60 protein-coding genes and 1 tRNA gene (1 of these 61 only partly in view) are annotated in these 54,171 nt (G+C 63.0%); 49 read left to right on the forward strand and 12 right to left on the reverse strand.

The annotated features are described in order from the left end of the window. The 14 genes from RBA40_RS09450 to RBA40_RS09515 all read left to right on the forward strand — a co-directional run. Window positions 1-2,136, forward strand: a 2,136-nt coding sequence (locus tag RBA40_RS09450; protein WP_306647678.1) for a hypothetical protein, incomplete at its 5' end; no start/stop codon positions are given. Beyond that, window positions 2,133-3,179: a hypothetical protein gene (locus RBA40_RS09455; RefSeq protein WP_306647679.1), complete on the forward strand. Its 1,047-nt coding sequence runs from the start codon at window positions 2,133-2,135 to the stop codon at window positions 3,177-3,179. The genes RBA40_RS09450 and RBA40_RS09455, both read left to right, overlap by 4 nt. An 11-nt stretch (window positions 3,180-3,190) precedes the next feature. After that, window positions 3,191-4,024: a hypothetical protein gene (locus RBA40_RS09460; protein WP_306647680.1), complete on the forward strand. Its 834-nt coding sequence runs from the start codon at window positions 3,191-3,193 to the stop codon at window positions 4,022-4,024. Between the two features lie 2 nt (window positions 4,025-4,026). Then, window positions 4,027-4,692: a hypothetical protein gene (locus RBA40_RS09465; RefSeq protein WP_306647681.1), complete on the forward strand. Its 666-nt coding sequence runs from the start codon at window positions 4,027-4,029 to the stop codon at window positions 4,690-4,692. 111 nt (window positions 4,693-4,803) lie between these two features. Continuing rightward, on the forward strand, window positions 4,804-5,082 hold the full coding sequence (locus tag RBA40_RS09470) for a hypothetical protein (protein ID WP_306647682.1): 279 nt from the start codon (window positions 4,804-4,806) through the stop codon (window positions 5,080-5,082). Next, the gene (locus RBA40_RS09475; protein WP_306647683.1) at window positions 5,079-5,393 is read left to right on the forward strand and encodes a collagen-like triple helix repeat-containing protein; all 315 of its coding nucleotides are present in this window, start codon (window positions 5,079-5,081) and stop codon (window positions 5,391-5,393) included. Before RBA40_RS09470 ends, RBA40_RS09475 begins: the two co-directional genes overlap by 4 nt. After that, entirely contained in the window at window positions 5,390-5,611 is a 222-nt protein-coding gene (locus RBA40_RS09480) for a DUF7940 domain-containing protein (RefSeq protein WP_306647684.1), read from the forward strand. The genes RBA40_RS09475 and RBA40_RS09480 overlap by 4 nt, the downstream gene beginning before the upstream one ends. Beyond that, window positions 5,595-6,092: a lysozyme gene (locus tag RBA40_RS09485; protein WP_306647685.1), complete on the forward strand. Its 498-nt coding sequence runs from the start codon at window positions 5,595-5,597 to the stop codon at window positions 6,090-6,092. Before RBA40_RS09480 ends, RBA40_RS09485 begins: the two co-directional genes overlap by 17 nt. Beyond that, window positions 6,089-6,424, forward strand: coding sequence for a ubiquitination-like system serine protease family protein (locus tag RBA40_RS09490; protein WP_306647686.1), 336 nt, complete (start codon window positions 6,089-6,091; stop codon window positions 6,422-6,424). The genes RBA40_RS09485 and RBA40_RS09490 overlap by 4 nt, the downstream gene beginning before the upstream one ends. Continuing rightward, window positions 6,409-6,816, forward strand: coding sequence for a hypothetical protein (locus RBA40_RS09495; protein WP_306647687.1), 408 nt, complete (start codon window positions 6,409-6,411; stop codon window positions 6,814-6,816). The genes RBA40_RS09490 and RBA40_RS09495 overlap by 16 nt, the downstream gene beginning before the upstream one ends. A 104-nt stretch (window positions 6,817-6,920) precedes the next feature. Further along, window positions 6,921-7,181 (forward strand): hypothetical protein, encoded by a 261-nt coding sequence (locus RBA40_RS09500; protein ID WP_306647688.1) that lies wholly within the window; start codon window positions 6,921-6,923, stop codon window positions 7,179-7,181. A 724-nt stretch (window positions 7,182-7,905) separates the two neighbouring features. Further along, entirely contained in the window at window positions 7,906-10,041 is a 2,136-nt protein-coding gene (locus tag RBA40_RS09505; RefSeq protein WP_306647689.1) for a DUF6531 domain-containing protein, read from the forward strand. Continuing rightward, complete coding sequence (locus tag RBA40_RS09510; RefSeq protein ID WP_306647690.1) at window positions 10,038-12,404, forward strand: RHS repeat-associated core domain-containing protein; 2,367 nt, start codon at window positions 10,038-10,040, stop codon at window positions 12,402-12,404. The genes RBA40_RS09505 and RBA40_RS09510 overlap by 4 nt, the downstream gene beginning before the upstream one ends. Window positions 12,405-12,406: 2 nt before the next feature. Next, window positions 12,407-12,832: a hypothetical protein gene (locus tag RBA40_RS09515; protein WP_306647691.1), complete on the forward strand. Its 426-nt coding sequence runs from the start codon at window positions 12,407-12,409 to the stop codon at window positions 12,830-12,832. A 425-nt stretch (window positions 12,833-13,257) separates the two neighbouring features. Here the strand turns inward: RBA40_RS09515 and RBA40_RS09520 are convergent, their stop codons facing one another. From RBA40_RS09520 to RBA40_RS09530, 3 genes are all read right to left on the reverse strand, one after another. Next, window positions 13,258-13,491, reverse strand: a complete 234-nt coding sequence (locus RBA40_RS09520; protein ID WP_306647692.1) for a hypothetical protein — start codon at window positions 13,489-13,491, stop codon at window positions 13,258-13,260. A gap of 191 nt (window positions 13,492-13,682) precedes the next feature. Further along, window positions 13,683-13,770: transfer RNA gene (locus RBA40_RS09525), tRNA-OTHER, on the reverse strand. A gap of 63 nt (window positions 13,771-13,833) precedes the next feature. Beyond that, window positions 13,834-14,046 (reverse strand): DUF3460 family protein, encoded by a 213-nt coding sequence (locus tag RBA40_RS09530; protein ID WP_306647693.1) that lies wholly within the window; start codon window positions 14,044-14,046, stop codon window positions 13,834-13,836. A 111-nt stretch (window positions 14,047-14,157) separates the two neighbouring features. Between RBA40_RS09530 and RBA40_RS09535 the strand changes: the two genes are divergently transcribed. The 4 genes from RBA40_RS09535 to RBA40_RS09550 all read left to right on the forward strand — a co-directional run bounded on the left by RBA40_RS09535 (window position 14,158) and on the right by RBA40_RS09550 (window position 18,510). Beyond that, window positions 14,158-14,580 (forward strand): hypothetical protein, encoded by a 423-nt coding sequence (locus RBA40_RS09535; protein ID WP_306620698.1) that lies wholly within the window; start codon window positions 14,158-14,160, stop codon window positions 14,578-14,580. A gap of 33 nt (window positions 14,581-14,613) precedes the next feature. Next, window positions 14,614-15,426 (forward strand): transporter substrate-binding domain-containing protein, encoded by an 813-nt coding sequence (locus RBA40_RS09540; RefSeq protein WP_306647694.1) that lies wholly within the window; start codon window positions 14,614-14,616, stop codon window positions 15,424-15,426. A 15-nt stretch (window positions 15,427-15,441) separates the two neighbouring features. Next, window positions 15,442-16,107 (forward strand): amino acid ABC transporter permease, encoded by a 666-nt coding sequence (locus RBA40_RS09545; protein WP_306647827.1) that lies wholly within the window; start codon window positions 15,442-15,444, stop codon window positions 16,105-16,107. A gap of 165 nt (window positions 16,108-16,272) precedes the next feature. Next, window positions 16,273-18,510 carry a putative bifunctional diguanylate cyclase/phosphodiesterase gene (locus RBA40_RS09550; RefSeq protein WP_306647695.1) on the forward strand — a complete coding sequence of 746 codons (2,238 nt, stop codon included), beginning with the start codon at window positions 16,273-16,275 and terminating at the stop codon, window positions 18,508-18,510. Window positions 18,511-18,569: 59 nt separating this feature from the next. Here RBA40_RS09550 and RBA40_RS09555 read toward each other — a convergent pair whose 3' ends face one another. After that, window positions 18,570-20,246 (reverse strand): electron transfer flavoprotein-ubiquinone oxidoreductase, encoded by a 1,677-nt coding sequence (locus RBA40_RS09555; protein ID WP_306647696.1) that lies wholly within the window; start codon window positions 20,244-20,246, stop codon window positions 18,570-18,572. Between the two features lie 162 nt (window positions 20,247-20,408). Between RBA40_RS09555 and RBA40_RS09560 the strand changes: the two genes are divergently transcribed. The 20 genes from RBA40_RS09560 (at window position 20,409) to RBA40_RS09655 (ending at window position 38,257) form a co-directional block, all read left to right on the forward strand. Further along, the gene (locus RBA40_RS09560; RefSeq protein WP_054263022.1) at window positions 20,409-21,185 is read left to right on the forward strand and encodes an SDR family oxidoreductase; all 777 of its coding nucleotides are present in this window, start codon (window positions 20,409-20,411) and stop codon (window positions 21,183-21,185) included. Between the two features lie 415 nt (window positions 21,186-21,600). Next, window positions 21,601-22,335: a beta-ketoacyl synthase chain length factor gene (locus RBA40_RS09565; protein WP_306647697.1), complete on the forward strand. Its 735-nt coding sequence runs from the start codon at window positions 21,601-21,603 to the stop codon at window positions 22,333-22,335. Beyond that, window positions 22,328-23,101: a lysophospholipid acyltransferase family protein gene (locus RBA40_RS09570; protein WP_306647698.1), complete on the forward strand. Its 774-nt coding sequence runs from the start codon at window positions 22,328-22,330 to the stop codon at window positions 23,099-23,101. Before RBA40_RS09565 ends, RBA40_RS09570 begins: the two co-directional genes overlap by 8 nt. Further along, window positions 23,094-23,348, forward strand: coding sequence for a phosphopantetheine-binding protein (locus tag RBA40_RS09575; RefSeq protein WP_099877909.1), 255 nt, complete (start codon window positions 23,094-23,096; stop codon window positions 23,346-23,348). The genes RBA40_RS09570 and RBA40_RS09575 overlap by 8 nt, the downstream gene beginning before the upstream one ends. Before the next feature lie 9 nt (window positions 23,349-23,357). After that, window positions 23,358-23,630 (forward strand): acyl carrier protein, encoded by a 273-nt coding sequence (locus tag RBA40_RS09580; RefSeq protein ID WP_229413486.1) that lies wholly within the window; start codon window positions 23,358-23,360, stop codon window positions 23,628-23,630. Window positions 23,631-23,632: 2 nt separating this feature from the next. Beyond that, window positions 23,633-24,193, forward strand: coding sequence for a COG4648 family protein (locus RBA40_RS09585; RefSeq protein ID WP_306647699.1), 561 nt, complete (start codon window positions 23,633-23,635; stop codon window positions 24,191-24,193). Further along, on the forward strand, window positions 24,186-25,919 hold the full coding sequence (locus tag RBA40_RS09590) for an ApeI family dehydratase (RefSeq protein WP_306647700.1): 1,734 nt from the start codon (window positions 24,186-24,188) through the stop codon (window positions 25,917-25,919). The genes RBA40_RS09585 and RBA40_RS09590 overlap by 8 nt, the downstream gene beginning before the upstream one ends. A gap of 13 nt (window positions 25,920-25,932) precedes the next feature. Next, entirely contained in the window at window positions 25,933-27,009 is a 1,077-nt protein-coding gene (locus RBA40_RS09595; protein WP_306647701.1) for a class I SAM-dependent methyltransferase, read from the forward strand. Between the two features lie 4 nt (window positions 27,010-27,013). Next, complete coding sequence (locus RBA40_RS09600) at window positions 27,014-27,757, forward strand: glycosyltransferase family 2 protein (RefSeq protein ID WP_306647702.1); 744 nt, start codon at window positions 27,014-27,016, stop codon at window positions 27,755-27,757. After that, entirely contained in the window at window positions 27,754-28,701 is a 948-nt protein-coding gene (locus RBA40_RS09605; protein WP_306647703.1) for a lysophospholipid acyltransferase family protein, read from the forward strand. Before RBA40_RS09600 ends, RBA40_RS09605 begins: the two co-directional genes overlap by 4 nt. Continuing rightward, entirely contained in the window at window positions 28,688-30,244 is a 1,557-nt protein-coding gene (locus RBA40_RS09610) for an HAL/PAL/TAL family ammonia-lyase (RefSeq protein WP_306647704.1), read from the forward strand. Before RBA40_RS09605 ends, RBA40_RS09610 begins: the two co-directional genes overlap by 14 nt. After that, window positions 30,237-30,671, forward strand: coding sequence for an acyl-CoA thioesterase (locus tag RBA40_RS09615; protein WP_306620729.1), 435 nt, complete (start codon window positions 30,237-30,239; stop codon window positions 30,669-30,671). The genes RBA40_RS09610 and RBA40_RS09615 overlap by 8 nt, the downstream gene beginning before the upstream one ends. After that, window positions 30,668-31,270 (forward strand): outer membrane lipoprotein carrier protein LolA, encoded by a 603-nt coding sequence (locus RBA40_RS09620; protein ID WP_306647705.1) that lies wholly within the window; start codon window positions 30,668-30,670, stop codon window positions 31,268-31,270. Before RBA40_RS09615 ends, RBA40_RS09620 begins: the two co-directional genes overlap by 4 nt. After that, window positions 31,267-33,630, forward strand: a complete 2,364-nt coding sequence (locus RBA40_RS09625; protein WP_306647706.1) for an MMPL family transporter — start codon at window positions 31,267-31,269, stop codon at window positions 33,628-33,630. The genes RBA40_RS09620 and RBA40_RS09625 overlap by 4 nt, the downstream gene beginning before the upstream one ends. Then, entirely contained in the window at window positions 33,623-34,171 is a 549-nt protein-coding gene (locus RBA40_RS09630; RefSeq protein ID WP_306647707.1) for a DUF3261 domain-containing protein, read from the forward strand. Before RBA40_RS09625 ends, RBA40_RS09630 begins: the two co-directional genes overlap by 8 nt. A gap of 2 nt (window positions 34,172-34,173) precedes the next feature. Continuing rightward, complete coding sequence (locus RBA40_RS09635) at window positions 34,174-35,355, forward strand: beta-ketoacyl-ACP synthase (protein ID WP_306647828.1); 1,182 nt, start codon at window positions 34,174-34,176, stop codon at window positions 35,353-35,355. Continuing rightward, entirely contained in the window at window positions 35,352-35,816 is a 465-nt protein-coding gene (locus tag RBA40_RS09640) for a hotdog family protein (protein ID WP_099877941.1), read from the forward strand. The genes RBA40_RS09635 and RBA40_RS09640 overlap by 4 nt, the downstream gene beginning before the upstream one ends. Next, window positions 35,817-36,560 (forward strand): 3-ketoacyl-ACP reductase FabG2, encoded by a 744-nt coding sequence (locus RBA40_RS09645; RefSeq protein WP_306647708.1) that lies wholly within the window; start codon window positions 35,817-35,819, stop codon window positions 36,558-36,560. Next, entirely contained in the window at window positions 36,557-37,786 is a 1,230-nt protein-coding gene (locus RBA40_RS09650) for a beta-ketoacyl-ACP synthase (RefSeq protein WP_306647709.1), read from the forward strand. The genes RBA40_RS09645 and RBA40_RS09650 overlap by 4 nt, the downstream gene beginning before the upstream one ends. An 18-nt stretch (window positions 37,787-37,804) precedes the next feature. After that, window positions 37,805-38,257: an excinuclease ATPase subunit gene (locus RBA40_RS09655; protein WP_099877950.1), complete on the forward strand. Its 453-nt coding sequence runs from the start codon at window positions 37,805-37,807 to the stop codon at window positions 38,255-38,257. A gap of 45 nt (window positions 38,258-38,302) precedes the next feature. Here RBA40_RS09655 and RBA40_RS09660 read toward each other — a convergent pair whose 3' ends face one another. The 3 genes from RBA40_RS09660 to RBA40_RS09670 form a co-directional block, all read right to left on the reverse strand. Then, window positions 38,303-38,737 carry an Sbal_3080 family lipoprotein gene (locus RBA40_RS09660; RefSeq protein ID WP_306647710.1) on the reverse strand — a complete coding sequence of 145 codons (435 nt, stop codon included), beginning with the start codon at window positions 38,735-38,737 and terminating at the stop codon, window positions 38,303-38,305. Window positions 38,738-38,833: 96 nt separating this feature from the next. Then, window positions 38,834-39,268: an Sbal_3080 family lipoprotein gene (locus tag RBA40_RS09665; protein ID WP_099877953.1), complete on the reverse strand. Its 435-nt coding sequence runs from the start codon at window positions 39,266-39,268 to the stop codon at window positions 38,834-38,836. A gap of 322 nt (window positions 39,269-39,590) precedes the next feature. Then, complete coding sequence (locus RBA40_RS09670; protein WP_099877955.1) at window positions 39,591-40,151, reverse strand: PAS and helix-turn-helix domain-containing protein; 561 nt, start codon at window positions 40,149-40,151, stop codon at window positions 39,591-39,593. Window positions 40,152-40,296: 145 nt separating this feature from the next. Between RBA40_RS09670 and RBA40_RS09675 the strand changes: the two genes are divergently transcribed. Both RBA40_RS09675 and RBA40_RS09680 read left to right on the forward strand, forming a co-directional pair. Further along, window positions 40,297-40,995, forward strand: coding sequence for a CoA transferase subunit A (locus tag RBA40_RS09675; RefSeq protein ID WP_306620755.1), 699 nt, complete (start codon window positions 40,297-40,299; stop codon window positions 40,993-40,995). Between the two features lie 17 nt (window positions 40,996-41,012). Further along, the gene (locus RBA40_RS09680) at window positions 41,013-41,663 is read left to right on the forward strand and encodes a 3-oxoacid CoA-transferase subunit B (RefSeq protein WP_306647711.1); all 651 of its coding nucleotides are present in this window, start codon (window positions 41,013-41,015) and stop codon (window positions 41,661-41,663) included. Between the two features lie 78 nt (window positions 41,664-41,741). Here the strand turns inward: RBA40_RS09680 and RBA40_RS09685 are convergent, their stop codons facing one another. Together RBA40_RS09685 and RBA40_RS09690 are read right to left on the reverse strand one after the other, a co-directional pair. Beyond that, window positions 41,742-43,016 (reverse strand): M56 family metallopeptidase, encoded by a 1,275-nt coding sequence (locus tag RBA40_RS09685; protein WP_306647712.1) that lies wholly within the window; start codon window positions 43,014-43,016, stop codon window positions 41,742-41,744. Further along, window positions 43,013-43,396 (reverse strand): BlaI/MecI/CopY family transcriptional regulator, encoded by a 384-nt coding sequence (locus RBA40_RS09690; RefSeq protein WP_306620787.1) that lies wholly within the window; start codon window positions 43,394-43,396, stop codon window positions 43,013-43,015. The genes RBA40_RS09685 and RBA40_RS09690 overlap by 4 nt, the downstream gene beginning before the upstream one ends. Window positions 43,397-43,713: 317 nt before the next feature. Here RBA40_RS09690 and RBA40_RS09695 point away from each other — a divergent pair, with 317 nt between their 5' ends. Continuing rightward, the gene (locus RBA40_RS09695; RefSeq protein ID WP_306647713.1) at window positions 43,714-44,022 is read left to right on the forward strand and encodes a hypothetical protein; all 309 of its coding nucleotides are present in this window, start codon (window positions 43,714-43,716) and stop codon (window positions 44,020-44,022) included. Window positions 44,023-44,077: 55 nt separating this feature from the next. Here RBA40_RS09695 and RBA40_RS09700 read toward each other — a convergent pair whose 3' ends face one another. Beyond that, window positions 44,078-44,473 (reverse strand): energy transducer TonB, encoded by a 396-nt coding sequence (locus RBA40_RS09700; protein ID WP_306647714.1) that lies wholly within the window; start codon window positions 44,471-44,473, stop codon window positions 44,078-44,080. 187 nt (window positions 44,474-44,660) lie between these two features. On the opposite strand from RBA40_RS09700, the gene RBA40_RS09705 reads away from it, so the two are divergent. After that, the gene (locus RBA40_RS09705) at window positions 44,661-45,377 is read left to right on the forward strand and encodes an SIMPL domain-containing protein (RefSeq protein ID WP_306647715.1); all 717 of its coding nucleotides are present in this window, start codon (window positions 44,661-44,663) and stop codon (window positions 45,375-45,377) included. Window positions 45,378-45,434: 57 nt separating this feature from the next. On the opposite strand, the gene RBA40_RS09710 is transcribed toward RBA40_RS09705, so the two are convergent. Further along, window positions 45,435-46,736, reverse strand: coding sequence for a dicarboxylate/amino acid:cation symporter (locus RBA40_RS09710; RefSeq protein ID WP_306647716.1), 1,302 nt, complete (start codon window positions 46,734-46,736; stop codon window positions 45,435-45,437). Between the two features lie 186 nt (window positions 46,737-46,922). Between RBA40_RS09710 and RBA40_RS09715 the strand changes: the two genes are divergently transcribed. The 4 genes from RBA40_RS09715 (at window position 46,923) to RBA40_RS09730 (ending at window position 49,848) form a co-directional block, all read left to right on the forward strand. Beyond that, window positions 46,923-47,735, forward strand: a complete 813-nt coding sequence (locus RBA40_RS09715; RefSeq protein ID WP_306647717.1) for a tetratricopeptide repeat protein — start codon at window positions 46,923-46,925, stop codon at window positions 47,733-47,735. Next, on the forward strand, window positions 47,665-47,988 hold the full coding sequence (locus RBA40_RS09720) for a low molecular weight protein tyrosine phosphatase family protein (protein ID WP_099877982.1): 324 nt from the start codon (window positions 47,665-47,667) through the stop codon (window positions 47,986-47,988). Before RBA40_RS09715 ends, RBA40_RS09720 begins: the two co-directional genes overlap by 71 nt. Window positions 47,989-48,077: 89 nt before the next feature. Then, on the forward strand, window positions 48,078-49,277 hold the full coding sequence (locus RBA40_RS09725; protein WP_306647718.1) for a hypothetical protein: 1,200 nt from the start codon (window positions 48,078-48,080) through the stop codon (window positions 49,275-49,277). Between the two features lie 73 nt (window positions 49,278-49,350). After that, a complete protein-coding gene (locus RBA40_RS09730; RefSeq protein WP_306647719.1) occupies window positions 49,351-49,848 on the forward strand; it encodes a hypothetical protein in 498 nt (165 codons plus the stop codon). A 34-nt stretch (window positions 49,849-49,882) separates the two neighbouring features. Here the strand turns inward: RBA40_RS09730 and RBA40_RS09735 are convergent, their stop codons facing one another. Beyond that, window positions 49,883-50,677: a 3-hydroxybutyrate dehydrogenase gene (locus tag RBA40_RS09735; protein WP_306647720.1), complete on the reverse strand. Its 795-nt coding sequence runs from the start codon at window positions 50,675-50,677 to the stop codon at window positions 49,883-49,885. 111 nt (window positions 50,678-50,788) lie between these two features. Here RBA40_RS09735 and RBA40_RS09740 point away from each other — a divergent pair, with 111 nt between their 5' ends. The 3 genes in view from RBA40_RS09740 to RBA40_RS09750 are tightly spaced (at most 8 nt apart) and all read left to right on the forward strand, a layout consistent with a single transcriptional unit that may run on beyond the window. Beyond that, complete coding sequence (locus RBA40_RS09740; protein WP_306647721.1) at window positions 50,789-51,670, forward strand: alpha/beta fold hydrolase; 882 nt, start codon at window positions 50,789-50,791, stop codon at window positions 51,668-51,670. Window positions 51,671-51,678: 8 nt separating this feature from the next. Beyond that, the gene (locus RBA40_RS09745) at window positions 51,679-52,029 is read left to right on the forward strand and encodes a RidA family protein (RefSeq protein WP_099877995.1); all 351 of its coding nucleotides are present in this window, start codon (window positions 51,679-51,681) and stop codon (window positions 52,027-52,029) included. Between the two features lie 5 nt (window positions 52,030-52,034). After that, window positions 52,035-54,171, forward strand: the 5' portion of a protein-coding gene (locus tag RBA40_RS09750; RefSeq protein WP_306647722.1) for a RelA/SpoT family protein. 104 nt of this gene lie beyond the right edge of the window; only the first 2,137 of its 2,241 coding nucleotides appear in the window; the start codon lies at window positions 52,035-52,037; its stop codon lies beyond the right edge, outside the window.

A 54,171-nucleotide genomic window follows, 5' to 3' on the forward strand; every position in this document is an offset into this window, starting at 1 on the left:
GAGATGGATGCGTTCCGCCAGGTCGGCGAGGGCTACACGGAAACTATCGTCCGTTTGGCCTCCAATTACGCCACGCTGGATAGCGCACTGTCATCGATAGGCCTGACCTTTGGCGCCGCCGGCGTCAGCAGTCTGGCTGCGCGCGAGGGCTTGATTGCCGCGGCTGGCGGCATCGATAAATTCGCCGAGCATACCAGTAGCTTCGCCGACAATTTTTTGACGGAGTCTGAACGCTTGGCTCCGGTTCAGAAGTACGTGAACGAAGAGCTTGCACGCCTTGGTCAGACCGGCATCAAAACCCGCGACGACTTCAAGGCCGCAGTACTGGGCCTGTCCGAGGGCGGAAAGCTCGCGACGACGGCGGGTGCGGAATTGTTCACCGGCCTGATGGCGCTTGAAACCGCATTTGCTGCGGTGGTGCCGGCGTTGGAGGAAACGAAGACGGCTGCCGAAAAGCTCAGCGAGCGGAATGGGCTGATTGATCGCCGTGACGAACTCACGATGAACCCGGAGCAGTTGGCAACGAAGAGCCGGAATAATGTCGACAAGTCGAACTGGGATGTCTATGACGAGGTGACCGGGCTTGAGTTGGCTAACAAGAACCGCGCTCTGGAAATCCAGAACCTGGAACTCGCTGGGGACCGGCTCGGCGCGTTGGCTGCCACGCGTGCCGACGAGATCAAGGGCCTTGATGCGTCTACGGCCGAAATCATCAAGCGGCGCAATGCTCTGCAAGATGAGGTCACCGCTGCGGCTCTCGCTTCTAAGAACCGCTCGGTCGAGATCCAGATCATGGAGATTACCGGCGACAAGGCTGGTGCGCTTGCAGCCTCGCGGGCTCAGGAAATTGTGGGGCTGGAAGCATCGACTGTGGCGCTCATCAAAAACCGCAATGCTTTGCAAGACCAGGCGGCAGCGGCTGCACTTGCTGTCGGTACCGCAAACACTGCGCTTACCGGACTGAAGAACTCTGTCGGCGCACAGAAGGATGCGCTGACCAAGAGTTATGACGCCCAGGTGCTGGCGATCAAAAACTCGGCTCCCGGGGCAGACCTCTACAAAGGCCAGATCGAGGCGGCAAAGAAGTTGGCCGATTCTGTCAAGTCGGTATTCGACAAGCTTACATCTGCGCTTGAATCGACTCAGATTCAGTCGACTGCGATGGATGCGGCGCGTCGGCGCGCTGCGCAGGATCTTCTTGCGCAGGCTGCGGTATTTACCCGTGGTGGCGGCACCGGCAATATCGCTGGCCTTGACGAAGCTCTCGACACGATCGCGAAACCGAGTCAGGAGATGTTCGCCACGTTCGAGGACTACGCCCGAGATCAGAATCGGGCAAAAGCCTCGCTCGAGGCCTTGCAGGCGAACGCCAAGAAGGAATTGGACTTCGGGCTGCTGACCGTTGAGGGGCTGGAGACAGCATCTAAAACGATCGGTGCAGCCTCGACGGCTCAGCTGCAGTTGCTCAGCGATAACCATATCCGTGACCTGGCTCGTCTGGATGCGATCGTCACAAACGGTCAGAAGGAACTTGAGGCTGTAACGGGAGTTGACACCTCTGTGAAGAGCTTGGCCGACGCAATCAAGGAATTCACTGCGGCTGTTAAGGGCGTGAAGGATACCCCGAGCGCCCTGTCGGTTGAAGGCCTGTTCCAGCAGGTTCTCGGCCGCAAAGGTCAACAGTCCGGGATCGACTTTTGGAAGAAGGCGTACGGCGATACGGTGGATGGCGGTGAACTGGCCGACTTCACCAAGGCCGCGCAGCCCGAGCTTGACGCGAAGAAGAACGGGAAATGGGCCGAGTTCCTTCGGTCCCACGGCGTGCCAGGGTATGCAACTGGCGGCGACTTCGGCGGCGGCCTGCGTCTGGTCGGCGAGAACGGGCCTGAGCTGGAAGCAACCGGGCCGGCGAGGATTTTCAATGCCGGTCAAGCCCGCTCGATGCTGAGCGGCGGTAGCCCGGAGTTACTGGAAGAGGTCCGCCGGCTGACGGCGACTGTAGCGCGGCAGCAGGTGGCGCTTGAGCGTCAGCAGGAAGCGCTCGACAAGACGGCTACGAACACGAAGCGGCTGGCCGACGCCTTTGAAACTGTAACCGATGGGAACAATGCAATGCGCACGAAGGAACAAGCATGAGCGCGGATTTCCGCATGATCCGGCCGGTCGCAGTGACAGATGTGCGATTGATCAGCAGCACCGTGCCCGAGGCGCTGGTGACCGACTACGCCGGGGGCAGCACGTACGCCCTCGGTGATATTCGTGGCGTCACCACTGGTACGGCTCAGGTGGTCTACCAGTCGCTTCAGGCGAGCAACACCGGCCACACGCCGGCAAGTTCACCGACATGGTGGAAGCTGCTGGGAACGGTGTACGCGCCGTACTCGGCCGGGACAACCTACGCCTTGGGAGCGATCGTATCGAGCATTGCGACTAATGTCCACGAGTTGTACGAGTCGCAGATTGCTGGAAATGTCGGCCAGGCGGTGGCGAACAACCCCACCAAATGGCTGCGACGCAGCGCGACAAATCGCTGGAATATGTTCGATAAGGCGATCAATTCGCAAACCGTGGCGCCAACCTCGGTCAGCGTCGTGATCCAACCTGGCTTGGTGAATACCATAACTCTCCTGAACGTCGAGGGCGCGAGCGCGACGGTGTCGCAATCAATCAGTGGCTACTCGGTAACAAAGAGTTTGGTGCGCCACGATGTGCTGAACTGGTACGACTTCTTCTATGAGGAGCCGATCCGCGCCGGCGACGTGGTGTTCGACGGCATTCCACCGTACGCGGCTGCCAACATCACTATCACCGTCGACAACGCTGGGCTGAACGCTGCTATCGGCGGGTGCTTTGTTGGCAAGTCCCGGACAATCGGCCTCACTCAGTGGGAGCTGACGGCGGGGGTGCTTAGTTACTCCACCGTCTCCACCGACACCTTTGGAAATGTGACGATGGTGAAGCGTGCAAACGCGAAGAAGATGAATTTCGATGTGCGGATCCCTGAGGGATTCGAAAGCGAGGCATTCCGATTGCTCACCGAATATACCGACGTTGAGATGGTCTTCATCGCTTCGTCCGATTACTCAATGACTATCGCCTATGGCTATCTCGGCCAGTGGGAAGTCCCAATCTCAAATAGCGGTCGTGCCGCCCCAATCGAAGTTCGAGGACTCATATGACAATAACGCAAGTGATCACCGCACTGCCAGCGGCGCCGAATCCGGCGACCGATACGCCGACGGTGTTTAGCGAAAAGGCGGCCGCCTTCGTTGCCGCGCAGCAGGTGATGGTGCCAGAGCTGAATGCCTTTCGCACCCAGGCGAACGCGCTCGAAACGAACGTGAACGCAAAGGAAGCGTCGAGCGATGCGGCAAAGACGGCAGCAGAGGCTGCGCGCGATGCCGCTCTCGGGCACAAAAATACGGCACAATTCGCCGCCGATGCCTCCATGAGTTACAGGGACCAATCCCAAGCTTCGGCAGCGGCGGCGGCAGGCAGCGCGGCGACGGCAAGCAGCATTGTTGCCTTCGTCGACACGAATTCGATCGCGAAGGGAAGCGTTGACGCGTCAAAGCAGGTGCGCTTCGAATGCGACGCGCTGATTCCAACGGGCACCGTTATCCCGTTGACCGTGCCGGGGGCCGGGGGGACCATCGCGCTGCTGTCTGACCTGCAAGAGCTCACGCGATCAATGACCTACTATGACAACGGCACGAGCACTGCGATAGCCTACGCGAACGGCGGAACCCAGCGCGTGGCGCCAGCCTCTGGCGCAAAGACGATGAGCTTCACCGGCTGGCCGGCCAGCGGCAAGCAGGCGGTGCAGTTCTTGGAGCTGGTGAACATCGGCAGTGGCGGCACGCCGGCATGGCCGGCCGGCGCCCGGTTCATCCGGTACGATGGCGTGATCCAGACGACGGCAGCCGCGGCGAATATCACGTGGCAAACAGGCGGCACCGATTACGTCATGGTGTCGACGCGCGATGGCGGCACCACGCTCATCGTGTCCGTGCTGCGAGGCTGATCATGACGCCTATCGACGCCCGGCGCGCCGGGTTTTATGGAAGACGCGCGCGGACGCCCATGACCGCGACCTTCACCAGCAGCGGCACATGGACCGCGCCCGGTTCGACCACGATGGTCGACAGCCTCGTCGGCAAAGGCAGCGACGGCGGCGCCGCGCCGGTACTCAGTGCGAGCGCAGTTGTTGCAACAGTATTTTGGTATGTCGGCAGCGGTGGTGCGAATGCTGGTTTTTACGACTGGACCTCGGCAACAAACACAGCAGTCTCCCAGCGGAACGCGATCAATGCTGGCGGCAGCCCCAGCTATACCTTCTACAACGTCGGACAGTTTTCCAACAGCACATATACGGTCACCACTGCTGGGCGCTCGGAGTCTGGCGTGATCGCCGGGTCTGCCACGATTTCCTATGAATCTGGCTGGCAAAGCAGTGGAAATATTTCTGGCGGCGGGTCGAATCAAAACTGGTCGGCTACGGTGAGCTGGAATTATCTGGGATCGCCCACGAACGGCAGCAACAGTACAGCGTTCGGTTACACGTTCACTGGCGGTATCAGCGGCGGTGTGGCGCCGACCTCGACGTACTACAACATCACCGTCATTCCCGGCAACGGATACTCGATCGTGGTACCGCCAGGCGGATCGGTGACGATCAACTATTACCAGTAGGCCCACGCTAGTCCAAACCACGGCCGCCTTCGGGTGGCTTTTTTTTCGCCGGCTCGCTGGCATCACTGCGGTTTCCACCTGGGCGCCGCGCACAACCGCTTAGAGAAGCCAATGACCCAAGCATCGACCGAAGTACAGATTGCCCTGCTGATTCACGCGCAAGCGCTGCAGCAGCGCGAAATCGAAGAGAACAAGCGCGAGGCCGAAGCCGACCTCAAGCGCGTCACCGACAAGGCAAACGCTGACATTAAGGAAGCAAACGACAAGATCGACGCGCTGGAAGACGAGCGGACCAAGGCCCTGAAGTGGGGCGTGATGACGCTCGGCACGGCGGTCATGGGTATGGCGTACTGGATTATCGACAAGGTAATCGGAGGGCACATTCGATGAATGCGAAAAAGTGGTCAGTTTCGTTTTACTGGGTGCTGCGCATCTTCCTGGGCGTCGCTGCGGCGCTGCTTTTGGTGGCTGTGCTTTATCCGACGCGGGTCATTCAAGGGCCGCCCGGCAAGACCGGCGCCCAAGGCATCGAGGGGCCGGCCGGGGCTGACGGCGTCGGCGAGAAGGGCGAGACGGGGGACCGGGGGCGCGCCGGCAGCGACGGCGATGCAGGCCAGCGCGGCGAGACTGGCAGCAAGGGAAAGCAGGGCGACACCGGCGCAACCGGGGCGAAGGGCAACGGATTTTGGAGCAATAGATGATCCTCATCGATGACTGGCGCGTGGTGTTGCGCAAGGCCTGGAGCGTGAAGTTCAACGTCGCCGCCACCATGTTCGGCGCCGCCGAGGTGGCCGTGGCCATCTGGAAGCCTGACGGCATGCCGAATGGCGTGTTCGCCGGCGGCGCCGCGGCAGTCTCCATTTTCGCAAATGTATCGCGCCTCATGGCGCAGAAAGAACTCCATGGCAACGACAAATAGAATCCGTATGGGCATCGCCGGCCTGGTGCTGAGCGCTGGCGCATTCGTCGGGATCCTGACGCGCGAGGGCTACACAGACGGCGTGATCATTCCGACGAAGGGTGACGTGCCCACAATCGGCTTTGGCACCACCGGTGGCGTCAAGGCTGGCGACCGCACCACGCCGGTCAAGGCGGCGCAGCGCGCGCTGCTCGACGTCCGGACCTACGAGGGCGCTGTCAAAAGCTGTGTGCGCGCCCCGATGACGCAGGCGGAATACGACGTGTACGTCGATCTGACCTACAACATCGGGTCGACCGCGTTTTGCAGCAGCACCATCGTGAAGCGGCTGAACGTGGGCGACTATCGTGCCGCATGCGATGCAATCCTGATGTACCGATTCGCTGGCGGCTACGACTGCTCGACGCCTGGCAACCGACGCTGCGCCGGTCTGTGGACAGATCGCCAGCGCTCGCATGCGCAGTGCGTGGCGGCCCAATGAGCGCCCTGGGCAGCAAGCTGTGGCGCAGCCAGTTGGGTGGCCTGATGTTCATGTGTCCGGGCTGCGAGTATTCGCATGTCGTGCACGCAGCCGGCGAGGGCTGGGCTGGCCCGACGTGGGGGTTCAACGACGACGGAGACCGACCCACATTCGCGCCCTCGGTGCTGGTGACGACGGGGCGCGCAGTTGATCCGACATTCGTGCCCGAAGATGGCGATCCGCCAGAAATCTGTCATTCGTTCGTCACCGATGGCCGCATCCAATTCCTGGGCGATTGCACGCATGCGCTGGCCGGCCAGACTGTCGAACTGCCAGATTGGAGCGAATCGTGAGCGCCGTGGGCACGCTGGCCGCCGGCGTCACCGGTGGTATCTGGAAGGTCGTGGCCGTGATCCTGCTGGCCGCCCTGCTGGTTGTGGGCGCGTGGGCCGGTGGCAGCTGGTACCTCGCCGCGCGCGACCGTGACGCCACCAGGGTGGAACTGGCCGCCGAGCGCAGCGCGAACGCCGAGCTGCGCGTGGCCATCCAGGCGCAGAACGATGCGGTAGAGGCGGCGGGCTCGGCCAAGCTGGTAGCCGAGGCGCGCGGCCAGGCCGCCCAGCAGCAGGCCGCCGCCGCCGGCCGGCGCTTTGATGCCGCGCTGGCCCGAGTCGCTGGCGCGCGCGCCACCACATGCGATGAGGCCATGCCGACCGTGAACCTGATCCTGGAGGCTACCCGATGAAGCTTTCGAAATTTCGAAATTTCGATTTTTCGCAATTTTTGCGCAGATTCCGGTGCTGGTCAAATGGCCCCATTTCGGCCGCAAACCCGCATGGATGCTCGCTCTTGGGTGCTGCTCGAATGGCTGTTGGCGCTGCGCTGCTGCTGCTCGCCGCGTGCGCGGGGCCGGCGCCGGCTATCCCGGTCGTCAAGGTGCCAGTCTACCGCCCGTGCGTCACTGGCGCGCTCGAGCGGCCGACGTTCGCCGTGCGCGGCCTGGCGCCGGATGCCAGCGACGGCGAGAAGGTGCTCGCCCTGGCGCGCGACCTGCCGCTGCACCTCAAGTACGAGGCGCAGCTTGAGGCTGTGATCGCGGGGTGCTTGTGAGCGATACCGGAATTCCGGCATCGATGCTGGATTGACTGATAGGTTCTAAAACTGCTAATAGCGACCTTGATGGTACGCTTGTTGTAAAATGGTAACCAAATTTGCAATAAATGTTGCAAATATGAAAATGTATTGACGTTACCATGAGATAATTCTGCAACTTTCAAAAACTCAAAGGTACGAGATGGCTTTTCCGTCTGCAGGTGTTCCATTTTTATCGCGGCTATCGTCCCACCGCATTTTCTTTTCCCTGATGACTGCAATTCTTCTATGCGTCACACTCAGCGCACGAGCCGTTGAGCCCAAGCCCGACTCTTTTGGACCATACAAATATGTCATGGGTTCAGCAACACGTTTTTTGGATGAGGCGGGGGCTACAAATAACATAATTAAGATAGTGGCAGCCGGACCTGACAAATACGTTTGTAAATACACTTTGGTGCCGGACCCGTCTTCAAAATACGTCGCTGTAGAGAGTCGCTCGCTTCGCACAACTGTGGAACGCAGGCGTTTTGTGTCGACCGAATATTATATGAATAACGGAGCCTGCACCTCAAAGAATGAATACTCGAGTTACCTTGACCGCGAGCAACTAGTATGCAGCTCAGCGGAGAATCTCCGGTACTCGTCCGAGTACGATCAATGTGTCTTAGTTCAAGCTGTGCCAAGGGCAGACTCCGACGGCAAGAATGTCGGCGTGTGTCCTTGCCCCGATGTGCCGGTCGTGGGCGAACCGATTAACCCGACCACAGGCAATATGTGGCACGCTATCACAGACTACGAGCCGTCAAAAACCGCTGGCAACCTCACGCTAAGCCGTATCTATAACAGTTCGCCCATCTATCCGGATCCTGCGGTGGTTCGTGGATTTGGCGTACGCTGGACCCATTCCTATAGCAAATCGCTCAGGGCAGAACAGAACTACGTCAACGGCAAGCCCGGCGATTGCTGGCTGTTCCACGGTGGCTCGCTGGAATGCTCGTCCGGCTTCCCCAGCCGGGAACCTATTCCAGGCAGGGTGTCTGTCATGCATCCCGACGGAAAACAAATCCTGTTCACCCATGCCGGTGCCGCGAAGTACACCACTACCGCCGATGTAAGCGATAAACTCTCGGCCGTAATGACGGCGGACAACCTTGCTGTAAAAGAGTGGATCCTTTCCAGCGCGCAGCAGGACCGCGTGGAACGCTTTGACACTACCGGCTTACTGTTGTCCGTGACGGAACGCAGCGGCCTCAAGCAATTATTCACGTATAGCGATGGCGTCAGCAATGATACCAACGTCAGCCGTCTTCCAGCAACCGCCCCTGTTTGCGCAGACGCACATCCGAACAACGTCCTTCAGGCCGGCCGTTTGCTGTGCGTGACGAATAATTGGGGACGTCAGATCCAGTTCAGGTACGACGTAAAAGGTCGCATTACCGAAATGATCGATCCAGCGGGTAAGTCCACTTTATACGAGTACGACGGCGCATCGGGCGGTTGCATTCCCGGCAATGAAAAGACCTTTGCATGCAAAGCAAACAATCTGACGAAGGTGACTTACCCAGATGGTAAAAGCCAGACATATTGGTACAACGAAGCAAGCAAAATCAACGCCGGCGCGATGTGTATGAACGCATACTTCACAATCGGAAATGGTTTTGGCCCGACGGCTTTTAGTAACCTGATGACTGGCCTAGTCGATGAGAATGAAGAGCGTCACATCAGCTGGACGTATGACTGCGCTGGTCGGGCAACGTCGTCGCAACTCGGCGAAGACGTCAACAAGGTCACTGTCGCCTACACTGAGGGCACCGCGCCTTCAGCAAAGGTAACCCACTATGTGGGGCCGAAGGAAAACCCGCTGACGTCGGTAAGCAACTTCGGCAAGCAGTATGTGCAGGGCGTTGCAAAAACGACGACCGTTGACGCGCCGTGTGCCGAGTGCGGCACCATCGCCGAGCGTAAATATGACGCGATTGGAAACGTCGCAATGACGAAAGATTTCAACAAGAGCTACAGCTGCTTCGCTTACGAGGCTGGACGTAATCTGGAAACGACGCGGATTGAAGGCGCTTCGACAGGCGATTGCATCACGCTGCTGGGCGTGCAAACACTTGCTTCGCCGGCACGTAAAACCACGACCAAATGGCACGCGAAATTTCGCCTGCCGGAAACAATCGCCGAACCCAAGCGTATTACGAAATACCAGTACGACGCCGAGACCGGCGATCTACTCTCCAGAACCGAGCAGGCCACCACCGACCTGACGGGGGCGCAGGGATTGAACGCGCCGTTGGCAGGCAACGCCCGCAAATGGACATATACGTACAACACGTTTGGGCAATTGCTGAGCGTGACCGGTCCGCGTACCGACATCGTCGACCTCACCAAATATGACTATGATCCGCTCACGGGCTATCTGGTCAAGGTAACCAACGCCGCCAAGCAGGATACCACTTACGGGGACCATGACGCTCACGGCCGGGTTCACACAATTCGCGTGTTTAACGGTGACACGACGAAGCCCGACTACACCGAAACGAAGCTCGACTACACCGAACGCGGATGGGTTAAGTCGCAAGCCGTAACGAGCGGAGCGACCACACAGACAACCACGTTCGTCTACAAACCATCAGGTCAGGTCGAGATGGTCACGTTCCCGGACAAGAGCGTGACAAAGTATCTTTACGATTCAGCCCACCGGCTCACTTCCGTGGTCAGCGACCGTAACGAGAGCATCATTTATACACTCGACCTCACCGGCAACCGGATCAAGGAAGAGGTGCGCGACCCCAACGGCAACCTGGCGCGCCAGATTACCCGTACCTATGACATTACCGGCCGTCTGACGAGCCAAACCGGAGCTGCACAATGATCCGCCGTACCTTTAGCCGTTTGACGTCCGGCGCACTGATTGTTGTCATGACGTATACCCCACTGCTGGGCAGCTATACCGGCACCGTCGCATCGGCGCAGTCGGTGCCGGCAGGGACCACCAGTTATAAATACGACCTGGTCGGCAACCTGAAGGAGGTTACCGCCCCGTTGGGACGCGTAACGACTCATACTTATGATTCATTCAATCGATTGAAGCAGGTGGAACAGCCGCTGACCGACGGCGCACGCCCGACCGTCAAGTATGGTTACGACGGCATTGACCAGTTGGCGACGGTAACCGATCCGCGCAACCTGGAGACGCGTTACTCCGTTGACGGATTGGGTAACCGCACCGAGCTGGGAAGCCCCGATACCGGCCTCACAAAATCGACTTACGATGCCGCCGGCAACCTGAAAACGAGCACGTTCGGCAGCGGTTACACGAATACCTATTTTTATGATGCGCTCAACCGGCTGATCCGGATCAACTATACGATCACCATCGGTACCACGTTCGAGTACGACGGCGGTGCTACCCCGACCCCGAATGCGCGCGGCAAGATGACGCTGATGACGGATGAATCGGGTTATACGAGGTATACCTATGGCGAATTCGGGCGGCTCGCGACCAAAGCCCAGACCACGACCGGCTTGGGGAGCTACACCAACACGCACACGCTTGCCTATGCTTACGATGCGTATGGCCGGCTGGCGAGCGTGACCTATCCGAGCGGGAACCGCGTTAACTATGGCTACAACCAGGCGGGCCAGGTCACCAGCATCACGCTGAACCCGGTAAAAGCTACCGGTACCGACACCAACATCGACAGCAGCATTGTTTTGCTGAACAATATCACCTACGCACCGTTTGGCGGAACCACCGGCTGGACATGGGGCAATAGCGTTCCAGCAAACCAGAACGCGCATGTGCGCACCTACGACCTCGATGGCCGGATCAGCAGCTATACCTTGGGAAATCCTTCGGGTAACGGTGTGGTGCGCACGGTCAACTACGATGCCGCCAGCCGCATCAAGGCGTACACGCATACCGGCGCCAGCACGGTACCCAGCCCGGCCAGCCTGAACCAGACCTTCGGCTATGACGAGTTGAATCGCCTGACCAGCTACAGCGGCAACGGCACCAGCCAGACCTACGCCTACGATGCCAGCGGTAACCGGATCAAGGCCAGCTTCGGAGCGAACACATACAAGAACACCATCGACCCGCTCAGCAACAAGCTGAGCGCGGCCACCGGCCCGGGGCCGGCCAAGACCAATGTCTATAACGGCGTGGGTGATCGGACGACTGATGGCACCCACGTCATCACTTATAGCGGACGGGCACGGCCGTACCGTAACCAGAACGGTGCTGTCACGACCCACCAGCTGTTCAACGGCTTGGATCAGCGTGTCTTCCAGACTTACGGTGGTGGTATATTCGTCTATGACGAACAAGGACAGTTGGTAGGTGAGTACAGCTATCTCAACGGCAAGGCGACGCGCGAGACGGTGTACCTGGGCAACCTGCCGGTGGCAGTCCTGACGCAGACAGTGACTGGTACGGCACCTGCCCAAAGCACGGCAATTAACGTGTTCCATATTCATCCGGATCATTTGGGAACGCCGCGTATGATCACGCGCACGCTCGACAACAAGATTGTGTGGCGCTGGGACAGTGGTGATCCGTTCGGCCTGACACCTCCGATCGAATCTTTCACCGGATCAGGCACCTTTACGTTCAATTTGCGCATGCCAGGTCAGTACTATGACCGGAGCACAAACCTGTTTTACAACTACTTCAGAGATTACGATCCGCAGACTGGGCGATATGTGCAGAGCGATCCCATTGGGCTTCGCGGTGGCCTCAATACCTATGCGTATGTGGGCGGAAATCCACTTTCTTCTTCTGATCCATTGGGCTTAGAAACGGTAATTGTGCTATCTGGAGGTATTCTCTCGAATCCTTTCGGGCATATCGGCATCGCAACTACTGGGCAGGGCGTCTTCAGTTACGGAACGGCTTACGGGTATGGTTCCAGCCTGACTGATTATGTTGCGGATCAACTTACAGAGCGAGATGTGACGTTGATCACTATGAATACAACGCCTGGGCAAGAAAAGGCAATCGTCGACGCAATGAACGAGTTTCGTAAGCGACCATATTCAGCCTCCAGTAATAACTGCGCTGACGCTGTAGTTTATGCGATGGGTAAAGCCGGCATTGGAGGTGGAAGCGCAAGAGGACCTATGTTTCCAAGAATCCCTTCGCTGGTTGGGCAAGCACAGCCTGGGGCAACAACGAAAACTATTTATCAAGGTGGTAGCGTTCCGCCGGGAATCACTATTTACAATCCGAAGTGATAATGACGAATATGAAGAAGTTAGGAAAATTTGAGTGGGTGCTGATCGGAGTAGCTCTCATCCTGAGCGTAGGAATATCCTATTATTTTTTTGTAGTGTTGCCTGGTGGTGAACTGGGTCAGGGCGAAAAGTGGCGGGTGCTTCAAGAATTGGAAGCTAAGCATAGAGGTGATTCAACTGCTAGCACACCTTTTATATCTAGCGCCTCTACGGAGTTGCCATACGCTGCGCTCGGGCTGCCAACAGGAAAAGCGAGTTCACCTTACTTGTGGGTGCTGGTGGACGATCAGAGCGATACGCGTGTCATGATGATTCCGAAAAATGGGGCTTTCAATCTTTCTTGTGCTAATACCAACATTTTAAAGAAGAGAGTTCGTTTGTCTCCGCAGGTGGCGAAGTTCCTTGAGCAAAATTGCCATGAGCCGTGAAACAAGGGACTTGGGGATGGAGGCAGCGTGACGGGGGCCAAGTCTGACATTCAGACGGTCTCGTCTACAACGGCAGACGGCTGCCTGCCATATCTCATTTGAGCAGGCACGGGGTCAGTGCCGACATTCAGACACGTACTCAGCCGTACTTTCGGCATTCGGCACGGGGCACGGGGTCAGTGCCGACAACCGTACACGGGCTGATGCGTAGCTGGATCGACCATTTCCCAAGCTCTTCTTTATTAAACAAAAAAAGCCGTACCCAACCCGCTGCTTGCAAGAGCGCGGGTTGCGGTACGGCTTTCAATTTTTTGCGGGCGAAGAAGGCGCTATCGTCCTGCCGCGCCCACCGGATTCTGTTTCGCGGGCTGGAGCGCCAAGGCAGTCAGGGCGATGCAAGCGCGGTAACGCTCCTGCAGGAATGGTCAGTTCAGATCACGCCGGGGCAGCCGGCCGAGCTCACCAAGTAGCCTAATTGTCTGCCGCCTAAACACTTGGCGGCGCTCGAACGGCCCGACCAGGGCCGAGCGCGCTAGGTCTTCTGGAACCTTTTTCCGGTGCAAAAGCTTCAGCGCGGCATCCTCGTCGAAAGCTCGTTTCATGTGCAGCGCTTCCAGGATAAGGGCGGCAGTCGTGCGGTCTTGGCGTCGGTCGTTCATGGGCGAGTCCTCCTGCATCGACTCTACTAAGCCATCCACCTTAGACTTTGAGCATCCTCAAATGCGTCAGAGCGAAGAAAATTTGGCGAAATTTTGGCGAAACTGGGGCCAGTTTTGCACCTTTCCAGACCGCACGATTTTGCTAACTCGTTGATTTTATTGGGTCTGGAACGGTCTGTGGAGGTCTAAACTGGTGCGTGGTCCAGGAATCGAACCTGGTTATCAGTCAATCGGTCTGAGACGCTCCTGACTGGGCTTTACCAAATAAGCGAACCCCGCATCTACATCTTACCGAAAAAATTCTGAATTGCAACAAATATTTTAATCGGCCAATGACTGGGCCTACTCGTACACGTACGGCTTGACCCGCAACTCGTTCTCGCGCTGCTTGTCGAGCTCATCGAGATCGACGCGGTGATCCCACCAGATGTCCCAGCCGCGCCGGCGGTCCTCTTCCACCTCTGGATGCTGCGCCAGGAAACCATGCATGAATTCTTCGAATTCGGACACATAAGCGCCGCCCGGCCGGTGATATTTCCCGGTATGCTTCATCATCAATCCTCCCGTTAACGCTACTATGACCACCGGTGCGCGCGCTGGTTCCATGTACGCGCGGCGGAAAATACCGTACGATACGCGCCGTTAAACGCTCACTCTCAGGACGCAATGAACTCAGAAACACCCGAGCCAGCGCCGGCGCCGCGCTTTCGCCCGCGCCCCTGGACCGCACTCGAAACCCCGCAAGACGTCGAACTGTGGATCGACGAGCACAATCAAAGCCTGACCGAACACATCGCCCCGCACGAAACCGGCTACGGCGTCTGCTTCACCCTGGCCGAGGGCGGCAATATCTATATGCAGACCAGCGCCGACGCCGTCATTCTCGATGTCGACGACGATGCCGCCTGGATCGCGCCCCTGATCATGGCCGCCACCGGAGTCGAGGCGCCGCAGGGCCAATTGTGGGTGCTGCCGGACGATAAACTGGTGCAGCTCATCATTGGACTGTCGACCCTGGTCGCCAGCACGACTCTGGTGGTCGGCCACAATTTTGGCGGGCGCCACCGTAAGGCCAGCTATTCGCGCTAAACTGCATTTCTTTTCCATCATATTGCCGCCTTCATGCCTATTCATTTCCGTCGCCGCAGCCTGACCCTGACCTTGACCCTTGGACTGATTGGCGCCGCCCTGGCCATGCCGGCCGCCGCCGCCGACCTGCTCACCAGCGCCAAGGCGCGCGGCACGCTGAAAATCGCCATGGAAGGCACCTATCCGCCGTTCAATTTCAATGACTTGAAAACCAACCAGCTGGCTGGCTACGACGTCGACGTCGCCACCTTGCTGGCGGCGCGCCTGGGCCTGAAGCCCGAGTTCATCACGACCGAGTGGGGCGCCATCCTGGCCGGCCTGGCCGCCGGCAAGTTCGATGTGGCCGTCAGCCAGGTGGGCATCAATCCCAAGCGCGAGCAAACCTTCGATTTTTCCGAGCCGTACACCTATTCGAACCCGCAACTGATCGTGCGCAAGAACGAAAAGGCGACCTACGCCACCCTGGCCGACCTCAAGGGCAAGAAACTGGGCGTGGGGCAGGGCAGCGTCTATGAGCAGCAAGCCAAGGCCGTGCCCGGCGTCGAGGTGCGCAGCTATCCGGCCGCGCCGGAAACCTTGCAGGACCTGGCGTTCGGCCGCATCGACGCCGCCCTCAACGACAGCCTGATGGTCGCTTACCTGCTCAAGCATTCCAAGCTGCCGATCCAGGCCGGTGCGCGCGTCGGCAACGTCGAGCGCATGGGTATTCCTGTCCGCAAAGGCAATCCCCTGCTCAAGGCCGCGCTGAACCGCGCGCTGGCCGAGGCCCAGGCCGACGGCAGCCTCGCGAAACTGTCGCTCAAGTGGTTCGGCAGCGACGTCAGCCGCCCGGCCGCGCAGCCCTGATCGGGGCCGGTGTTGATGGATTGGGCTGCGCTGGCCGAACTCTTGCGCGACGCCGCGCCCTCGATGCTCAAGGGCACCGGCTACACCGTGATCTTTGCGCTGGCCTCGATGGTCGGCGGGCTGGCGCTGGGCTTTCCCACGGCCCTGATGCGCCTGTCGCGCTGGAAGCTGGTGCGCGCGCCGGCCGAACTGTACGTGAGCGCGATGCGCGGCACGCCCCTGCTGGTGCAGCTGTACGTCATCTATTACTGGCTGCCCAGCATCGGCATCGACTTCCCGCCGGTGGTGGCGGGCGTGCTGGCGCTGTCGCTCAATGCCGGCGCCTTCCTCTCGGAGAGCCTGCGCGGCGCCGTGCTGGGCGTGAGCCAGGGCCAGTGGCGCGCCAGCTTCAGCCTCGGCCTGGGCTACTGGTCCACGCTGTATCACGTGGTGCTGCCGCAAGCGCTGCGCGTGGCCGTGCCGTCGATGAGCAATACCCTCATCAGCCTGATCAAGGATACCTCGCTGGTTTCGGTCGTCACCATTAGCGAGCTCATGCTTGCAACCAAGGAAGCGGTCGCCGGCAGCGCCAATCCCTTGCCGCTGTATATGACCGCCGCCCTGATTTATTGGTGCCTGAGCTTGCTGTTCGAGGCGCTGCAGCGCTATCTTGAGCGGCGCCTGAACCGCGCGCACCGTTAGCGTCGTGCCGCGCCCGTGAATCTGCGGCGCGATCGGCGCTGGCGCTCGACATGGCGCCCACGCCCATGCTAGTCTAGTCCACAGTGCTTCCACTCTCCGTTGTGCGCCGTTGCGCGCCGGTGCGTGGCAGGTGTCCGCTGGCGTGTGCAATGTGTGCGAGGTGACATGGACAACGATCACGATCCGGCAGCACAGGGGGGCTCCGCGCCGACGCGTGCCCGCCGCGCCGACCGCGCCTTGCCCGGCAGCGCCTTTGCCTACGACCCCGTCGAGCCGGCCGCCTTGCCCATTCTGGCGCGCGGCGCGCTGCAGGCGCCTCCCGCCGATGGCAGCGGCGTGACCATCGAACGCCTGCGCCACGAAGAAGACCTGGCGCGCTCGGGCGACCTGTATCTGCTCGCCCCCGTCGGCTACTGCCTGCTGGCCTTCGACACCACCTTGCTGAAGGTGAACCTGGTTGGCGCCACCATGCTGGGCGTGGCGCGCGCCAATCCCGGACTGCACCATTTCCGCGCCTTCGTGGTCCCCGCTTTCCTGCCCGATTTCGACTGCTTTTTCACCCGCGCCCTCAACAGCGACACCGGCGAAATCTGCCGCCTGCGGTTGCGCGCGGCGGACAAGGGCGGCGTCGACGTCACCTTGCACGGCAGCGCCGACGGCAGCGGCCAGGCCTGCCGCCTGATCGTGGAGCGCGCCGAAGGCAGGCTGGCCGCGCTCGAACGCAGCGAGGAGCGCTTGCGCCGCATCGTCCACAGCGCCGGCGAAGGCATCTGGGAAGTCGACGCCGCTGCCAACACCACCTTCGTCAACCCGCGCATGGCGCACATCCTCGGCTACAGCATCGAAGAGATGCTGGCGCGCCCGCTGCTCTCGTTCATGGACGACGACGGCATCGCCATGCTCGAACACTGCATCGCCGAGCGCGCCCAGGGCGTGCCCGCGCCCCAGGAATACCGCTTCATCGGCAAGGATGGCAGGGTGGTCTGGACTTCCATGTCGACCAGCCCCATCCTCGACGCCGACGGCGCCTGCCTCGGCGCGCTGGCGCTGGTCACCGACATTACCGAGCACAAGCAGTCAACCGAACTGATCTGGCACCAGGCCAACTACGACACGCTCACCGGGCTGCCCAACCGCCACATGTTCATGGACCGGCTGCGCCACGAGACACGCAAGGCCGACCGCGGCGCCGATTTCCTGGCGCTGCTGTTCATCGACCTCGACCACTTCAAGGAGGTTAACGGCCGCCTCGGCCATGCGTGCGGCGACCTGGTGCTGGTCGAAGCGAGCCGCCGCATCGCCAACTGCGTGCGCTCGAGCGACACCCTGGCGCGCCAGGGCGGCGACGAGTTCACGGTGATCCTGTCCGGGCTCGACCATATCGGCAGCGTCGAGCGCATTGCCCACGCCATGATCGCGGCGCTGGCCCTGCCGTTCGAGCTGGGCGGCGAGAAGGCCTTTGTGTCGGCCAGCATCGGCATTGCCCTGTACCCGCCGGACGCGCGCGATATCGACCAGCTGGTCGAGCGCGCCGACCGCGCCAGGTACGCCGCCAAAAACGCGGGCGGCCACCAGTTCAGCTATTTCACGCCCGGCCTGCAGCACGCCGCCCAGGCGCGCCAGAGCATTGCCGACGACTTGCGCGCAGCCATTGCGCTGCGCCAGTTCGAGATCGTCTACCAGCCCATCGTGTCGCTGCAGACCGGTGCCGTGCACAAGGCCGAAGCGCTGCTGCGCTGGCGCCATCCAACCCGCGGGCTGCTGGGACCGGCCGAATTCATCCCGTTCGCCGAGTCGAACGGGCTCATTGTCGAGATCGGCGACTGGGTGTTTCGCGAAGTGGCGCAGCAGGTGCAGCGCTGGCAGCACAGCATCGATCCCTCGTTCCAGGTCAGCGTCAACAAGTCGCCGGTCCAGTTCCGGCGCGATGCCGACCTGTACCTGAACTGGCTGGATTACATGAACGAGCTGGGCCTGCCGGCGCACAGCATCGTCATCGAAATCACCGAGGGGGTGCTGTTCGAAGCGGCGAACCAGGTCATCGAACGCCTGCGCCAGGTCCGCGCGATGGGGCTGCAGGTGGCGCTGGACGACTTCGGCACGGGGTACTCCTCGCTGTCGCACCTCAAGCGCTTCGACATCGATTACGTGAAGATCGACCAATCCTTCGTGGCCACCCTGGAAAACGATGTGGGCGACCTGGCGCTGTGCGAAGCCATTATTGTCATGGCGCACAAGCTGGGGCTGAAAGTGGTGGCGGAAGGGGTGGAGACCAAGGTGCAGCGGGCGCTGCTGGTCGATGCCGGGTGCGACTTTGCGCAGGGCTATGTGTTTGCGCGGCCGATGCCGGCGCAGGAATTTGAAGCGATGGCGGCCGCGGGGATACCGCGTTTGCCGCATTGAAGGCAGTCCGTCGTTTCCGGCAGTGCCAGGAACGACGGAGCTGAGGCAGTCGCCCGGGCTTACATCCCCGGGTAATTCGGCCCGCCGCCGCCTTCCGGCGTCACCCACACGATATTCTGGGTCGGGTCCTTGATGTCGCAGGTCTTGCAGTGCACGCAGTTCTGCGCATTGATCTGCAGGCGGTCCTTGCCTTCGTCGGTCTTGACGTACTCATACACGCCCGCCGGGCAGTAGCGCGACTCCGGCCCGGCATACTGCGCCAGGTTCACCGACACCGGAATGCTGTCATTCTTGAGCGTCAGGTGAACCGGCTGGTCTTCGGCGTGGTTGGTGTTCGAAATGAACACCGACGAGAGCCGGTCGAAGGTCAGCTTGCCATCCGGCTTCGGATACGCGATCGGCGCATAGTTTGCCGCCGGTTTCAGGCATTCATGGTCGCCGTAATCGCGGTGCAGGGTCCATGGCGCCTTGCCGCGCAAGATCAGCTGGTCGATGCCGGTCATGATCGAGCCCAGGTACAGGCCTTTCGACAGCCACGGCTTGACGTTGCGCGCCACGTGCAATTCCTCATGCAGCCAGGATTGCTCGAACGCGGTCGGGAAGCTCGCCAGCTCGTCGTGCTGGCGCTGCTCGCCCAGTGCCGCGAAGGCCGATTCGGCCGCCAGCATGCCGGTCTTGATCGCCGCATGGCTGCCCTTGATGCGGCTCATGTTCAGGAAGCCCGCTTCGCAGCCGATCAGCGCGCCGCCCGGGAACACCAGCTTCGGCAAGGCTTGCAGGCCGCCGGCCGTGATCGCGCGCGCGCCGTACGAAATGCGCTTGCCGCCTTCGAAGAAGGTGCGGATTTCCGGGTGCGTCTTGTAGCGCTGGAATTCTTCGTACGGCGACAGATACGGATTCTCGTACGACAAGCCGATCACATAGCCGACCATGACCTGGTTGTTTTCCATGTGGTACAGGAAAGAACCGCCATAGGTATCCGACTTGAGCGGCCAGCCGGTGGTGTGGATGACCAGGCCCGGCTTGTGCTTGGCCGGATCGATTTCCCACAATTCCTTGATGCCGATGCTGTACGACTGCGGATCCTTGCCCTTGTTCAGGTCGTACTTGACCATCAGCTGCTTGCCGAGGTGACCGCGCGAGCCTTCGGCGAACAAGGTGTACTTGGCATGGAGTTCCATGCCGAGCTGAAAGGCTGACGTCGGCTTGCCGTGGCGGTCCACGCCCATATTGCCGGTCGCTACGCCCTTGACCGAGCCATTCTCGTTGTACAGAATTTCCGCGGCTGCGAAGCCCGGGAAGATTTCCACGCCGAGCGCCTCGGCCTGCTGGCCCATCCAGCGCACCACATTGCCCAGCGAAATCACGTAATTGCCGTGGTTTTCAAAGCAGGCCGGGGTGATGAAGGCGGGGGTCTGGTAGGCCTTGGTTTCAGTCAGGAACAGGATGCGGTCTTCGGTCACGGCCGTATTGAGCGGCGCGCCGAGTTCCTTCCAGTTCGGAATCAGTTCAGTCAGTGCGCGCGGGTCCATCACGGCGCCGGACAGGATATGCGCGCCAATTTCGCCGCCTTTTTCCAGCACGCAAACGGACACTTCCTGGCCCTTTTCGGCCGCCATCTGTTTCAGGCGGATGGCGGCGGACAGGCCGGCAGGCCCCCCGCCGACGACGACGACGTCGTACTCCATTGCTTCGCGCGGACCGTATTGTTCGAGGATGTTGATAGGCTCTGTCATGGTCTCATCATGGGATAGAAAAATTTAAGCACGAGTGTGCGGCTTTTTGTCGAGGATTGCAACTTTGGCGCCATTTTACGGACAATATTAGACGCTGCCATCTAATACTGGCAATTTGTGACATCATTATGCTTTCGCAAGACCACCGCACAGGAGCCGATCGTGGGTATTGAAGTAAATTTCGAAGGAAAAATCGCACTGATTACCGGCGCATCGAGCGGCCTGGGCGCGCGTTTCGCCAAGGCCCTCGCTGGCGCCGGCGCCCAGGTCGTGCTGGCCTCGCGCCGCACCGACCGCCTCAAGGAGCTGCGTGCCGAAATCGAAGCCGACGGCGGCGCCGCGCACGTGGTCTCGCTCGACGTGACCGATCTGGCCAGCATCAAGTCGGCCATTGCGCACGCCGAAACCGAAGCCGGCCCGATCGACATACTGGTTAACAACTCGGGTGTTTCGACGACCCAGCGCCTGATCGACGTGACGCCGGAAGATTACTCCTACGTTATGGACACCAATTTGCGCGGCGCCTTTTTCGTGGCCCAGCAAGCGGCCAAGCGCATGATCCAGCGCGCCAAGGGCGATCCGAAAAAACAGCATCGTATTATCAACATTGCCTCCGTGGCCGGCCTGCGCGTACTGCCTCAAATTGGCGTGTATTGCATGAGCAAGGCTGGTGTGGTGCAAATGACCAAGGCCATGGCGGTGGAGTGGGGTAAATATGGCATTAACGTCAATGCGATTTGTCCTGGTTATATATCCACTGAAATCAACGAAGAATATTTCGCCACCGAACAAGGCCAGAAACTGATCGACATGCTTCCGCGCAAGCGTCCAGGCAAGCCGGAAGACCTGGACGGCTTGCTGCTGTTGCTGGCGGCCGAGGAAAGCCACTTCATCAACGGTGCGATCATCACCGCCGATGATGGTATGACAGCGCAGTAAAGTAAAAGTTCGTCGCGGTGCAACGCCGCGCACGTGGATCGCCTGCCCAGCCTGGGCCCTGCCTCCATGAACAAACAAATGCAAAACCGGGAACAAAGCCCGGTTTTGCATTTAAAGCCAGATTTCGGGTATTATTCGCGCCTCTCCGTTTGTCCCCAACACGCAGTCCTGCAGTTTCGCGCTATCGGCGCACCAGTCGACATCGCGTTTATTGCTCCCCAATCCCCTCTAATGCGCCTCTTCTGTTGTTTATCAGATATTTTATTTGCATAAAATCCCGTAACAGTGGGACAATTCGGACCTTCTGTTGCTTGCCGCTACTTTAGTTTCTCGAATGGAAGTATTCCTCTAGGAGCCAGCATTACCGGCAGTTTATAATTTAGGCTGTACGTACCTTAGAGAAATAAGTAACAAAATGCGAGTAGACGGCCTCAAGTTTTCCATTGCTGCGCATTCGGCGTGGGCGCCTGGACTGGCAACGGCCGAGGCCTGGGCCGGATGGGCACAGGCGCCGGTCAGGATCGGTGAGGGTCCCGATCCGGCCGTGTCCGCGATGCCTGCCATGCTGCGCCGGCGCGCCGGCTTCCTCGGCAAGATGGCGCTCGAGGTGGCCTACCGCTGCCTGGACGGCCGCACCGATATTGCCGCGGTTTTCTGTTCGCGGCATGGTGAAGTGTCGCGCGCGGTGGACCTGCTGGGCGAGCTGTCCCAGGGCGAGCCGATGTCGCCGACCGGCTTCGGCCTGGCCGTGCATAACGCCAGCGCCGGCCTGTTCTCGATCGCACGCACCGACCGCGCCAATCACATGGCCCTGTCGGCCGGCGCGGCGAGCGTCGAACATGGCGTGGTCGAAGCCTGCGGCCTGCTGGCCGACGGCGCGCCCATGGTCCTGCTGGTGGTGTACGACTGCGCACTGCCGGCGGCTCTCGCGCATTTCGAAGATTGCGACGAGCAGCCGCACGCGTGGGCATGGCTGATGACCGCGCCCGGCGCCGACGCCATCGGCCTGGCCTGCGACGCTGCCGACGGCACGGCGCCGGTGTCGACCCAGCCCGGTGGCCTGGACGTGCTGCATTTCCAGTTGAGCGGTGCCGCGAGCCTGGTGCGCCAGGCGGGCGTGCAGCGCTGGACCTGGACGCGCGATGTTTGACCGGATCGGCCGCTACTGGCGCGTGCTCGCCACCGGCATCAGTTTTCTCGCCTTCGGTATCGGCGGCCTGCTGCTGCGCATCGCGGTCTTTCCGCTGCTGCAGCTGGTGGTGTGGGAGCGCGCCGCGCGCGTCACCGCGGCACGCGCCGTCCTGCGCCTGACGTTTCGCGGGTTTGTGGGCCTGATGCGCGGCCTCGGTGTGCTGCGCTATAAATTCATCGGGCTCGAAAAGCTCGAACGGGGTGGCCTGCTGATTCTCGCGAACCACCCGTCGCTGATCGATACCGTGTTCCTGATGGCGTTCGTGAAACGCGCCGACTGCATCGTCAAGAGTCACCTGTGGAATAACCCGTTCACCCGTGGTCCGGTGCGCGCCGCCGGCTACATCAGCAACGACAGCGGCGAGCAGCTGGTCGAGGCGTGCATCGCCTCCCTGCGTGCCGGGAACAACCTGATTATCTTCCCGGAAGGGACGCGCACCCCGGCCGGCGGCGCGATCAGCCTGAAACGCGGTGCCGCCAACATCGCCGTGCGCGGCGCACGCGCCGTGACCCCGGTGCTGATCGACTGCCAGCCGCCGACCCTCGGCAAGGGCGACAAGTGGTGGCGCGTGCCGGAGCGTTTCGTGCAGTTCCGGCTTGAAGTGAAAGACGATATCGAGGTCGGCACCTTTCTTGGCGCCGGCGTGAGCGAAGTAATGGCGGTGCGTCATTTGACGGATCACCTGCAACAATTTTTTACTGGAGAGTACCAAGGCCATGCTTGAAACAGAAGTCAAACAACTGATCATCGACGTCCTGCAACTGGAAGATATTAGCGTCGACGATATCGATAGCGCCGCGCCGCTGTTCGTCGAAGGCCTCGGCCTGGACTCGATCGATGCGCTGGAACTGGGCGTCGCGCTGCAGAAGCGTTACGGCATTTCGCTGTCGGCCGATTCGGAAGACACCCGCAGCCATTTCGCGTCGGTGCGCGCGCTGGCGGCCCTGATTGAAACCCACCGCAAAAAGTAAGGAGTTTGTATGGTAGACGTAAACAATATGAGCCGTGACGAGCTGTATGCGTGGGTTGTCGATCTGCTGGCCGACATGTTCGAGCTCGATAAATCCTCGTTGACGGCCGACTCGAACCTGTACGCCGATCTCGATATCGACAGCATCGACGCAGTCGACCTGGCGGTCAAGCTCAAGCAGCTGACCGGCAAGCGCCTGCAGCCGGAAGTGTTCAAGACCATCCGCACCATCGGCGACGTGGTCAACGCGCTTGACGATCTGGTCGAGGAGCAGGCGTTATAAGCATGCGCCTGTTGGCGGGGCTGCTGGCCGCGATGTCGGTCGTGCTCACCCTGTGTTATCCGCTGGCCGTCTGGTACGGGCAGGGGAGGGTGGAGCCGCGCTGGCTTGCGGTGCTGCTGGTGCTGGCCGCCCTGGCGCGCCTGCCTGCCATGAAGGTCAGCCTGGCTGCACGCTGGTCGGCCGCTGGCGCCCTGGCGCTGGCCGCCGTCACGGTGATGGGTAACGCCATGCTGCCGTTGAAACTGTACCCGGTGCTGGTCAATGCCGCCTTGTTGGGAGCATTTGCCTACACCCTTACCACGCCGGTGTCGATGGTCGAACGCTTCGCGCGCATGCGCGAGCCGGACCTGCCGCCTGCGGCGGTGGCGTACACGCGCACGGTGACCAAGGTATGGTGCGTGTTTTTCGTGGTGAACGGCGCCATTGCGCTGGGCACCGCACTGTGGGCCACGCAAGAGGTCTGGTCGCTGTACAACGGCGTCATTGCGTACGGTCTGATGGGCGTACTGTTCGCCGCTGAATTTTTGGTACGTCTGCGCTTTAAGCGATTGCATCATGGTTGATCTGTTTTCTGTTCTCGGTACACGCGATGGCGCCGCCATCGCCGGCTGGCGTGAGGTGGCTGGCGTCCGCGCGCCCGTCACCATCGGCGCACTGCGCGAGCGGGTGGGAGCATGGCGCGCGCTGGCCCTGCGTACCTCCGGCACCAACGCCGCCCTGTACATCGAGGACAGCCTTGAATTTGCCGCCGCGCTGGTGGGCGCCTGGCAGGCCGGTAAGACCGTGTGGCTCACCGCCGACACGCTCGACGCCAGCTGCATCGCGCTGGCGCGCTCGGTCGATTGTTTCCTGGGCGAGTTCGCGCCGCGCTGGAAGCCGCTGCAGCCGGCGCTTGACGACGCCTGCGCGCTGCCATGGAGCGGGCCTGATGGCGCCTTTCCGGCGCTGGTGGTGCATACCTCCGGCAGCACCGGTGCGCCGCAGGCGATCCCGAAACAACTCTCGCAGCTCACCAGCGAAGTGGCCACGCTCGAGGCGCTGTTCGGTCCCGCCATCGGCGAGGCCGAGATTTTCTCGACCGTCTCGCACCAGCATATCTACGGCCTGCTGTTCAAGGTCTTGTGGCCGCTGGCCGCCGGCCGTGCGATTCACGCGGCCAGCCTGGCCTATCCCGAACAGCTCGCGCAGATGCTCGGACAGCGTCCCTGCGTGCTGGTGGCCAGCCCGGCTCACCTGAAACGCTTGCCGGCCCACCTGGACTGGAGCGCGGCGGCAGCCTGCCTGCGCGCGGTGCTTTCGTCCGGCGGCCCGCTCGCGCCCGACGCATCGGTGGCGGCCGCCCACCTGCTCGGCCAGATCCCGACCGAAATCTACGGCAGCTCGGAAACCGGCGGCGTGGCCTGGCGCCGCCACCACGCCGGCTCGCCCGGCGCATGGGAAGCGCTGCCCGGCGTCGCCTGGCGCATCGCGCCCGACAGCGGCCGCCTCGAAGTGCAGTCGCCCCACCTGGGCGACGCTGCCTGGCTGGCGCTGGAAGACCGGGTCAACCCCGCGCCGGACGGGCGCTTCCTGCTGCTCGGGCGCGGCGACCGCCTGGTCAAGATCGAAGAAAAACGCATTTCGCTCGATGCCATCGAAGCCGCTCTGGTGGCATCTGGCCTGGCCAGCGAAGCGCGCGTGATCGTCTGCCCCGAGCGGGCCGGCGAGCGCCAGGTGCTGGCCGGGTTCGTGATTCCATCGGCCAGCGGGCGCGCACTGCTCGACGCCGAAGGCAAGCAGGCCCTCAACGCGCTGCTGCGCGCTCACCTCGGACGCGTGGTGGAAGCGGTCGCGCTGCCGCGCCGCTGGCGCTACCTCGATCAATTGCCGCTCAACGCCCAGGGCAAGACCACGCACGCACAGCTGCTTGCGCTGCTCGGCGTGGGCGACGCCCGTCCGCGCGTGCCGCAGGTGCGCCTGCTGGAGCAGGACGCGCAGCGCACCCTGCTCGAAATGGTCGTGCCGTCGACCTTGTTCTACTTCGACGGCCACTTCACCCAAGCCGCCGTGCTGCCGGGCGTGGTGCAGGTCGACTGGGCGATCCGCTACGGCCGCCAGCACTTTGCGATGGCGCCAATGTTTCGCGCCATCCATGCGCTCAAGTTCCAGCAGGTGGTCAGGCCCGACACCCCGTTCCACCTTGAGCTCAAGTACGACAGCGCCGCCGACGGCGCCAGCGGCACCCTGCATTTCCGTTATTTCTCCGACGCCGGGCAGCACGCCGGCGGTCGCATCCTGTTTGGTACTTAACCTAAAGCGTCGTATGTTAGATAAAAAATTCTCCCCTGATCGCCAGACTGCCTTTGAAGCCCGTTTTGAAGCGCAAAAAATCGCCTTCGGCCCGGTCGTATTCCAGTGCGTGCGTTACGCGTGGAAGCGCGGGATGCTGCAAACGCTGGCCGACGCCGGCGAAACGGGGCTGTCCATCGCCGACATGGCGGGTACCGGCCGCTGGACCGAATACGCGCTCAAGGTCGTGCTGGAAACCTGCCTGTCGGCCGGCGTGGTGTTCGTGCACGATGGCCGCTATGCGCTCGACAAGGCTGGCTTTTGCGTCCTCACCGACAGCATCACCCAGATCAACATCGACTTCAACCACGATGTCTGCTACCAGGGCTTGTTCAAGCTGGACGAGTCGCTCGACGCCGAAAAGCCGATCGGCCTCAAAGCGCTGGGCGAATGGCCTACGCTGTACCAGGGCCTGTCGGAACTGTCGGAGCCGGCCAAGACCAGCTGGTTCGCCTTCGACCACTATTATTCGGACACCTCCTTCCCCTCGATCATGCCGGACGTGTTTGCGACCGCGCCGCGCAAGGTGATGGACGTGGGCGCCAACACCGGCAAATTCAGCTGCGTCGCGCTGGACTACAACGCCGACGTCGAGCTGCACCTGGTCGACTTGCCGCGCCAGTTGTCGGTCGCCGCGACCTCGCTGGAAACGGCCGGCGTGCGCGAACGCGCGCACCTGCACCCGACCGACCTGCTCGACGCGGCCGTGGCGCTGCCGGCGGGGATGGACGTGATCTGGATGAGCCAATTTTTGAGCTGCTTCTCCGAGCCGGCGATTGCCACCATCCTTCAGCGCGCCGCCGCGGCACTGGCGCCGCAGGGCCAGCTGCTGGTGATGGACACCTTCTGGGACCGCCAGCGCTACGACATCGCTTCCTACTGCCTGATCAACACCTCGCCGTATTTCACGGCCATGGCCAGCGGGAACAGCAAGATCTACGAGAGCGGCGACTACGTGCGCCTGGCCGAAGCGGCCGGCCTCAAACTGCTCACCGCGCGCGACGGCATCGGCTACTGCCACTCGCTGCTGCGCTTCGGCCGGGCGGAGTAACAGCATGTTCAAGCCTTGCGTGATGATCCCCGTGTACGACCACGAGCACGCCATCGGCGCCGTGGTCGAGGCGGTGCTCGCTCACGGCCTGCCGTGCATACTGGTCGACGACGGCAGCAAGCCGTCGTGCGCGCGCGTGCTCGACCAGCTGGCGGCGGCGCATCCCGGCACGGTCGTGCTGGAGCGCCACGCCGTCAACCAGGGCAAGGGCGCGGCAGTGCTGACCGGTTTTCGCAGCGCCGCGCAGGCTGGCTACACGCATTTGCTGCAGGTCGATGCCGACGGCCAGCACAACACCGACGACATTCCCCGCTTCGTGGCGCTCTCGCGCCTGCATCCGCACGCGGTCATCGCCGGCTGCCCGGTGTACGACCAGTCGGTACCGAAGCATCGCCTGTACGCGCGCTACCTGACCCACGTCTGGATCTGGATTAACACCTTGTCCTTCGCGATCCGCGATTCGATGTGCGGCTTTCGCATCTATCCGGTGGCGCCGGTGGTGGCGCTGGCGGCGCGCTGCTCGCTGGGCAAGCGCATGAACTTCGACTCCGAAATCCTGGTGCGCCTGTTCTGGGACGACATGCAGGTAGTGAACCTGCCCACGCGCGTGACCTACCCGAGCGACGGCGTGTCGCACTTCATGGCCTTTCGCGACAATGTGCTCATTTCGCGCATGCATACGGTGCTGTTCTTCGGCATGCTGATCCGCCTGCCGAAGCTGCTGGCGCGCAAATGGCGGGCCTCATGACCAGGCTGCACGCCAGCCACTGGGCCGCGATCTCGGAATCGAGCTTCGTGGGCGGCATGCGCCTGTTGTTCTGGGTGTGCCGCGTGTTCGGCCGCTGGCCGTTCCGGGTGGTGCTCTATCCCGTGCTGGCCTGGTACGTGCTGACCAAGCCGGCCGCACGCCGCGCCTCGATGAATTATCTCGACCGCGTGCGCGCCTTCGCGCCGGCGCCAAACGGCTGGTACGGCGTGCTGCGCCACTTCGGCAGCTTTGCCGAAGCCATTCTCGACAAGATGCTGCTGTGGGGCGGCCTGTTCGACAAGAACCTGGTCAGCCACCTCGGCATGGAACCGATGCGTCGCCTGCTGGACGAAAAGCGCGGCGCGGTGCTGGTCTGCACGCACCTGGGCAACGCCGACTTGTGCCGCGTGCTGTCGAACGACGTGCCGGGCCTGAAACTGACGGTGCTGGTGCACACGCGCCACGCGCAAGCATTTAATAACATGCTTGCCTCGCTCGACCCGCGCAGCCAGACCAATCTGCTGCAGGTGACCGAGATGAATCCGGCCACCGCGATGATGCTGTCGGAGCGGATAGGGCGGGGCGAGTTCGTCGTCATCGCGGGCGACCGCGTGCCGGTCTCGCCCGACCCGCGCGTGGCGCTGGCGCCGTTCCTGGGCGTTGAGGCGCCTTTTCCGGTCGGGCCGTACGTGCTGGCCTCGATCCTGCAATGTCCGCTCTACATGATGTTCTCGACCCGCGTCGGACGCGGCTACGAAGTGCACTTCGAACTGCTGCGCGAATCGGTGCGCCTGCCGCGCAAGGGCCGCGACGAAGTCCTGGCCCAGGTGGCCGGCGACTTCGCGGCGCGCCTGCAGCACCACTGCATTCGTTCCCCGCTCGAGTGGTTCAACTTTTACGATTTTTGGCATTTACCCCATCTGGACAAGAATGATGCATCCTGACCTGACCACTACCCGCCGCGCCGTCCAATTCGACCGCGAACGTCTGACGATCGAAGATATCGTCGATATCGCGCGCGGCACCGCCAGCGCCGTGCTCTCGCCCGACCCGGTGTTCCGCGCGGCGATCGCGCGCGGCGCCGACTTCCTCGACCGCCTGCTGCGCGAGGACGGCACCATTTACGGCGTGACCACCGGTTACGGCGACTCGTGCACGGTATCGATTCCGCCCGACCTGGTGGCCGAACTGCCGCATCACCTGTATACCTATCACGGCTGCGGCCTGGGCGAGTACCTCACGCCCGCGCAAACGCGCGCGGTGATGGCCACGCGCCTGGCGTCGCTGTCCAAGGGCTTTTCGGGCGTGAGCGTCGAACTGCTGGAACAGATCGCGCGCCTGCTCGACGCCGGCCTCTTGCCGCTGATCCCGAGCGAAGGCTCGGTCGGCGCCAGCGGCGACCTGACCCCGCTGTCGTACCTGGCAGCGGTGCTGTGCGGCGAACGCGAAGTATGGCGCGACGGCGTGCAGGTTCCGGCCGCCCAGGCCTTGAAGGAAGCCGGCATCACGCCGCTGCGCCTGCGTCCGAAGGAAGGGCTGGCGATCATGAACGGCACCGCCGTCATGACCGCGCTGGCCTGCCTGGCCTACGACCGCGCCGAGTACCTTACGCGCCTGTGCACCCGCATCACCGCCATGGCCTCGTTCGCGCTCGACGGCAACGCGCACCACTTCGACGAAACCCTGTTCTCGGTCAAGCCGCACGCCGGCATGCAGGGCGTGGCCGCGTGGCTGCGCCAGGACCTGCACGTCGGCCAGGCCGAACGCAACGGCAAGCGCCTGCAGGACCGCTACTCGATCCGCTGCGCGCCGCACGTCATCGGCGTGCTGGCCGACGCGCTGCCGTTTTTCCGCCAGTCGATCGAAAATGAACTCAATAGCGCCAACGACAATCCGATCATCGATGCCGAAGGCGAACGCGTGCTGCACGGCGGGCATTTCTACGGCGGCCATATCGCCTTTGCGATGGACGGCATGAAGAATGCGGTGGCCAACCTGGCCGACCTGCTGGACCGCCAGATGGCGCTGCTGGTCGACAGCCGCTACAACCACGGCCTGCCGGCCAACCTGTCGGGCGCCGAAGGGCCGCGCGCGGCCATCAACCACGGCCTGAAAGCCTTGCAGATCAGTTCTTCGGCGTGGACCGCGGAAGCGCTGAAACTGACCATGCCGGCGTCGGTGTTCTCGCGTTCGACCGAGTGCCACAACCAGGACAAGGTCAGCATGGGCACCATCGCCGCGCGCGACTGCCTGCGCGTGCTGGAACTGACCGAGCAGGTTGTCGCCGCGCTCTTGATCACGGTGCGCCAGGGCGTGTGGCTGCGCCTGCGCGTCAATCCGGAAAACCCGGCGCCGCAAGCGCTGCGGGACATGATGGACCAGCTGGGCGAAGACGTGGCCCCGGTGGCCGAAGACCGCCGCCTGGAGCCCGAGCTGCGCGTGCTGATCGCGCGCCTGCGCGAGCAAGCCTGGAGCCTGTATGCGTAGGGGCGCGCTGCCGAGCCGCTGGTTCGCCGAGACCGAGATGCAGGTCCAGTTCTTCGACCTGGACCCGATGCAGATCGTCTGGCACGGCAACTACGTCAAATACCTCGAAGTGGCGCGCTGTACGCTGCTCGACAAGATCGACTACAACTACGAGCAGATGAAGGCGTCGGGCTTCGCCTGGCCGGTGATCGACATGAACCTGCGCTATATCGGGCCGGCCGTGTTCGGCCAGCGCCTGACCCTGCGCGCCGAAATCGTCGAATACGAAAACCGCCTGAAGATCGATTATCTGATCAGCGATGCGGCCAGCGGCAAGCGCCTGAACCGCGCCAGCACAACCCAGGTGGCCGTCGATATCGCCAGCGGCGAGATGTGTTTCATGTCGCCGCCCGTGCTGTTCGAAAAATTAGGAGTAAGCCCCGCATGAAACGTTTCATCTTCGCCCTCGCCATCAGCGCCGCCTGCGCTGTTGCCGGCGCTAGCGCGCCGATCGCCAAAATCCAGGCATTGCTGGCCAAGCCGACAGTCCTGTGCGGCCGCTTCGACCAGACCAAGCACCTGGCCGGCATGAAAAAACCGCTCGCCTCGAACGGCCGCTTTTGCGTCGTGGCGGGCAAGGGCGTGCTGTGGCGCACCCTGAAACCATTCCCGAACACCCTGCGCCTGACGCGCGACGAAATCGTCAGCTTCCAGGGCGAGCGCGTGGCGATGCGCCTCGAAGCGAAGCAGGAACCGACGGTGCGCATGATTAACAGCGTGCTGTTCTCGCTGCTGTCGGGCGACCTGGGCCAGCTCGAGACCCTGTTCGAGGTCGACGGCGGTGTTGACGGCGGCACCTGGAACGTCGCGCTCAAGGCGCGCCAGCCGGCACTGGCCAAGGCCATCGGCGCCATTTCGCTCGATGGCGGCGCGTACGTGAAGAATATCCAGATCGTTGAAGCGAGCGGCGACAAGACCTTCATCGTCTTCACCGAGATCAAGACAGGCGAGGGCGCCATCACCGCTGAAGAGGCGGCGCTGCTGTGAATCCCGAGGTAAAGCGGCACAAGTGGCTGGCCTGGCTCTGGGCGCTGGTGGTGTGCGCCCTGCTGGGGCATAACGCCTATCTGTGGGTGGTCCAGCGCATCGTGCCCGACACCGACATCCTGGCCTTGCTGCCGGTGCAGGAGCGCGACCGCGTTCTGCAGGAGTCGTTCACCCACATGGTCGACGCCGCGCAGCAGCGCGTGATCGTGCTGGTCGGCGCCGCCGAGTGGGATGACGCCAAGCGCGCCGCCGACGCCTACAACGCCGTGCTGGCCAGCCAGCCCGGCGTGCTCGAAGCGGTCAAGCTGTCCGACGAAACCCAGGGCGACTGGCTGGCGCCATTCCAGAAGCACAGCGTGGCTTTGCTCACCGCGCAGCAGGAAGCGCAGCTGCGCAGCGCGAGCCCGCAATTCTGGACCGACGCCGCCCTGGCCAAGCTGTACTCCGCATTCTCCGGTCCCAAACTGGGCGCCTTCCGCGACGATCCGTTCGGCCTGTTTTCCGGCTGGGTCCAGGAACGCGCGCAGGAAACCCCGGTGCGTCCGCGCGACGACAAGCTGTTCGTGGCCGACGGCGAGCGCCAGTACGTGCTCATGCCGCTGACCATGCGCGCGCCGGCATTCTCGATGACGGCCCAGCAAACCGTGGTGCCGCTGCTCGAACGGGCCAAGCAGGCCGCGCTCAAGGCCGCCCCGCAGGCCAAGGTGATCACCGCCGGCGTGGTGCTGCATGCATCAAACGCCAGCAGCCAGGCCGAAGGCGAAATGTCCACCATCGGCCTTGGCTCGCTGGCTGGCATCGTGCTGCTGACATGGTTCACCTTCCGCTCGCTGCGGCCGATCGCGCTGGTGCTGCTGTCGATCGGGATCGGCTTTCTCGGTTCGCTATCGGTGTGCTGGCTGCTGTTCGGCCGCATCCACCTGCTCACGCTCGTCTTCGGGGCAAGCCTGATCGGCGTGGCCCAGGATTACGGCATCTACTTCCTGTGCAACCGCCTGAGCGCCGATCCGGCCGAGGGTTCGGTGCGCCTGCTCAAGCGCCTGCTGCCGGGACTGTGCCTGACGTTGCTGGCGGCGGTGATCGGCTACATGGGCCTGGGCTTGACGCCGTTTCCCGGCCTGCGTCACATGGCCGTGTTCTCCGCGGTCGGACTGGTGTTCGCCTGGCTGACGGTCATTTGCTGGTTCCCGCTGCTCGTTTCCGGCGGCACTTTGACAACCGGTGCACTGGCCCACCGCTACGGCGCCACGCTGGCTCACTGGCCGCAAGCGCGCATGAATGCGCGCACGCTCGTCATTGCGGCCCTGTTCGTGGCGGTGGCGGGTTTCGGCTGGTCGCGCCTGGGCGTCAACGATGACATCCGCTCGCTGCAGAACCCGCCCAAGCATCTGATCGACGACCAGATCAAATTGAGCAAGCTGCTCGATGCGCCGACGCCCGTCCAGTACTTCCTGGTGCGCGGCGCCAGCGCCGAAATCGTGCTGCAGCGTGAAGAAGAACTCAAGCGCCGCCTCGACCCGCTGATCGCCGCCAAACGCATCGGCGGCTACCAGGCGATGTCGAACTGGGTGCCGTCGGTGCGCACCCAGCTCGAACGGCGCGCCCTGATTGACAGCAAGCTGCTGGCGCCGGGCGGTCCGCTCGACGCGGTGGCCAAGGCCATTGAAGAAGACAGTGCCTGGAGCGCCGCCACCCGCGCGCACCTGATGGCGCCGCGCGCGCCGCTCACGCCCGCGGAATTCCTGAAGACCCCGCCGAGCGAGCCTTGGCGCCACCTGTGGCTGGGCGACATCGACGGCGTCCACGCCAGCATCGTCGCGCTGCGCGGCATGAGCATGGCCGCGCTGCCGGAGTTGCGCCGCGCAGGCGAGGGCATGGAAGGTGTGCAGTGGGTCGACAAGGTAGCCGAGATTTCATCGGTGCTGGGCCGCTACCGCCAGTACATGGGCTGGGTGGTCCTGGGGGCGTACGCGGTGGTGTTCGCGCTGCTCTATCCGCGCTACCGCGGCAACGCCTGGCGTGTGCTGGCGCCAAGCGCGGTCGCGAGCATCGCCACCCTGGCGGTGCTCGGCCTCACCGGCCAGGCGCTGCAACTGTTCCACGTGCTGGCACTGATGCTGCTGCTCGGCGTCGTGGTCGACTACGGCATCTTCATGCAGGAGCACCCGGGCCGGCGCAATACCACGCCATGGCTGGCGGTCGGCCTGTCGGCGGCCAATACGCTGCTCGCTTTCGGCTTGCTTGGCCTGAGCCGCACCCCTGCGCTGCAGGCGTTCGGGCTGACGATGCTGATCGGGACCACGCTGGCGTGGCTGCTGGTCCCTTATTTTGCGAATACCAAGGAAAATGAACATGCGTGATTCCCGCCTCCACCTGGCTGCGCCGCTGCTGGCCGCCGTGCTGCTGGCCGCCTGCAGCACGCCGCCGGCGCCCATCGCGCGGCTCGGCATCAAGCTGGCGCCGCAAGCGCTGGAGTCGACCATCAGCGTGCAGCAGCACCTCAAGGTCGAACGCAAGGGCCGCATCGACGAACTCGATGCCGCGGTCGAAGTCGACCCGCAGCAGGTGCAGATGGTCGGCCTGGCTTTCGGCCAGCGCGTCCTGAGCCTGAGCTATGATGGCAAGGAACTGACGTCGTGGCGCCACATGATGCTGCCCAAGCAGGTGCGCGCCGAAGACGTACTCGAAGACATGCAGCTCACCTTGTGGCCGGCCGACGCCATCGCCCGCAGCCTGCCGCAGGGCTGGCGCATCGAAGACGCCGGCCTGCGCCGCACCCTGACCCTCGATGGCGCGGTGGTGGCCACGATTACCTACACGCAGATGCCGCGCTGGACTGGCACCGTGATCCTCGACAACCTGCGTTACGATTACCGCCTGACCATCGAGTCGGCGCCCTGATGATGAAGCTGTATCTAAACGAATGCGGGATCGTCTGCGCGCTGGGCGACTCGCACGAACAAGTCAAACGCGCCCTGTTCGCCGGCGAGAGCGGCATCGCGCCGACCGACGCCTGGTCGCCGGGCCGCGTGCTGCCCCTCGGGCGCGTGCTCACCGCGCTGCCCGACAGCGCCGCCCTCCCGCTCGGCCAGCGCAGCCGCAACAACCAGCTGGCCCTGGCCGCGCTGGCGCAGATTCGCGCCGCGGTCGATGCGGCCGTGCTGCGCTACGGGTCCAACCGGATCGGCATCGTGATCGGCACCAGTACCTCGGGCATCGCCGAAACCGAAGCGGCCCTGCACGCCCACTTCACGGGCGCGGCGCTGCCGGCCGAATTCCATTACGCGCAGCAGGAGATGGGTTCGCCCGCCGCCATGCTGGCCCATGAATTGAACGTCACCGGCCCGGCCTATGCCCATTCGAGCGCCTGCGCATCCGGCGCCAAGGCCCTGGCCAGCGCCGCGCGCCTGATTCGCATGGGCCTGTGCGACGCCGTCGTTACCGGCGGCGTGGACACCCTGTGCGGGTTTACGGTTGCGGGTTTTTCGGCACTCGAATCGGTCAGCTCGGCGCGCTGCAATCCATTGAGCGCCAATCGCGAGGGCATCAACATCGGCGAGGGCGCGGCGCTGTTCCTGATGACGCGCGAGCCGGCTGCCGTCGCCCTGTGCGGCTGGGGCGAGGCGTCCGACGGGCACCACATGTCGGCGCCCGATCCGGCCGGCAGCGGCGCGCGCCTGGCGATCACCGAAGCGCTCGCGCGCGCCGGTATCGACGCGGCGCAGATAGACTATATCAACCTGCACGGCACGGCAACCATCCAGAACGATGCGATGGAGTCGCGCGTGGTGCATGACCTGTTCGGGCCAGCGGTGCCGGTCAGCTCGACCAAGGGCTTTACCGGCCATGCGCTGGGCGCGGCGGCGGCGCTGGAGGCGGCCTTGATCTGGCTGGCCATGCAGGATGATAATCCGGAAGGGCTGCTGCCCCCGCACCTGTGGGATGGCATGCCCGATCCGGCGCTGCCGGCGCTGAACGTGGCCGCGCCGGGTGCGCGCCTCGGGCGTCCGCTCGACTGGGCGTTGAGTAACTCGTTTGCGTTCGGCGGCTCGAACGCCACCCTGGTGTTGGGACGGACCCGATGAACAGTGACAGCTACCCCGATATCCGCGCGCTGGTCCCGCACGAAGGCGAGATGGTGTTTCTCGACCGTGTGCTCACGGCCGGCACCAGCACCTTGTGCGCGGAAGTGACGATCGGCCAGCGCAGCGTGTTTTTCGATGGCGCCGGCGTCGGTTCCTGGGTCGGCATCGAATACATGGCGCAGGCAATCGCCGCCCACGCCGGATTCTTGGCGCGCCTGCGCGGCGACGCGGTGCGCGTGGGCTTTCTGCTCGGCGCGCGACGCTACCAGACCAGCGTGCCCCTGTTCGCGCTGGGCAGCGTGCTGCATGTGCACGTGCAGCACGTGCTGCAGGGCGAGAACGGCCTGGGCGCGTTCGACTGCCGCATCGACGATGGCGCCAGCGGGGCCAATCTGGCCAATGCCACCATCACGGTCTTCCAGCCCGATAACGTTAACGAATTTTTGCAGCGGAGTTTTTAAATGAGTAGCCAGAGCAGTATCAACGAGACAGTATTGGTGACGGGTTCGTCGCGCGGCATCGGCAAGGCGGTTGCGCTGCGCCTGGCGCGCGATGGCTACGATATCGTCGTTCATTGCCGTAGCCAGCGTGCCGAGGCCGACGCGGTCGCGCGCGACATCGAGGCGATGGGCCGCCGCGCGCGCGTGCTGCAGTTCGACATCGGCGAGCGCGATGCCGCGGCCGCGGCCCTGCTGGCCGACATCGAGCAGCATGGCTGCTATTACGGCGTGGTGTGCAACGCCGGCGTGGCGCGCGACAATGCGTTTCCGGCCATGAGCGGCGAGGACTGGGATATCGTCCTCAAGACCAATCTCGATGGTTTTTATAACGTGCTCAATCCCCTCGTGATGCCGATGGTCCAGCGCCGCAAGGCCGGACGCATCGTCACCATGGCCTCGGTCTCGGGCCTGGCGGGCAACCGCGGGCAGGTCAATTACAGCGCCGCCAAGGCCGGCATCATCGGCGCCACCAAGGCGCTGGCGATCGAGCTGGCCAAGCGCGCCATTACCGTCAATTGCGTCGCGCCGGGTCTGATCGAAACCGACATGATCAGCGACGTGCCGATGGAAGAAGCGCTCAAGATGATTCCGGCCAAGCGGATCGGCAAACCCGAGGAAGTGGCCGCCGCGGTCAGCTTCCTGATCGGCGCCGATGCTTCGTACATCACGCGCCAGGTTATTTCTGTCAACGGAGGCATGGTATGAAGCACCGCGTCGTCGTCACCGGCATGGCCGGCATCAGCCCCCTGGGCAACGACTGGGCCGCGATTCGCACGCGCCTGGGCGAGTACCGCAACGCCATCGTGCCGATGCAGGACTGGGCCGACTATGAAGGCCTGAACACCAAACTGGGCGCGCCGGCCGCGCCCTTCGAGCTGGGCGAGCGCTTTCACCGCAAGGCCATCCGCAGCATGGGACGGGTGGCGTTGATGGCCACGCGCGCCAGCGAAATGGCGCTGGCCCATGCCGGCCTGCTGGAGCATCCGCTGCTCAAAAGCGGGCGCATGGGCGTGTCCTTCGGTTCGTCCGCCGGCACGCCGAGCGCGATCGGCGACTTTGGCCGCATGATGGAAGAGCGCAGCACGCGCGGCATCAACGCCACCACCTACATCAAGATGATGGCGCATACCGCACCGGTCAACATCGGCGTGTTCTTCGGCCTGACCGGGCGCGTGATCACGACGTCGTCGGCCTGCACCTCGGGCAGCCAGGGCATCGGCTATGCGTACGAAGCGATCCGCAACGGCCAGCAGACCGCCATGGTCGCCGGCGGCGCCGAGGAGCTGTGCGCGACCGAAGCGGCGGTGTTCGACACCCTGTTTGCCACCAGCACGCGCAACGACACGCCGGCCATCACGCCACGTCCGTTCGACAGCGCGCGCGACGGCCTGGTGATCGGCGAGGGCGCCGGTTGCCTGATCCTCGAAGAGCTCGAGCATGCGCTGGCGCGCGGCGCCACCATCCACGCCGAGCTGGTGGGCTTCGGCACCAACAGCGACGGCTGCCACGTCACGCAGCCGAATGCGGCGACGATGAAGATTGCGATGGAACTGGCCCTGGCCGACGCCGGGCTGGCGCCCGCAGCGATCGGCTATGTGAATGCGCACGGCACCGCCACGGAACAGGGCGACATTGCCGAAACGCAGGCCACGGCCGCGATGTTCGGGCCGCGTGTGCCGATCAGTTCACTGAAAAGCTATATGGGCCACACCCTGGGCGCGTGCGGCGCGCTGGAAGCGTGGATCAGCATCGAGATGATGCGCGAAGGCTGGTTTGCGCCGACCGTCAACCTGGAACAGGTCGATGCGCGCTGCGCGCCGCTCGACTACATCCACACCGAGGGCCGGCGTATCGACACCGACTACATCATGACCAACAATTTTGCGTTCGGCGGCATTAACACGTCGCTGATTTTTAAGAAGTATGGCTAAACCTGGAGATATACACGAATGAAAAAAATCCTCTCGACGATGGCAGTTCTGGCAGTTATCGGTAGCGCAGTTCCGGCCCACGCGGCCGACAAGAAATTGGTGTTGCCGTTCGCCGGTGCACTGGCAGACAACGGCGCCAAGGAACGCCTGGGCGACTCGATCGCATTCTATTATGGTGCACAGAAGACGCCGAAGGTACTGGAAAAGCGCGGCTCCGACCAGACCAGCCAGAAGACCAACGCCTTCAGCAAGACCGACACGGCAGTGTGCCATTGGGCCTTCCTGTCGGCCATGCTGGCATTGCAGAAGCGCGCCCAGGAAGTCGGCGCGAATGCGGTCATCAATATCACCAGCAACTACAAGAACGTTACGTATTCGAGCGAGACCGACTTTGAGTGCCACGTCGGTAATATCGTCGGCGGCGTCGCCCTGAAAGGCGACTTCGTGCGCCTGGCCGATGGCAAGAAGTAATTCCGCAGTCCTGAGCGCGGCCTGGAGTACAGGCCGCGCTGTCCGTCACAACCCGGCCCTGTCCGGGAACAGCTGTTCGGTCAGCTCGGCGATTTTTTTGTTGCCGCTGGCCATCTGGGACAGAACGCTGGAATCGCTGTCCACCTTGTAGGTGGCGCTGCCGACCTGCCTGCTATTTTTGTACACGATGATATCGGCCAGCGACAGGTGGAAAGATTGCAGGTAGCGCCAAGTGCCTGCATAGGTCGCGGTGAGCGGGCATTCGCCCAGCGACGCGCCTTCGGCCAGCACCCTCACTTCATATCCTTTGCCGACCAGGACCCGCTCGAAGATTTCGCGGATGGGCTGGGCGGCTTTCTTGTTATCGATGATGCACACCGTTTTGCTGCCGAGACGTTCCACCGGCTTGACGGTCTGATGGGTCCCGCAGCCGGAGAGGGCGAACAGGGCAAGGGAAATACAAGCGAGTCTGGCGATCATATTGTTTCTATTGTAAGTTTTCCAATGATTGAACCGTACCATCACGCCACGTAAGCGCTTTCCTCGCCCCTCGCGGCCAGCGCGCCGCGCAGTTACTTACGATCCGGCCAGGCGCGGGAACAGCTGGTCGACCAGCTCCGTGATTTTCTTCTCGGCGCCGATGAATTTGCCCATGTTGCCACCGCCCCTGGAGGCATCGTAGGTCGCCTTGCCGGCCGGCTTGGCGTTCTTGTAGACCACGATGTCGGCATACGCCATGTACATGGCCAGGTCCCAGCGCCAGGTCGCGGTATAGGTCGAGGTGACCGGGCACTCCACCAGGGACGTCCCCGAAGCCAGCTTCTTCACTTCATATCCCTTGTTGGTCAACGCGCGCTCGTAGGCGTCGAAGAAGGTCGCCCTGACGGCGGGATTGTCGACGATGCACACCACTTTGCTGTCGAAACGCTCGACCGGCTTGACGTTTTGGTGAATCGCGCAGCCGGAAAGAGCGAACAGGGCGACGGAGATGCAGGCCAGTCTGGAGATCATATGATTTCTTCACGGAAATTTTAGAGAGTCTGAACTATACCATTTCATTGTCGGGCAAAAACATTAATTGCATTGGTTGTTTTCCAGGCGTATTTTCGATCAAGCAGATGGCCGAGGTGCGCGACGCATCGAGCGATATCGCCCACAAACTGGCGTTGCTTGATCGACGGCGTGCAGCACCCCTTCCGGTCGGCACCAAACGCTCACCGGACACGCGGCGCTGTCATGCCCGATGCCGCCGTGCGGATTTGCTTGCATAGCCGGCGTGTTCGTGGCGTGCTGCCCGGGGGCGTCCTGCGGCCCCCCATGAAGACCGAAAAGATCAGCGGCTGACCCCGACCAGCTTGTGCACCAGCTCGGACGAGGTCGACGCCGAAAATTTGCGCATCAGTTTGGCTCTATGCATTTCCACCGTGCGCGGACTGAGGTCGGTTTCGCGTGCGATCACCTTGCTGGTCTTGCCTTCGACCAGCAGGGCTGCGATCTCGCGCTCGCGCGGAGTCAGTTCGGCCGTGACCGGCCGTTTTTCGCTGACATCCTCGAACGTCCACACGCCCGCGCCGAGCGGCTCGCGCGCATCGAGGGCGCGTCCGCTCACGTGGCACCAGAACAGTTCGCCCCCGGCGCGGCGCATGATGCGCTCGTCGGAATAGACGCCGCGCGCGTTCATCACCGGAATGATGCGGTCGCCCGTACGCAGGAATTCATCCATGGTCGGATACAGCACCTGGAAGGACTTGCCATCGAGTTCGCCGTGGCCGTAGCCGAACATCGAACTGAGCGCATCGTTGCAGGCCTGGATCACGCGGTCGACCGAAATGCACATGCCGACCGGCGCGTGGCGAAAAATCGTTTCGTAATCGATGGCGTATGATGCGGTCATTGGATGCTGTGCAGTGATTCGGAAGCGTTGGGAAACAACCGGTAGTTCTACGGTATTGTGCTTTTGGCCCGCGTATTTTATGCTGAGAATCCACTGTGCAGTGCAGTATGGACGAATTTAGCTTAACTATAAAAAGGGACAGGGAATGAACAAAGTTTATCCTGACGCGGCATCGGCGCTGGCCGGCATCGTGAGCGATGGCCAGACCATCGCAGTCGGCGGTTTCGGCCTGTGCGGCATACCGGAAGCGCTGATCCTGGCCTTGCGCAAGTCGGCTGTCACCAACCTGACGGTGATCTCCAACAATGCCGGCGTGGACGACTTCGGCCTCGGCCAGTTGCTCACCACGCGCCAGATCAAGAAAATGATTTCGTCCTACGTGGGCGAAAACAAGGAGTTCGCGCGCCAGTACCTGGCCGGCGAACTCGAACTCGAATTCACGCCGCAGGGCACGCTGGCCGAGAAGCTGCGTGCCGGCGGCTCGGGCATCCCCGCCTTCTTCACCAAGACTGGCGTGGGCACCATCGTGGCCGAGGGCAAGGAAGTGCGCGAGTTTGACGGAGAACAATACGTGATGGAGCGCAGTCTGGTAGCGGACGTGTCGCTGGTCAAAGCCTACATGGCCGACCGCGCCGGCAACCTGGTGTACCGCAAGACCGCGCGCAACTTCAACCCGAACGTGGCGATGGCCGGCAAGATCACCATCGTCGAAGTCGAGAAACTGGTGGAAGTGGGCGAGATCGATCCCGACCAGGTGCACACGCCGAGCATTTTCGTGCACCGCATCGTCGTCAACGCCACGCCGGAAAAGCGCATCGAACAGCGCACCGTGCGCACCAACTAAGACCACAGGAGAAGAAGATGGCATGGACTCGTGATGAAATGGCCGCACGCGCGGCAAAAGAATTGCAGGATGGTTTTTACGTGAACCTGGGCATCGGTTTGCCGACCCTGGTGGCGAACTACGTTCCGGCCAACATGGAAGTATTCCTGCAGTCGGAAAACGGCTTGCTCGGCATCGGTCCGTTTCCGACCGAGGAGGAAGTCGACGCCGACCTGATCAACGCTGGCAAGCAGACCGTGACGGCGCTGCCGGGCGCAGCCTACTTCAGCTCGGCCGATTCTTTCGGCATGATCCGTGGTGGCAAGATTAACCTGGCAATTCTGGGCGCGATGCAAGTGTCGGCCCGGGGCGACCTGGCCAACTGGATGATTCCAGGCAAAATGGTCAAGGGCATGGGCGGCGCGATGGACCTGGTGGCCGGCGTCAAGCGCGTGGTGGTGGTGATGGAACACGTCGCCACGGCCAAGGATGGCTCGACCTCGCACAAGATCTTGCCCAAGTGCGATCTGCCGCTGACGGGCGTGGGCGTGGTCGACCTGATCATTACCGACCTGGGCGTGATCGATGTCACCCCGGCCGGCCTGAAGCTCGTTGAGCTGGCCCCTGGCGTGACCAAGGAGCAGGTGGCGGCCGCCACCGGCGCCGAACTGGACGTCAGCGGGCTCTAGCATACCGCGCCCGCGTGGGGCGCAGCACGTGATCGATGTGGTGGACGGGCCGCTGCCGAAGCGCCCGATCACGGCGGTTCAGTCGTCGTCCTTGAGCATCCACACATACTTCATGTTCATCCAGGCCGCCACCGGCTTGCCGTTCTCCGTGCCGGGCTTGAACCGGCATTTCATGATGCCGGCGCGCGCCGCTTCGTCGAGCAGCGCATCTCCGCTCGACTTGTCGATGCGCGAGCTGGTGGCGCGCCCGTCCTCGCCGACCTTGAACGCCAGCGTGACAGTGCCGGTATGCCCGGCCTTGAAGGAAGCGGCCGGCCAGACCGGCTTGGCGCAGCTGGAAAAATCGGCGACCGGCGCAACCTTGGCCAGCGCGGGCGTGACGGCTGCCCGCTCGTCGCCGGCGTGCGCATACAGGCTGACGCAGGCGGCAACCAGTCCCAGCACGGGCAAGGATGCCTTCCAGTTGAGCGCCTGGCGGTCGGGTTGAACCAGGCGCCGCACGCGCGTCACCAGGTCGCCGCCGGCGGCCGCGATTGCCAGGTGGTGCGAGGAAAACTGCAAGCGCTCCAGTTCCGACAAGGCCCGCGCCAGCCGGCGCGGTTCGCCCAGATGGCGCGCCGCCAGATCGTCGGCGATCTGTTCGCGTTCGGTGCGGATGCGGCCCGAAATCCACCATACCGCGGGGTGATAGAACAGCAGGATCTCCACCACATTCTGGCCCAGGTTGACCAGGTAGTCGAAGCGCCGCACGTGCGCCATTTCGTGCGCCAGCAGCGCTTCGAGCAGGTCGGACGGCATGCCGGTCATCAGCGAGGCCGGCACCAGCACCACGGGACGCAGCCAGCCGATCGTCAGCGGGCTGTCCAAGTCGTCGACCACGCGCACGCGCACGGCACGTGTGATGCCGAAGGCGCTTGCCATGCGCCCGGCGCGCGCCTGCCATTCGGCGTCGGCCAGCGGTGCCTGGCTGGCGTGGCGTATCCATGCCAGTCCGGCCGCCATGCGCAGCGACAGTAGTGCCGCGCACACCGACCAGAAGCCGACGATCCACAGCAACCGTTCCTGCAGCCAGCCGGCCAGGCTGGCGTCATCGGCGCGCGCGCCGGCCATGATCTGGTCGGCAAAGCGCAGGTGCGCCGCGCTGGCGCCGCCGTCCTGCAGGCGCAGCGTCAGTTCGGCGGCGGGCCACAGCACGCAGGCCAGCAGCGCCGCGCAGGCCACGTTGTAGCGGTATTCGGGCCGGGTGTTGCGCATCAGGGCCAGCACGGCGGCGCTGGTGCAGCCGATCAGCAAGCCTTGCCAGGTGAAGTGGAGCAGGGTCCAGCCGATGCTGTCGATGAGGGACGCCGTCATTTGTCTTCTTCCTTGAGCATGTTTTCGATCTCTTCGCGCTCTTTTTTGCTGATGCCGCTGCGCAGGGCTGCCATGACCAGCGCCTTGGCCGAACCGGAAAACGCTTTCTGGATCAGGTCCTTGAGCAGGTTCGTTTGCAGCGAATCCTGGGCTTGCGCGGGCGCATAGACGTGCGAGCGTTCGCTTTCGTCGCGGATCAGCAAACCCTTGGTGTGCATGATCTGCATCAGGCGCAGCACCGTCGCATAGGTCACGTCGGGGCGCTCCTTCAGGATCGCCTGGTGCACCTGCTTGGCGGTCGCCGCGCCGAGTGGCCACAGGGTTTGCAGCAGATCGAGTTCGGCCGCTGTCGGCTTGGGCGGGGCAGGGAGTTTGGACATGGTGCGCCATTCGGGTAAGGGTAGTTGCTAGGTTAGCGTATCTAGACTTTCATGTCTAACAAATTATCCCGGAGCTTCATGGAATCGGGGGCGCCCAATTGTGCATGCGGGATCGAAATAGACATCATTGTCTATCTTGGCGCGTGCTGATAAACGGGCGCCGGCGGCGCTACACGGGTGCGAGGCGCGCGTCCTGATTTGCTTTGCCAGCGGTGGGCATGGGAAGTACCATGCCTGCAACAAGACACGAAGGAGCAGGCATTGAGCAAGGCACAAAGGCAGTGGAATCGGACCCTGACGCACCCGCGGGTTGGCGCATGAAGCCCGGCGCCGCGCACCTTGCGCTCGCGAGCATCGCCATCGCCGGCCTGACCTATGGGCTGGCGATCCTCGTCACGCGAGGTACTTTTGCGGGATGGACCGGCGGCTGCGGCGATTTCGGCATGCGCTGCGTGGGGCAGGGCGTGATCGTGCTGGGCGTGGGATGCCTGATCGGCCTGATATTTGCGCTGATCTCGCTCGGTCATGCCGACCCCCGCACCTGGCTTGGCTGGGCAGGTCTGCTGATGAACGGCGTGCCGCTGGCCGCGATCGGTGTGGGATGGGTCCTGATCGCGCTGCGTTAAGGCGTTATCAAGCTGGTGAATGCTCCCCGCCGCGCGGGGAGCCTGGCGGCTGCGATTACAGCTTCCACACATAATCGATGTCGGCCCAGCTTTCAACCGGCTTGCCCTTGGCGCTGGCCGCGCTGAACTTGCACAGTTTGATGGCATTGCGGGCGGCGTCGTCGAGCGCGACGTGGCCACTCGATTTTTTCACCTTGCTGTCGACAACATCACCGCTGGCGCCGATCAGGTAAGCCAGTTTCACCGTGCCGGCATGTTTGGCGGCGCGCGCCTCGGCCGGGTAGGCCGGTTTGGCGCAGGAAGTCAGGTCGGCGACGGCGTGGGCTTTCTCGCCTTTGGCCGGCGCGGCGTGCGCCCCGCCGGCCACGCAGCCGGCCGCGAGGGCAAACAGGGCCAGGCTGCGTGTCAGGCGGGCCGGAATGCCCGGGGTCGAAGTTGGGGAAGGGGTCATGCAATCTCCTTGGTTGGCGTCGTGCGCCTTGGTTTGGGTGGGGTGCCTGATTTATAGATTAATCTGTCTAGACAGAGTTGTCTATAACTTTTTTCAATCCTCTTTCAATTGAATAATTGTTATAGACAATACTGTCTACATTCTCTATTCTCGCGTTCTCATCATCAGATTAACATCCGGAGAAACCATGCTCAAAACGATTGCCGCCCTTGGCGCACTGACCTTGCTGCCCATGTCCGCGCAGGCTGCCGGCTTGCCCGACTATCCATTCATCCATGTCAGCGGCACGGGTGCCACGACTGCGATGCCCGACCTGGGGCAGATCGACTTCGAGATCAGCGCCTTCGACGCCGACCCTGCCGTGGCGGTGGGTGTGGTGCGGACGCGCGCCACCGAAATCCGCGCGGCGATGGCGCAGGCGGGCGTGCCGCTGGAGGATGTGGAGGTGCGCGATGTGCGCAAGGACTTGCGCAAGCCGGACCCGAATGCGGCGCCGGGACCGGTGCAGTACGATATCCGCGCCGGGGTGCGCATCAACGTGCGCGACCTGACCAAATGGCGCGTTGCTGCGGCGTCGCTGCTGAACATGCCGAACCTGGACGGCTTCATGACGGTGTTCGATACCACCGAGCGCGAAAAAATCGAGATGGAACTGGCGACCGATGCGATCAGGATCGCGCGCCGCAAGGCGGAGGGGATTGCGCTGGGGCTGGGACGCAAGCTGGGGCCCGCGAGTGCGGTCAGTACGGGAGACTTGAAGAACCTGACGCGGGCGATGGGGCTGGCGCCGAACGAGACGAATTACCGCTCCTCGCCGCAGACCGGCATGGACAGGGCCGATGTGCTGACCGTGATGGCGCTCAGGTTTGCGCAGCCGGTCGATGTGATCTATCGCCTGAAATAAGCAAAATTCCCGCAGGGGCTGTAGCCGCCGCGGGAAGGGGGGTGAAGTCAGTGACGGTCAGGCGGCTTTGCGGACCGGGTACATTTCGCGGTCATCGTCGATGTGGGTCGGATGCGCCAGTTCGCTCTTGAGGCGGTCGTGATCGAGTTCTTTTTCCCAGTGCGATACCACCACCGTCGCGACGCCGTTGCCGACGAAGTTGGTCAGTGCGCGGCACTCGCTCATGAAGCGGTCGATGCCCAGAATGAGGGCCATGCCGGCCACCGGTACCGACGGCACCACGGCCAGGGTGGCTGCCAGGGTAATGAAGCCGGCGCCGGTGAGGCCCGAAGCGCCCTTGGAGGTCAGCATCGCCACGCCCAGGATCGTCAACTGCTGGCTGAAGGTCAGGTCGGTATTGGTGGCCTGCGCCACGAACAGGGCCGCCATCGTCATGTAGATATTGGTGCCGTCCAGGTTGAACGAGTAACCGGTCGGCACCACCAGGCCCACGACCGATTTCGAGCAGCCGAGTTTTTCGAGCTTGCGCATCAGGGCGGGCAGGGCGCTTTCCGAGGAGCTGGTGCCGAGCACGATCAGCAGTTCTTCCTTGATGTACGAGATGAAGCGGAAGATCGAAAAACCGGTCATGCGGGCGATCAGGCCAAGCACGACGAACACGAACACGGCGCAGGTCAGGTAGAAGGAACCCATCAGCTTGGCCAGCGGCAGCAGCGAGGCCAGGCCGAATTTACCGATGGTGAAGGCCATCGCGCCGAAGGCGCCGATCGGTGCGACTTTCATCACGATGCCGACCACGCCGAAGATCACATGCGACATGTCGTCGATCAGCTTGGTGATCGGACGGCCACGCTCGCCCAGCATCGACAGCGCGAAGCCGAACAGGATGGCGAACAGCAGCACTTGCAGGATGTCGCCCTTGGCGAAGGCATCGACCACGGTGTTCGGAATGATGTTCATCACGAAGTCGATGGTGCTCTGCGATTTGGCCTTGGAGGTGTATTCGGCAATCGCCTTGGTGTCGAGCGTGGCGGGATCGGCATTGAAGCCGTCGCCCGGACGCACCACGTTGGCGACCACCAGGCCGATGGCCAGCGCGAAGGTCGACACCACTTCAAAGTACAGCAGCGCCTTGCCGCCGACGCGGCCGATCTTTTTCATGTCCTGCATGCCGGCGATACCGGCGACCACGGTACAGAAAATGACGGGGGCGATGATCATCTTGATCAGTTTGATGAAGCCGTCGCCCAGCGGTTTCATGTCGACCCCGAGTTTTGGGTAGAACACGCCGAGCAGCACGCCGCACACGATGGCGAACAGAACCTGCACATACAGGATCTTGTAGAAAGGTTTTTTCATGACGGTGTCTCCGTTCGTATTGGAATGAATGTATCTTTATCCAAATCGGGCACCTCATCTATTGTGGATATCCGCAGTGCGCAACTTTCCCGCGCGGCTGTGATCGGCGTGGCGGCAGGATAATAATTGATTGAAAGGTTGCATCTTTGTTAGCATGCTTGTTTCCCTATGAAGAAGGCGATTCTGTTGATACGCGCATCGTTAGCAGCCTGCCTGATGTGGGCCAACCTGGCGCTGGCCTCGGCGCCGCCGGGCGGGGTGGATGGGCCGTTCGCCCTGATCGATGCGGGCAAGTACCGCGAGGCACTGGTGCTGCTCGAAAAGGCCAGGGAAACCGCGCCCACGCCTGAGGTGTTGTGGGGCATCGGCCTGGCTGCATTCGAAGTGGGCGAGTACGAGAAGTCGCTCGACGCGCGCCTGGCATTTGCGCGAGTCAGCAGCGACTGGCGCGGCATGGTGAAACTGGTGCAGACCTACCAGGCGCTGGGCCGGCTGGAGGAGCGCGACAAGCAGCGCGCGGCGCTGGTGGACCTGTGGACGAGCGGGGCCAACCCCGAACTGAGCAGGGAAGAGTCGTACCGGCGCGAGCAGTTGCGCCATGAAGGCAGGAATATTTCCGCGTTCGAGCATTACCGGCCCGCCGGCACCCATCGGGTAGTGTATGCCTTCGAGGTGGCCGCGGATGGCGACAAGCCCGGCTACCGCATCAGCCTGGGCAGCTATGACACGACCAATACGATCGCCCAGGAGTTGGGCGACGTACCGAAGGGGAAGAGGATGTATCCTCTCGACCAGTATGGCGCGGGCTATCACGAGACGCTCGGCTTTTATATCGGCCAGCCGTCGTACGACGTCGTGCGTGCGGCCGTGCTGGCGAAGGTGTCGGGCACAAGCAAGCCGATGTCGCGCTCCACGTACAAGGAAAACAATGCAAAGAGCCCTATTCATCTGCAGCCAAAACCGGCTGCGCAGCCCGACGGCGGAGCAGGTCTTCGCTAGCTGGCCCGGGGTCGAGACCGACTCGGCCGGCCTGGGTGGCGACGCCTCGGTGCCGCTGTCGCCAGAGCAGATTGCCTGGGCCACCATCGTGTTCGTCATGGAAAAGGCGCACCGGCGGCGCCTTGGCGAGCGCTTTCGCGCCCATCTGAACGGCAAAAAAGTCATCTGCCTCGATATTCCCGACAATTACGCCTACATGCAGCCGGAACTGGTCAGCATTCTGGAAGCGAAGGCCGGGAAGTTCCTGCGTTAAGCGGCGCGACGCGTATAATTGCAGTACGGAAACTTGACCATCCTCAGGACGGACGCAACGCTTGCGTCGTCCGTCCGACCGCCCCACCAATGAAAAATTTGCTTTTGCGCGGCGCCGCCTGCGCGCTGATCCTGCTGCCTGGCGTCGGTCACGCCGCGCCGCCCGACCCTAATGCCGCCGTTGCCGCCGCTGCGGCTGCCGCTGCTGCCGCCGCTGCGGCTGCCGCTGCTGCCGCCGATGCCGCAATGGACGCCGCCGAGCGCCCCCGCGCTGTCCCCGAACCGCACAGCGCCGCGCTCTGGGATTTGCTGACGGCGCTGCACTACGAACAGCGGCTGCCGGCCATCATCGACAGTGCTGCGGGAGCGACTTCCGCCGAGCGCGCCAATGCCCACTATTTCGTACAGCGCGCCACCCCCGAGGCCTTGTGCGCGATCCTGTTCCCGATGCGCCCGCACATCAGCATCGAGGAAGCGCGCGCGCTGGCCAAAGCCTACGCCACTCCGGTGGCGCAGCAAGCCCTTGCCGGCGTGAAGAATGCAGCGGTGGACGCGTTCAACGCGACGCCCGAAGCGCGCCTGTTCGCCGCGCGCGAGGGAGCGGCCAGGCCCGGTGTCGAGGCTGCGCTCCTGAGCTGGGCCGACTTTGAACTGGTGAAGCTGCTCGGGACGACCGCGTCGCAGCTGGCACGGCTTACCGTCGACCTGGGCCGTCCCACCAGCCGCCTCGTGCTGCCCGCCGCGCCGGCAAAGACCGGCCATCCGGCTGTCGATCACATCGCCACGATCGCCAGCGCGATGGCCCTGGACAGCACGGCCCTGGCGTGGCGGCTCGATGACGACTTCCGGCGGCTCGGCAGCGAGGAGCTGCTCAGTCCCGCCAACCTGGTCAGCGCCGATGGCCCGTCGCGCAGCCGCCGCAATCTGGTGCGGATGTCGTCCGGTGCAGAGGTGTACGTGGTCGCCGCGCAGGCGCTGGTAGCGCAGGCACGCGCGCAGCTAAAGACAAACGGGATGCCGTCTCACGATAAAGTCATCGCCAACTTGCAGCACGCGATGGGCCTGAGGATATCGATGCTGGGATTGGTCGGTGCATTCCAGCGCGAGCAGTTCGGCATCATGGACCGCATGCTCGCTTTCGCCGCAGCGCGCCCGCGCAAGCTGGTCCTGACCGCCAAGGGCTTGACGGTACCCGGCAGCGCCGATCGGGAGCGTTGGGACGCGATGACCAGCGACCTTGAGCGCACGATGGGCAATATCGCCGAGATGGGACGGATGCCGGCGTCTTAATTGTTCATGTGACCACGCCGCAAGCGGTATAGTCATGCTTTCGACCTTGCGTCGGTCACCTCGGGAACCCGCCATGAGAACAATCCGTCATTTACTGCTGGCTTTCGCGATCGCACCAGCTCTGCTGCACGCAGCGCCCAAACCGTCGTCCAAGCCGGTGGCATCGTTCTTTCCCCAGCTTGAGCTGGGCCGCTTCCTCGCCGATAACTTCGATCTGGCCTCGGTACGCAGTTCGCTGGGCTCGCGCCGCACGCCGGAATTGCGCACCTTTACCGATTTCGGCATGGTGCCCACCCGCAGCGGCGACGACGTGGTCGCCTTCGATGGCGAACGCTGGTTCTACCAGCTGCGCGTGGTGCGCCGCGCCGATATCAACAACGATGGCATCGAAGACCTGGAAGTGTGCTTCACCGACCGCGCCAAGGGCGCCTCGGTCGATTCCTCGCAAAGTTTGCTGATCAGCCGCTTTTCCGACGAAACCTACGCCGTCGCTCTGCACTATGCATCGGACGCCTGCGGCCCGGTCGCCAAAAACACCGGCGCGCGCGCACGCACCATCGAGGTCAAGTAAGCAGGGCGCCGATGCCGGCATCGGACTGCGCGCCTTACTGCGCGGCCCAGCCGCCATCCATGTTCCAGGCCACGCCGCGCACCTGGTTGCCGGCGGAGCTGCACAGGAACACAGCCAGTGCCCCCAGTTCTTCCGGCGTGACGAATTCGCCGGACGGCTGCTTTTCGCTCAGCAGGGCCTTCTTGGCCTGTTCCATGCTGATGCCATCTTTCGCCGCGCGGTCGTCCACCTGTTTTTGCACCAAGGGCGTGAGGACCCAGCCCGGGCAGATGGCGTTGCAGGTAACGCCGGTGCCGGCCGTTTCCAGCGCCGTGACCTTGGTGAAGCCGACCAGCCCGTGCTTGGCCGCCACGTAGGCCGATTTCTGCGCCGACCCCACCAGCCCGTGCACCGACGCCAGGTTGATGATGCGGCCCCAGTTCTTTTGCTTCATGCCCGGCAGCGCCAGGCGCGAGGTGTGGAAGGCGGAGGTGAGGTTGATGGCGATGATGGCATCCCATTTCTCGGCCGGAAAATCCTCGATATTGGCCACATGCTGGATGCCGGCGTTATTGACCAGCACATCGACGCCGCCGAATTTGTCGGTTGCGAACTGCATCATCGCCTCGATCTCGGCCGGTTTCGACATGTCGGCGTTATGGTAAGCCGTCTGTACGCCGAATTCGCGCGCCAGGTCGGTGTGCAGTTTTTCGATGTGCTGGGCGTCGCCGAAGCCGTTGAACACGATGTTGGCGCCTTCCTGGGCCAGCGAACGCGCCATTCCCAGGCCGATACCCGAGGTCGAGCCGGTGACCAGAGCGGTTTTGCCGCTCAACATACTTGATTTCATTGTGTCCTCTAGAGAAAGAGTTTGGGGTTGATGATGTAGAATTCTAAACGCAGTGAAGATTGAAGCACATATTTGAAAGTGGCGACGGATGACGCCCAACGAGGAGCCGGCATGATCGAAGCAAGAATCAAATCCGTCCAGTGCATCTCGCCCGCCGGCTTGCACCAGATGTCCTACAAGGAGTGGGGCGACGAGGCCAATCCGCACGTGCTTATTTGCGCCCATGGCGTCACGCGCGTGGGCGACGATTTCGACAATCTGGCGCGCGCGCTGGCCGGCCACTACCGCGTGGTGGCGCCCGACGTGGTGGGGCGCGGCCGCTCGGGACGCCTGCGCAACCCGCAGTTCTACCGCGTGCCGCAGTACGTGAGCGACATGGTGACCCTGATCGCGCGCGTCACGGCGCAAGGCGGCAGCGACGGCGTCGACTGGTTCGGCACCTCCATGGGTGGCCTGATCGGCATCGCGCTCGCCTCGCTGCCGGATACCCCGGTACGCAAACTCGTCCTCAACGACATCGGCCCGACGCTCGACCCGGCGGCGCTGCTGCGCATCGGCGACTACATCGGCCAGGACCTGCGCTTCCCGACGTTCGACGCGGCCGCGCGTTTCGTGCGGGAGGTGTCGCAGTCGTTCGGCGAGCACTCCGAAGACGAATGGCACAAGCTGGCCAGCGACGTGCTGCGCCAGGAGCCCGACGGCCAGTGGGTGCGGCACTACGACATGGGCCTGGCGCTGCCGTTTCGCTCGTCCACGCCGGCAAGCGCGCAGGCCGACGAAGCCATGCTGTGGGCCGCCTACGATGCCATCCGCTGCCCGACCCTGCTGGTGCGCGGCGAACACTCGGACCTGCTCTCGCGCGAGACGGCCGCCATCATGGCCGGGCGCGGCCCATGCGCCAGCCTGGTCGAAATTGCGAACGTGGGCCACGCCCCGACCTTCATCCACGACGACCAGATCGCCATTGCACGACAATTTTTGATTGGTACTTGAAAGATATTATGGAAATTACACGACTTCACGTAGGAAAACGCCTGTCCGAAGTGGCCATCCACAACGGCACGGTCTACCTGGCCGGCCAGATTGCCGACGACACGCTCGCCGATATCGTCGGCCAGACCCGCGAGGTGCTGGGCCACGTCGACCGCCTGCTCGCTGAAGCGGGCAGCGACAAGAGCTGCATCCTGATGGCCCAGATCTTCATCGCCGACATGGCCGATTTCGAGGGCATGAACACGGTGTGGGACGAATGGGTCGCCGCCGGCCACACGCCGCCGCGCGCCACCGTCGAATCGAAGCTGGCCAACCCCGCATGCCTGGTTGAAATCGTCGTTACCGCAGCCCTGCGCTAAGCCGCATGGTCTCGATCGCAGCACTCGGCAGCACAACGGCCGAACTGGTACAGGGGCTCAGTCCTGACGACTGCGCGCGCGTGGAATCGGCGCTTGCGTATGCGAGCGACGCCTACAAGGACATGGCGTGCAGTTCGGGCCAGAATGCCTTCGATTTCGCCGTCGGCGTGGCCAGCACCCTGGCGTATTTACGAAGCGATGCCGAAACCCGCATCGCCGGATTGATGTTCGAGCTGACGGTGCTCGATCCGCAGGCCGTGGCGGGCCTGGAAGCGCGGGTCGGACGCGAAGCCACCGACCTCGTGACCGGGGTGCGCCAGCTGATCCGGCTGCGCGACATGACGGTCGGCCACAAGACGGTCGGGCGCGGCAAGAACGCGGCCCAGCAAGCCGTGGCGCAGGTCGAAACCTTGCGCAAGATGCTGCTGGCCATGGCCACCGACATGCGCGTGGTGCTGGTGCGCCTGGCTTCGTGCGTGACGACTCTGCGCTATTTTGCCGACATCAAGCGCTTCGACGAACTGACTAGCGCCTACGGGCGCGAAACGCTCGACCTGTATGCGCCGCTGGCCAACCGGCTCGGCATCTGGCAGCTCAAGTGGGAGCTGGAAGACCTGTCGTTCCGCTTCATCGAGCCCGATACCTACAAGCGCATCGCCAAGATGCTCGAAGAAAAACGCATGATGCGCGAAGGTTTCGTGCAGTCGGCCATCCTGCGCCTGCAAAACGAATTGGCGGCGGCCGGCATCACGGCCGAAGTGTTCGGCCGGCCCAAGCATATCTACAGCATCTGGAGCAAGATGCGCGGCAAGGAACTCGATTTCACCGAGCTCTATGACGTGCGCGCCTTCCGCGTGATCGTCGCCGACGACAAGACCTGCTACACGGTGCTGGGCGTGGTGCACAATATCTGGACCCCGATTCCGAAGGAGTTTGACGACTACATCTCGCGCCCCAAGGCAAACGGCTACCAGTCGCTGCACACGGTGGTGACGGCCGACGATGGCCGTCCGCTCGAAGTGCAGATCCGTACCCAGGAAATGCACAACTTCGCCGAGTACGGCATCGCCGCGCACTGGCGCTACAAGGAGGAGGGCGGGTCCAACTTCAGGGGCCAGGCCTACGACGAAAAGATTGCCTGGCTGCGCCAGCTGCTGGCCTGGAAGGCCGACGTGGCCGACGCCGTCGTCGGGCAGGAAGAAATCCAGCGCGAGTGGGTGGAAAAGCTCAGGTCGACCACGCTGGACGACCGCATTTTCGTGCTCACGCCGCAGGCGCGCGTGCTCGAACTGCCGGTCGGCGCCACGCCCATCGACTTTGCGTATCACCTGCACAGTGAAGTCGGACACCGCTGCCGCGGCGCGCGCGTGGACGGCATCATGGTGCCGCTCAATACAGCGCTCAAGAACGGCCAGACCTGCGAGATCATTACCGCCAAGGGCGCACCCGGCACCGCCGGCCCGTCGCGCGACTGGCTCAGTGCCGACTACACGGTCAGCACGCGCACGCGCGCCAAGGTGCGCGCGTGGTTCCACGCCATCGATCTAGAGGAGACGCTGGCGCACGGGCGCGCCATGGTCGAAAAATCGCTCCAGCGCGAGGGCAAGACTGCCGTCAACCTGGAACAGCTGGCGCATAAGCTGGGCTTTGCCAAGGTCGACGACCTGTTCATCTCGGTCGGCAAGGAAGAATTCAGCCTGCGCCATGTGGAACAGGCGCTGCACGATAACGGCGAAGTGGTGGTGCCGGAAGACGCGGTGGTGCTCAACAAAAGCCGCGCGTCGAGCGTGGAGCAGGGCGCCAAGTCGGGCGTGCTGGTGGTCGGCACCGAAGGCTTGATGACGGCGCTGGCCAAGTGCTGCAAACCGGCGCCGCCGGACGGCATCGTCGGTTTTGTCACGCGCGGCAAGGGCGTGTCGATTCACCGCGCCACCTGCAAGAACTTCGCCGAAATGCGTACCAAGGCGCCCGAGCGCGTGATTCATACCGACTGGGGCCGGGCCGGGCAGGACACGGTCTATCCGGTCGACCTGTTCATCCTCGCCGGCGACCGCCAGGGCCTGTTGCGCGATATCTCCGAGGTATTCTCGCGCGAGAAAATCAACGTCATCGGCGTCAATACCCAGAGCGCCAAGGGCCAGG

The organism is Massilia pseudoviolaceinigra, assembly GCF_030846505.1.
Classification (GTDB): domain Bacteria; phylum Pseudomonadota; class Gammaproteobacteria; order Burkholderiales; family Burkholderiaceae_D; genus Telluria_A; species Telluria_A violaceinigra.

What these genes read in the sequence shown, in the direction of transcription:
- RBA40_RS09605 (WP_306647703.1), top strand. Translation starts at nt 27,754, where the DNA reads ATGACCAGGCTGCACGCCAGCCACTGGGCCGCGATCTCGGAATCGAGC.
- RBA40_RS09690 (WP_306620787.1), bottom strand. Translation starts at nt 43,396, where the DNA reads ATGTCCAAACTCCCTGCCCCGCCCAAGCCGACAGCGGCCGAACTCGAT.
- RBA40_RS09640 (WP_099877941.1), top strand. Translation starts at nt 35,352, where the DNA reads ATGAACAGTGACAGCTACCCCGATATCCGCGCGCTGGTCCCGCACGAA.
- RBA40_RS09635 (WP_306647828.1), top strand. Translation starts at nt 34,174, where the DNA reads ATGAAGCTGTATCTAAACGAATGCGGGATCGTCTGCGCGCTGGGCGAC.
- RBA40_RS09645 (WP_306647708.1), top strand. Translation starts at nt 35,817, where the DNA reads ATGAGTAGCCAGAGCAGTATCAACGAGACAGTATTGGTGACGGGTTCG.
- RBA40_RS09600 (WP_306647702.1), top strand. Translation starts at nt 27,014, where the DNA reads ATGTTCAAGCCTTGCGTGATGATCCCCGTGTACGACCACGAGCACGCC.
- RBA40_RS09620 (WP_306647705.1), top strand. Translation starts at nt 30,668, where the DNA reads ATGAAACGTTTCATCTTCGCCCTCGCCATCAGCGCCGCCTGCGCTGTT.
- RBA40_RS09630 (WP_306647707.1), top strand. Translation starts at nt 33,623, where the DNA reads ATGCGTGATTCCCGCCTCCACCTGGCTGCGCCGCTGCTGGCCGCCGTG.
- RBA40_RS09665 (WP_099877953.1), bottom strand. Translation starts at nt 39,268, where the DNA reads ATGATCTCCAGACTGGCCTGCATCTCCGTCGCCCTGTTCGCTCTTTCC.
- RBA40_RS09745 (WP_099877995.1), top strand. Translation starts at nt 51,679, where the DNA reads ATGGAAATTACACGACTTCACGTAGGAAAACGCCTGTCCGAAGTGGCC.
- RBA40_RS09655 (WP_099877950.1), top strand. Translation starts at nt 37,805, where the DNA reads ATGAAAAAAATCCTCTCGACGATGGCAGTTCTGGCAGTTATCGGTAGC.
- RBA40_RS09465 (WP_306647681.1), top strand. Translation starts at nt 4,027, where the DNA reads ATGACGCCTATCGACGCCCGGCGCGCCGGGTTTTATGGAAGACGCGCG.
- RBA40_RS09555 (WP_306647696.1), bottom strand. Translation starts at nt 20,246, where the DNA reads ATGACAGAGCCTATCAACATCCTCGAACAATACGGTCCGCGCGAAGCA.
- RBA40_RS09695 (WP_306647713.1), top strand. Translation starts at nt 43,714, where the DNA reads ATGAAGCCCGGCGCCGCGCACCTTGCGCTCGCGAGCATCGCCATCGCC.
- RBA40_RS09740 (WP_306647721.1), top strand. Translation starts at nt 50,789, where the DNA reads ATGATCGAAGCAAGAATCAAATCCGTCCAGTGCATCTCGCCCGCCGGC.
- RBA40_RS09490 (WP_306647686.1), top strand. Translation starts at nt 6,089, where the DNA reads ATGAGCGCCCTGGGCAGCAAGCTGTGGCGCAGCCAGTTGGGTGGCCTG.
- RBA40_RS09615 (WP_306620729.1), top strand. Translation starts at nt 30,237, where the DNA reads ATGCGTAGGGGCGCGCTGCCGAGCCGCTGGTTCGCCGAGACCGAGATG.
- RBA40_RS09480 (WP_306647684.1), top strand. Translation starts at nt 5,390, where the DNA reads ATGATCCTCATCGATGACTGGCGCGTGGTGTTGCGCAAGGCCTGGAGC.
- RBA40_RS09685 (WP_306647712.1), bottom strand. Translation starts at nt 43,016, where the DNA reads ATGACGGCGTCCCTCATCGACAGCATCGGCTGGACCCTGCTCCACTTC.
- RBA40_RS09470 (WP_306647682.1), top strand. Translation starts at nt 4,804, where the DNA reads ATGACCCAAGCATCGACCGAAGTACAGATTGCCCTGCTGATTCACGCG.
- RBA40_RS09475 (WP_306647683.1), top strand. Translation starts at nt 5,079, where the DNA reads ATGAATGCGAAAAAGTGGTCAGTTTCGTTTTACTGGGTGCTGCGCATC.
- RBA40_RS09570 (WP_306647698.1), top strand. Translation starts at nt 22,328, where the DNA reads ATGTTTGACCGGATCGGCCGCTACTGGCGCGTGCTCGCCACCGGCATC.
- RBA40_RS09585 (WP_306647699.1), top strand. Translation starts at nt 23,633, where the DNA reads ATGCGCCTGTTGGCGGGGCTGCTGGCCGCGATGTCGGTCGTGCTCACC.
- RBA40_RS09660 (WP_306647710.1), bottom strand. Translation starts at nt 38,737, where the DNA reads ATGATCGCCAGACTCGCTTGTATTTCCCTTGCCCTGTTCGCCCTCTCC.
- RBA40_RS09545 (WP_306647827.1), top strand. Translation starts at nt 15,442, where the DNA reads ATGGATTGGGCTGCGCTGGCCGAACTCTTGCGCGACGCCGCGCCCTCG.
- RBA40_RS09670 (WP_099877955.1), bottom strand. Translation starts at nt 40,151, where the DNA reads ATGACCGCATCATACGCCATCGATTACGAAACGATTTTTCGCCACGCG.
- RBA40_RS09610 (WP_306647704.1), top strand. Translation starts at nt 28,688, where the DNA reads ATGATGCATCCTGACCTGACCACTACCCGCCGCGCCGTCCAATTCGAC.
- RBA40_RS09680 (WP_306647711.1), top strand. Translation starts at nt 41,013, where the DNA reads ATGGCATGGACTCGTGATGAAATGGCCGCACGCGCGGCAAAAGAATTG.
- RBA40_RS09710 (WP_306647716.1), bottom strand. Translation starts at nt 46,736, where the DNA reads ATGAAAAAACCTTTCTACAAGATCCTGTATGTGCAGGTTCTGTTCGCC.
- RBA40_RS09540 (WP_306647694.1), top strand. Translation starts at nt 14,614, where the DNA reads ATGCCTATTCATTTCCGTCGCCGCAGCCTGACCCTGACCTTGACCCTT.
- RBA40_RS09530 (WP_306647693.1), bottom strand. Translation starts at nt 14,046, where the DNA reads ATGATGAAGCATACCGGGAAATATCACCGGCCGGGCGGCGCTTATGTG.
- RBA40_RS09455 (WP_306647679.1), top strand. Translation starts at nt 2,133, where the DNA reads ATGAGCGCGGATTTCCGCATGATCCGGCCGGTCGCAGTGACAGATGTG.
- RBA40_RS09735 (WP_306647720.1), bottom strand. Translation starts at nt 50,677, where the DNA reads ATGAAATCAAGTATGTTGAGCGGCAAAACCGCTCTGGTCACCGGCTCG.
- RBA40_RS09730 (WP_306647719.1), top strand. Translation starts at nt 49,351, where the DNA reads ATGAGAACAATCCGTCATTTACTGCTGGCTTTCGCGATCGCACCAGCT.
- RBA40_RS09485 (WP_306647685.1), top strand. Translation starts at nt 5,595, where the DNA reads ATGGCAACGACAAATAGAATCCGTATGGGCATCGCCGGCCTGGTGCTG.
- RBA40_RS09650 (WP_306647709.1), top strand. Translation starts at nt 36,557, where the DNA reads ATGAAGCACCGCGTCGTCGTCACCGGCATGGCCGGCATCAGCCCCCTG.
- RBA40_RS09510 (WP_306647690.1), top strand. Translation starts at nt 10,038, where the DNA reads ATGATCCGCCGTACCTTTAGCCGTTTGACGTCCGGCGCACTGATTGTT.
- RBA40_RS09565 (WP_306647697.1), top strand. Translation starts at nt 21,601, where the DNA reads ATGCGAGTAGACGGCCTCAAGTTTTCCATTGCTGCGCATTCGGCGTGG.
- RBA40_RS09575 (WP_099877909.1), top strand. Translation starts at nt 23,094, where the DNA reads ATGCTTGAAACAGAAGTCAAACAACTGATCATCGACGTCCTGCAACTG.
- RBA40_RS09675 (WP_306620755.1), top strand. Translation starts at nt 40,297, where the DNA reads ATGAACAAAGTTTATCCTGACGCGGCATCGGCGCTGGCCGGCATCGTG.
- RBA40_RS09725 (WP_306647718.1), top strand. Translation starts at nt 48,078, where the DNA reads ATGAAAAATTTGCTTTTGCGCGGCGCCGCCTGCGCGCTGATCCTGCTG.
- RBA40_RS09700 (WP_306647714.1), bottom strand. Translation starts at nt 44,473, where the DNA reads ATGACCCCTTCCCCAACTTCGACCCCGGGCATTCCGGCCCGCCTGACA.
- RBA40_RS09515 (WP_306647691.1), top strand. Translation starts at nt 12,407, where the DNA reads ATGACGAATATGAAGAAGTTAGGAAAATTTGAGTGGGTGCTGATCGGA.
- RBA40_RS09595 (WP_306647701.1), top strand. Translation starts at nt 25,933, where the DNA reads ATGTTAGATAAAAAATTCTCCCCTGATCGCCAGACTGCCTTTGAAGCC.
- RBA40_RS09550 (WP_306647695.1), top strand. Translation starts at nt 16,273, where the DNA reads ATGGACAACGATCACGATCCGGCAGCACAGGGGGGCTCCGCGCCGACG.
- RBA40_RS09520 (WP_306647692.1), bottom strand. Translation starts at nt 13,491, where the DNA reads ATGAACGACCGACGCCAAGACCGCACGACTGCCGCCCTTATCCTGGAA.
- RBA40_RS09580 (WP_229413486.1), top strand. Translation starts at nt 23,358, where the DNA reads ATGGTAGACGTAAACAATATGAGCCGTGACGAGCTGTATGCGTGGGTT.
- RBA40_RS09535 (WP_306620698.1), top strand. Translation starts at nt 14,158, where the DNA reads ATGAACTCAGAAACACCCGAGCCAGCGCCGGCGCCGCGCTTTCGCCCG.
- RBA40_RS09720 (WP_099877982.1), top strand. Translation starts at nt 47,665, where the DNA reads ATGCAAAGAGCCCTATTCATCTGCAGCCAAAACCGGCTGCGCAGCCCG.
- RBA40_RS09705 (WP_306647715.1), top strand. Translation starts at nt 44,661, where the DNA reads ATGCTCAAAACGATTGCCGCCCTTGGCGCACTGACCTTGCTGCCCATG.
- RBA40_RS09590 (WP_306647700.1), top strand. Translation starts at nt 24,186, where the DNA reads ATGGTTGATCTGTTTTCTGTTCTCGGTACACGCGATGGCGCCGCCATC.